Raw genomic sequence first — 44,054 nt, forward strand, 5'->3', positions numbered from 1 at the left:
GCAGCAGAAGCCATTGGGTGACCTTCGGCAGCGCCCGCACCCGGTCGGTGAACTCGCGGGGCACCCGCGCCCGGGGGTCGCCGAGCAGAAGCAGCGCCAACGGGTTGCCGGCGGCCCGCCGGAGGATCTCCCGCCGCTTGCCGGGCGGAGAGGGCACGGCCCGGGATTCGAGCAGGCGCGACGCGGCGTCCACGGCGAGCGGCCCGACGCCCAGCCGGGCGATGCCGGGCGCGAAGTCGCCGTCGTCGCGGGTGGCGAGCAGGAGCGCCACCCGTGCGGCCGCCGCCGCGCCCAGGGCGGCGGCGAGCAACCGGGCCGAGTCGCCGTCGGCGTCGTCGGCCACGATGAGGACGGGCCGATCCCGGCTCAGCCGGTCGAAGGTGACGGCCGCCGGATCGGTGCCGAGAACGTCGTGCACCACCAGATGGCCGCGGCGATGGGCGTGAGCGGCGGCGGCCCGCAGCAGGGCGGTCTTGCCGATGCCGGCCTCGCCCAGCAGGAGCAGCGCGGCCGGGCCGTGGGCGGCGGCGTCGACGACCGAGGTGACCGTGGCCAGTTCGCCGGCGCGGCCGATGAGGTTTGCAGTCGTCTCCACGCGAGCAGTGCAGCATTCCCAGGGCCGCGTGAACCAGGAAGGAAACAGGAAGAAAGCTCCGAGACCGCTGCGCAAATCCGGCTTCACCGGACAAAATCCGGCGGTGATGACGCTCCTCACGCACGAGCACGCCTCCGAAGATCCATTGACCGGCGGCACGACGCGATCTACAGTCCCGATCCATAATCGATAGACGATTGGATTCGTGATGCGCTACCGAGCAACGATCTTCGTCATTCCTCTCCTGATAGCGACGGCGACCGCCATCGCCGGCAGCGCCGCCCAGGCCACGCCGCGCACCACCACCCACCACGTGGCCACGACCGGCGACGACGGGGCGAAAGGCACCGCCGCCGCCCCGTTCCGCACCATCCAGAAGTGCGCCGGTGCCGCGAAACCGGGCGACACCTGTCTCATCGCCGCCGGCACGTACCGCGAGACGGTCACTCCCCCGCGGGACGGCGTCACGTTCGCCGCGGCCGCGAACGCGCAGGTCGTCGTCGACGGCTCCGACCCGGTCACCGGCTGGCAGCGGGTCGGCGCCGACGACCTCGAGGCCCTGGGGCGCGACGACCGGTTCCTGGCCGGCTCACCCTTCGCCCAGGGCGTGCGCGACGGTCGCGTCTACCGGGCCGACGTGCCGGCCGGCCCGGGCACCCAGGTCTTCGTCGACGGCGCCATGGCCCCGGCGGCGCAGTGGCCCTATCAGGGCGACAACCCCATGCGCCTGCTTATGGCGTCGGCGCGCTCGGGCACGTACACCAGCATCGACGACCCCGCCCTGGACCAGCCCGCCGGCTATTGGACCGGCGCCCGCCTGCTGGCCCGCAACTGGTTCGTCAGCGAGACCGGCACGGTCACCGCCTCGCAGCCGGGCCAGGTCACCGCGGCCGGCCTGCCCAGCTGCATCAGCCTCAACCCCAACCAGAAGACCAGCTACGCGCTCAGCGGCAAGCTGCGCCTGCTCGGGCACGCCGGTCAATGGTTCTACGACGAGGGCGCGCACCGGCTCTACCTGTGGACGCGCGACGGTGACGACCCGTCCGGGCACACCGTCGAGCTCAAGCGGCGGGAGCTGGGCCTCGACCTCGCCGGCCGGCAGAAGGTCACGGTCACCGGTGTCGGACTGCGCGCCTCCACCCTGCGTACCACCGCGGCCTCGAAAAACAACGTCATTGAGCGCATGACTGCTCGGTTCGTGTCCGCTTATGACGACTTGACGGTGGATCCGAACATGGTGCGCAACCCGGACGCGTGCGGTCTGCTCACGGCGGGCGAGACGACGTCGGGACTGCAGATCGGCGGCACGGGCAACGTGGTGCGCGACAGCGTCGTCGACTGGAGCGCCGGCAACGGTGTCGTGCTCACCGGCAGCGGCAACACGGTCGCCAACACCACGATCACGAACGCCGACTACATGGGCAGCTACGCGGCCGGCGTCAACGTCATCGGCGACCGCCACCGGGTCATCGGCAACACGGTGCGGACCAGCGGCCGCAGCGGCATCAACATCGACGACAAGGTCGCCGGCGCCTCGGCCCGCGACAACGAGATCGCGTACAACGACGTCAGTGGCTACAACAACCTGGTCAACGACGGCGGCGCCGTCTACGTCTGCTGCAACATCGATCTGGCGGGTACGGAGTTTCACCACAACCTGCTGCACGATCCGGCTCCCCTGGCCGCGCAGGCGCCGGCGCCCGGCATCTACCTGGACAACAACGCGTTCAACGCCACCGTCCACGACAACGTGGCCTGGAACGGCACGAGTTACGGCGTGGTGCTGCTCAACGGCGACAAGCCCGCGCCCGGCAACCGCATCTTCAACAACACGTCCGGCAGCGACCGCAAGGCGGTCAGCCTGAACGGGCCCGAGTATCCGGACACCGAGATCGCCGACAACATCGGCGACGTCGACGAGAAACCGGGCGTGGTCCTGCGCGGCAACATCCCGTACTCGGTCGATCCGCTGTTCACCGAGCCGCGCGTCCAGGACTACACGCTGCGGGCCGAGTCACCGGCCCGTGGCGCGGGGGCCTACCGGCCGGGTGCGGGCAGATGGCGCGGCGGCGCCGCTGTGAGCACGACGCTGGTGCAGGCCGAGCGGTACGCGGCCGACAGCGGGGTCGCGCGGCACGCCGCCGGTACCGGTCAGGTGATGGGCGGCTTCGACGGCGGCGACTGGGCCCGCTACGACCGCGTGGACTTCGGGACGGGACGCACGCTGTTCACCGGCAGCATCGGGGCCGACCGTCAGTACGCGGGGCGCGCCTTCGAGATCCGGCTGGACGCCCAGGACGGGCCGGCGATCGGGCGCGTGACCGTGCGGCCCAGTGACGGCTTCGACGACTACATCGACCAGTCCGTGCCCATCACGCCGACCTCGGGCGTGCACACTGTCTATCTGGTCGCGCTGGGAGGCTCGCCGGGCGTCGCGAACGTGGACTATTTCGCGTTCACCGATCCCGCTATCGTTAAGCGATAGTCAAAGGAGCGCCATGCCATCACCCTTCGAGAACACCAGCACCCTGTCCCGCACGCTGCTCTCCGACCAGGCGTACGACCTCGTGCGCAAGTCGATCCTGGAGGGCACGCTGCCGCCGGGGGCCCGCATCGTGGAGTCCGAGCTCGCCCGCCAGCTCGGCGTCAGTCAGGCGCCGGTGCGCGAGGCGGTCAAGCGGCTCGTGCACGAGGGCCTGGTGATCTCGCTGCCGCGCCGTGGCAGTTACGTGCGGGAGATCTCGGAGGGTGAGGCCGGCGAGGCCCGGGAGGTGCGCGGGCTGCTCGAGGAGGCGGCGGCCCGTCAGGCGGTGCTGAACTTCGACGCGGCCGCCCGGTCCCACCTCGAGGAACTGGTCGACGGCATGCGGGAGGCGGCCGTCAGCGGCGATCTGGCCGCCTTCCGCGGCTTCGACATGGGCTTTCACCGCTCGGTGGTCGAGCTCAGCGGCAACAGCTATCTCCCCCGGCTCTGGGCCGTGATGGAGCCGAGCCTGCTCGGCCTGCGCATAGTGGGCGACCCCGGCTTCCCCGGCGACTGGACCGAGATGGCCGAGTCCCACCAGCGCCTGGTCGAGGTGCTGGCCGACGGCAACCGCGCGCGAGCCGCCGCCGCCTTCCTCAACCACGCCACCGGCGTCGAGGCCTGAAAAACACCGCGGTCACTCGCTTGTAACAAGCTATTGACATGGTCACGCAGCCCCATCATGATCGCTTGCACCGCTAATCGATTAGCGATTAGAACCCCGGAGGGTTGCCATGAAGAAAGCAAAGGCGCTGGTGGTCACGGCCGCCGCGCTCCTCCTCACCGCCTGCTCATCGTCCGGAGGATTCCAGGACACCGGCGATGCCGGCTCCGCCTCCGACGCGAAACTTCGCCTGCTGGTCAACGTCACCCCCGTGCTGACCAAGCAGTTCTACGAGGACCTGGTCAAGCCCTACACCGACGCCCACCCCGGCGTCACGGTGTCGATCGAGGCGCCGACCGCGGCCGACGTCAGCGCCACCCTGCAGCAGCAGCTGGCCGCCGGCTCGCCGCCCGACCTGGTGTCGGGCAGCCTCGGCCGCGACACCGTCCCCCAGCTCACCGCCCTGCCTGAACAGCAGTGGGTCAAGGACGCGCCGTACGCCGAGCAGTCCCGGGTCGGCGGGGCCATGTGGCAGGCCGGCAGCGGCAACCAGGTGCAGTCGCTCGTCTTCTACAACAAGGCCGCCTTCGCCAAGGCCGGCATCACCACCGTCCCGAAGTCGCTCGCCGATCTCACCGCGGCGCTGGTCAAGCTCAAGGGCGCCGGGTACGTGCCCACGCAGACCTCCGGCGAATGGGTCACCGGCGCCCAGGTGCAGATGCTGGGCAACGTGAACGTGCTGAACACCGCGCCCGACTGGTTCGCTCAGCGCAACGAGAACAAGACGAGCTTCGCCGGCAGCCCGTGGCGGCAGGTGCTCGAGACCTACCAGGGCTGGGTCAAGCAGGGCCTCACCCCGAAGGACGCGATGGGGCTGAAGTACCAGGACGCCATCGACCAGTTCCTGGCCGGCAAGTCGGCCACCTTCGTGATGGGCGGCTGGTTCGTGCCGACCGCCGACGAGGCCAAGAAGTCGTTCGACGTCGGCGTCTTCGCGGTGCCCACGCTCGACGGCTCCCCGGCACCGGTCGCCGGCAACCCGTCGATCCCGTGGTCGGTCACCAAGTCGTCGAAGAACCAGGCCGCCGCGCTCGACCTGCTGAAGTTCCTCGTCACCGACAAGGACGCGGTCACCAAGGAGCTCAAGGCCGAGGGCAACTTCCGCAAGGGCTTCGACTACGAGGCGTCGGCGCTGAACAAAGAGGTGGCGGCCATCGTCTCCGGTGCGCCATCCACTGTGGTCGCCTCGAACGGCCAGGGCGACAACTCCGCGCCCACCGGATACAACGACGAGTTCAACAAGCTGGTGCAGGGCCTCTACCTCGACCAGAAGCCGGGCACCGTGCTGAAGTCCATCGACTCCTGGTACACCTCGAATGCCAAGTAACCACCGATCGCATGCGATCCTGCTGGCCCCGGCGACCGTGATGATCACGCTCTTCATGCTCGTGCCCATCGCGCTCGCCGGGTACCTCAGCTTCACCGACTGGGACGGGCTCACGCCGAACCCGCAGGGCGTCGGCTGGGCCAACTACAGCCGGCTGCTCCACGACGCCGACGTCGGGCACGCCGCGGTGGTCACGCTGATCGTCACCGTCGTCGGCACGATCGCCTGCAACGCGGCCGGGCTCGGCCTCGCGCTCCTGCTCAACCGGACCAGCCGCCTCACCGCGGTCCTGCGGGCGGTGGTCTTCTATCCGTACGTCATCGGGCCGATCATCATCGGATTCCTGTGGTCGGCGATCCTGGGCGCGAACGGGGCCATCGCCCACCTGCTGGGCAACGCGGGGCACAGCCCGCTGCCGTTCCTGTCCGACCCGGCGTGGGCCGTCGGCAGCATCGTCGCGGTCGTGGTGTGGTCGCAGTTCGGCGTGAACGTCGTGCTCTATCTGGCCGGCCTGCAGACCGTTCCGGCCAGCCTGCACGAGGCGGCCCACATCGACGGCGCCGGGCGGTGGCAGACCTTCAGATCGGTGACCTGGCCCCTGCTGGCGCCCTCGGTCACCGTCAACCTGGTGCTGGTGCTCGTCGGGCTGCTGCGCGTCTACGAGATCGTGCTCGCGCTGACCGGCGGCGGCCCGGCGGGCCGCACCAACACCTTCGCCTTTCTCATTCTCAGCGAGTCCTTCCGCTCCAACCATCTGGGGTACGGGGCGGCGCAGGCCATCACCCTGATGGTCGTCATCGCCGCGCTCGCGCTGGGACTGACCGCGCTGCGCAGGCGCGCCGAGGACGCGGTGAGCTCGTGAGACTCTTCAAGACCGTCCTGCTGACGCTGGCCGCGCTGGTCATGCTCATTCCGGGCTATCTGCTCGTGGTCAACGCGTTCAAGGGGCAGGACGACATCCTGCGCAGCCCGTTCGGGATCCCGTTCGGGCGGCTCACGCTCGAGCATCTGAACGCCGCACTGTCCAATCCCGACTTCTCTCTGGTCCGGGCGTACGTCGTGACCGCTCTGTTCGCGCTCGCCGTGAACGTGCTCTCGCTGGCCGTGAGCGCTCCGGCCGCGTACGTCATCGCCCGTGGAACCCGGCTGCGGCACCGCGCCCTGCTGGGGTTGTTCCTGCTCGGCCTGTTCATCCCGAGCCAGGTGCTGGTCATTCCGGTCATCTACGTGCTGAAGTACCTGGGGCTGATGGGCACCGTCGGCGGGTTCCTGCTGTACGAGACGACCCTGACGCTGCCGGTCTCGATGTTCCTCTACGTGGCGTACATCAAGACCCTGCCGCGCGAGCTCGACGAGGCCGCGCGGATGGACGGCGCCGGGCCGATCGTCACGTTCTGGCGGGTGATCCTGCCGCTGATGCGCCCGGCCGTCGCGACAGCGGTGGTGCTGCACACGATCGGCGTCTGGACCGACTTCGTGAACCCGCAGATCATCCTCGGGCCGGGCTCGTCGCTGTACACGGTGACGACGAGCGTGTACGCGGCGATCGGCCGTTACTCCACCGACTTCACCGTGGTCTACCCGAATCTGCTGATGGCGGTGGCGCCCGTGCTCGTCTTCTTCGTCTTCCTGCAACGCAACATCGTGTCCGGCCTGACCGCGGGAGCGACCAAAGGATGAGCGACTTCAATCCTCCACGGTGGGCGGCGCTCCAGCGCGAGCTGTTCGCGTTGCTGGACACCGCGTGGCGGCGATTCGAGGAGCTGTACTGCGCGGCCGACGGCTCGCTGCGGTACGACGGGCGGACCGTGGGCCGCGACGGCGTGGACGACTTCTACGAACCCTTCTTCAACTGGCCGGCCCTCTACACGCTCGGCGGCGGCGACGACCTGCTCGACGCCTGCGAACGGCACTGGGAAGGGGTCACCGCGCAGCTCGCCGCCCGCGGGATGGTCACTGACGAGTACGAGAACGGTTACGACTGGTTCCACCAGGGTGAGTCGCTGCTGTTCTTCTACAACCTTTGCGCGGCCGCACCGGACCGGTTCCGGGAGCGGGCGCTGCGCTTCGCCGGGCTGTTCCTGCCGGGCTCCGCCACCGGCAACTACGACGGCGACCGGCACATGATGCGGGCGCCGCACGTCGGCGCGCTCGGGCCGCGGCCCGGGCTCGGCGAGGACCGGCCGTACGCCGCCTCGAACGAGGGCATGCGGAAATACGGTCTGCCCGTACGGGATCTGCAGGGCATCCGGGCCTGGGAGGATCTCGCCGTCCCGGGCAACGCGCAGCGGATGGCCGACGCGATGAACCAGCGCCTCGGCGCCGGCGACGTACCGCTCAACCTGGCCGCGACGTCGCTCGCGGCCAACGCCTGGCTCTACGACCACGACGAGAAGTACGCGGACTTCATCGCCGATTACACCGGGGCGTGGGCGGCACGGGCCCGCGCCAACTTCGGCCTCATCCCCGACAACGTCGGGCCCTCCGGCTCCGTCGGGGAGCTGCACGGCGGCCGGTGGTACGGAGGGCATTACGGCTGGAGCTGGCCGCACGGGCTCTACAGCGTGGTCGCGCCGGCGCTGATCGCCGCGCTCAACCACACCCTGGTCACCGGGTCCACGGAGCGGCTGGCCCTGCCCCGCGACGCCCTGGCGATGGTGTCCCTCCAGGCCCGGCGCGGGCCGCTCGACCCGGGCGACTGCGCCTTCTACGACCATTGGCACGACCGGCTCGGCACCGACGTCGACCGGGATCTGCTGCTGATGCCGTACCGGCGCGACGACGGCGGCTGGTTCGACTTCCAGCCGCTGCCCCCGGCCTACCCCATGTGGCTGTGGTGGGCCGGGCGGAGCCCGGGCGACTGGGACCGGCTCGACGAGCTGTCCGCCGCGTCGGGTTACGACTGGCGGACCGTGCGCGGCTTCCGGGAGAAGGAGGAAGCCGGGCACGAGCCACCCTGGTACTGCTATCTGGCCGGCGACAACCCCGGCTATCCCGAACGGGCGCTGGCCATGGCGATCGAGCAGGTCCGGGAGCGGCTGGCCGCGATCCAGCGGCATCCCGGCCCGCCGGAGGACGACGACATCCACTGGTGGCAGAACCTCAACCCGGTGGTGACCGAGGTGCTCACCCAGCTGATCGCCGGGGCCCCGCAGCAGCTCTACAACGGCGGGCTGCCGCTCGCCCTGCTGCGCTGGTCGTCCGGCGGCCGGCCCGGCCTGCCGCCCGGCGTGGCCGCCCTCGTCTCCGCCATCACGGACGACGGGGTGAGCGTCGAGGTGGTCAACCTCGGCGACGTTCCCCGCACGCTGACCGTCTCCGGCGGCGGTTACGGCGAGCACCCCATCGTCGCGGTGTCCGGGCCGGCCGTCGTCCACGAGAACCAGGCCGTGCTTCACCTCGCCCCGCAGAGCGAGACGCGCCTGCGGCTCACCCTCGACCGCTTCGGCGCCCCCGCCCACCACGACAGGAGCACGACATGACGAACCCCGAGCTCAGCAGCGTGTGGCCGCTGCCCGTGCGCGGCCCCGCCTTCACGCGGGCCGGCCAGGACCTGGTCGAGGCGATGGCGCCGGTCAGCTCGGCGACCGCCTGCGCCCAGCTGCACCAGATGGGCATCAGCCGCAGCTTCGTGGAGGGCCCACAGCCGTTGCACGCCGGGCAGCGGGTAGTAGGGCCGGGCGTGACCCTGCAATTCATGCCGCAGCGCGAGGACGTCGCCAGCGGCGTCGACCAGGAGTACGTGGAGCGCACCACCGCGCTGTGGGCGGTGCTGGAGACCATCCAGCCCGGTGACGTGCTGGTCATCCAGGCCTACGGCAGCCAGTACACCGGCTGCTTGGGCGACATGCTGGTCCGCTACTTCAAGAAGCGCGGCGGCGCCGGCATCGTGGTGGACGGCCGCATCCGTGACGCGCCCCGGGTCCGTGCGCTCGGCGTGCCGATCTGGTGCACGGGAACGACACCGCACTACGCGTCGCAGTCGGAGCTGTTCCCCTGGGCGTACGACGTGCCGGTGGCCGTCGGCGGGGTGCTCTGCCTGCCCGGCGATCTGGTGGTGGCCGACGACGACGGCGCGGTGGTGGTGCCGCGGCGCCGCGCGCCCGAGGTGGTGAAGCGGGCCGCCGACCACGAGGACTGGGAGGTGTTCAGCCGCATGCGCATCGACGAGGGGGCGGTGCTGGCCGACTACTACCCGCTCACCTCGAACAGCCGGGCCGAGTACGAGGCATGGCTGGCCGCCGATGGGCGCTGAGCTCGCGCTCGGGGTGGCGGCGCTCGGTGACATCCCCGACGAGGACGAGGCGGTGGCGACGGTGCTCGCCGCCCACCGGGCCGGGATCACGAGGGTCGACACGTCGCCCTGGTACGGGCGGGGCGCGGCGGAACGGCGGCTCGGCCGGGCCGTGGCCGCGCTCCCGCCGGGATCGCTGACCATCTCGACCAAGGTGGGGTACGTGATCGAGCGGGCACGCCGGGAGCAGGACTTCAGCGCCGCCGCGGTCGAGCGGTCCCTCGCGGCGAGCATGGACCGGCTGGGGGTGGACTCGCTCGACACGGTGCTCATCCACGACCCGGAGGATCACATGGCCGCGGCGCTGGAGCAGGCCTATCCCCGGCTGCACCAGCTGCGGACGGCCGGGGTGGTGCGGGCCATCGGGGCCGGGATGAACCAGACGGCCGGGCTGATCCGGTTCGTCCGGGAGACCGACATCGACGTGGTGCTCGTCGCCGGGCGGTGGACGCTGCTCGACCGCGGTGCCGGGGAGGCGCTCCTGCCGGAGTGCCGCGCCCGGGGCGTGCGGGCGATGGCCGGCGGAGTGTTCAACACGGGTGTGCTGGTGTCGCCGGAGCCGGGCGCCCGCTACGACTATGCGCCGGCGGCACCGGCGGTGCTCGAACGAGCGCGATCGCTCAGGGAAACGTGCCGGGCGTACGGGGTGCCGCTCGCGGCCGCCGCGCTCCAGTTCCCGGCCCGGGACCCGGCGGTCGGTGCCGTGCTGCTCGGTCCCGCCGACCGGCAACAGCTCGCGCAGAACATCGAGTGGTGGCGCCACCCGGTGCCGGCCGCGCTCTGGAGCGAGCTGGAGGCCTAGCGGGCGCGGCCCGTGCGGAAGGCGTACGCCACCAGGGCGGCCCGGTCGCGGCAGGCCGTCTTGGCCAGCAGGTGGTTGACGTGGGTCTTCACGGTGGCGTCGGAGACGTGCAGGCGGGCCGCGATCTCGCTGTTGCTCCTACCCTGGGCGATCTCGCGCAGCACGTCCTCCTCGCGGGGCGTCAGGCCGCTGTCCTCGGGGGCGGGCGCCACCCCGTACGGCTGCCCGTCGGCCAGAGCCTCCAGCAATCGGCGCTGGACGCTGGGGTCGAGCTGGGCCTCGCCGGCGGCGACGGTCAGGATGGCCTGCTGGATCTCCTCGGCGCCGGCGTCCTTCGTCAGGTAGCCGCGCGCGCCGGCCTGCAGGGCGCGGAAGACGGTGGTGTCGTCGGCGTACGTCGTCAGGACGACCACCCGCGAGCGGGAGCCGGTCGCCGCCAGGCGGGTGGTGGCCTCGACACCGTCGACGCCCGGCATGTTGAGATCCATCAGCACCACGTCGGGGTCGAGCAGCCCGGCCTGGCGCAGCGCGTCGGCGCCGTCGAGGGCCGTGCCGACCACGGTAATGCCGTCGAGCAGGCCGAGCATCATGGCCAGACCGTCGCGCACGACCTTCTGGTCGTCGGCGATCAGTACGGTGACTGTCACTTCTCCCCCAGCGGCATCGTCAGGCTGACGCGCCATCCCGTGTCGGTCGGCCCGGCGGACAGGTGTCCCCCGGCCAGCGCGGCCCGCTCGGCCAGCCCGGTCAGGCCGAAGCCACCGCTGGGCAGGGCCGCGCCGGGACCGCCGTCGTCGGTCACGCCGACCTCGACGGCGTCCGGCCGCCAGTTCACGGCCACGGTGACGAGAGCGGACGGCCCGGCGTGCTTCGCCGCGTTGGTGAGCGCCTCCTGGACCGTACGGTAGAGCGCCAATCCGTCCTCGGGCGGGAGAGGCCGCGGCGTCCCGGTGACCGTCAGGGTGGCGCCGGGATGCTGGGCGACCAGGCCGGGGATGAGCGACGGGCCGGGCAGCCGGTCGCCGCGCAGCATCTCGACCACCTGGCGGGCCGAGCCGAGGCCGTCGCGGGCCATGCCGTGCGCGCCGGCGAGCTGGTCGACCAGGCGCGGATCCGCGTTCGTCTTCGTGGCCAGCAGCCGCGCGCCCTCCAACTGGACGGCCAGGCCGGCCAGCGTGTGGGCCAGCACGTCGTGCAGCTCCCGGGCGATGCGGCCGCGCTCGGCCAGGCGGGCCGCCTCCTCGCGGGCGGCGCGGGTCGCCGACTCCTGGGCCAGGCGCTCCTCGGCCTCCTCGCGGGCCATCCGGTTGGCCTGGGCGAAGGCCGACGCCAGGAACAGGAAAAAGCCGCCGATGGCCAAGTTGAGAAAGGCGCTGACGCCCTGCGACGAGTTGAACGCCTCGGCCAGCGCGGTGCCGACCACGACGAGGCCGCCGAAGACGAAGGCGGGCGTGCGCGAGAGCCGCAGGCCGATGCCGGCGACCGCCATGAAGCTGAGGATGTAGCCGGGCCCGGACGGGAGCAGAAGGTCCATCAGCGCGCCGCACAGCCCGGCCCCGGTGAAACAGAAGGCGAGGATCCAAGGATTTGTGAGCTTGGAGTACGTCCCGGCCAACCACAGTGCGATGCCGGCGGCGACCACGAAGGGGAACGCGGCCCGGGCCGCTCCCGATGCGGGGAGACCGGCCAGGACCGCGTTCACCGCGATCACCACCGCGCTGGCGTAGACCAGCACCCGGAAGGTGCGTCGTGCGTTCACCGCGCCATTGTCCCGGACAGCTCGGGCTGCCGGAGACGGGCGGCGGAGATCATCATGACGACCAGGCGGGAGAACACCATCGCCAGCGACAGGACGACGAAGGCGGCGGTCCAGGCGTCGGCGCCGGTGATGAGGTGAGTGCGGGAGAAGTCGACGAGGCCCTGCGTGAACCAGTGGTCGGCGCCGTAGATGAACAGCATCCGGCCGGCGGTCACCGCGATCCAGATCGCCGCGAAGCCGACACCGGCCGTGGTCAGGATCCGGCCGGTCGACGCCTCCCGGTGCACCCGCACGAACAGCCCCGACACGATGCCCAGCAGCACACCGGCGCCCAGGCCGGCCAGCACCAGCGGCACGTCGTTGCCCTCGGTCGGGAACGAGTGCAGGTAGAAGGCGGCGACGGCCAGGACGATGACGACCGGGCGGATGAGGCGCTTGCCGGTGAACTCGTGGGTGCCGAGCGCGGTGGTGAGCATGAGAGCGAGGATGCCGAGGCTGATCAGGTAGTTCGTCATGCCTTAGACGATCCCGGCTCCGGCGCGGCGGCGAATCGGCGTACGGATGGAACTCCGGTCTCCACCCGTGGGTGGAGAGTCAGTACTCGCCACCCATCGCCTCGGTGAGCCGGTCGGGGGTCAGGCCGAGCTCGAAGAGCAGCTTGGAGTCGGCCGGGTCGTCGAGGTCGAGCCGCTCCGGGATGCGGTCCACAAGGGACTGGGCGTGGTCGGGGCCGTAGACGCGGCGCAGGACGTTGACGGCGTGAGCCTTCGTGATGACAGCCATGACCCTACGACCGCGCGGCGGCCTCGTCCGTGACGGCCAGCCCGCCGATCCGGCCGGCCAGCTGGGCCCGGGAGGTCACCTCGAGCTTGGGGAAGATGCGGTAGAGGTGCGAGCCGACCGTACGCGGCGACAGGAACATCCGCTGACCGATCTCACGGTTGGACAGCCCGTCGGCCACGAACCGGGCGATCTCCAGCTCCTGCGGCGACAGGTTCCCGGCGCCGGGCCCGCCGCCCGACGCGCGCAGCTCCCGCCCGGCCCGCCGGGCCCAGGTCGTCGCGCCGAGAACTTCGAACGTGTGCCGCGCCCGCTCGATCGGCAGCCGCGACTCGTTCACCCGGCGCTGGCGGCGCAGCCACGACCCGTACTCGAGGTCGATCCGCGCCGCCAGCCACGGCGACGCCGCCGCTTGCCGGGCTTGCACAAACGAGCATTCATCGCCGTCCAGTAGCGCCCGAACGTACAGATCCCGGCATTGATGTGCCGCCTCCCGCTCGCCGCAGCGAAGGGCGGCCTCGGCGAGATGCCCGGCGGCGTCGGCCGGTCGCGGCCCGGTCATCAAGGGCGCCAACATGGTGTACGCCTCGGCGTAGCGCTCCGAGCTCAACAGCGCCACACCGCGCGCGAACCGCACGGCGGTCGCGGCCAGCGGCCCGCCCATGACCTCGGCCTCGGCGGCGTGCCGGCCCGAGCTTTCGCCGTCGCCACGCACCGCTTCGACCAGGGCGATCGTCGCGGTGGCGCAAACATGCCAGGCCGGCTGCCCGGTGCGCTCGGCCAGCACCCGGCACTCGGTGGCGGCGGCCGCCGCGGCCGCCCAGTCACCGCCCGCGACGGCCGCCTCGGCCCGCAGCCCCAGAACGTGCACGAGCAGCCCGAGCCGCCCGGCGCGCCGCAGGGTCGCGGCCTCCGCACTCAGCAGATCAGCGGCCCGCACCACATCCCCACAGCCCAGAGCCGCCAGCCCGAGAACCGGCCCCACCGCAGAGCCCGACGCCCTCACATTCCCGACCGCCACCCATGAGTCACCGCCCGATGCCGACCCACTGCCCGCAGCCCACGACTCACCGCCCGATACCCGCGCGCTGCCCCTAGCCCACGAGTTGCCACCCAACGCCTGCTCATCGCCGCTCGCCGCGCGCACAGCCATAGCCTCGCCGCTGTCGGCTGACAGCCGTCCGACGACTGATCGCACCGCGGCCGCGCGCGGATCGCCGTCCACCCCAGCGAGCGCCGCCAGCACGAACCGCAACGGCTCGGCGGCCGCGCCGTCCCACGTGATCAGGGACAGCCCGGCCGCCGTCACCAGCGTGTCGAGCGCCGCGTCCGCCTCGCCCTCGGCGGCCAGCCCGGCCGCCGCTCGCGTCAGCTCGGCGACCGCATCGTGCGGCCGCGCCGCGAAACGCGCACGAAGAGCCCGCACCCGTACCTCTTCCGAGGCCGCGCCCGAGCCCGAGGCCGCGCCCGAGCCCGAGGTGGCGCCCGAGCCCGAGGTGGCGCCCGAGCCCGAAGCCGACCTTTCGGTCGCACGATCGAGCAGCGACGCGGCCCTCTCCGTCCAACCGTGTTCGAATGCGCGCTCGATCTCGTCCATTCGTTCACCACCGGCCGGCGTCCGGCCCGCCCAGCGGAGCACCTTCCGCCGCCGCCGCCGCCGGCGCTCGCGCTCCCTCTCGATGATCGTGCTCATGGACCGAAGCTAGAACCGCCCAGTACCGGACGAGTGACCATCGAGTGACACCGCTCAGCCGCCCGTGATCGACCAGTGCCACGGCTCCGACGGCAGGTTCACGAAGCCGTATTCGTCCGCGTGCAGTTGCAGCCATTTGAACGCCGGGCTCTTCGAGGTGAGCGTCTTGCCGCCCGACGTGACGTCGATGGCCAGGCCGATCTCGTGCAGCGAGCGCCCCGGAACCGCCGTCGGCACGCGGCATGACGAGGACGGCGCCGTGTAGACGTCCGGGCAGCCGTTGATCTTCCGCAGCTCGATCTGGCGCTGCTTCGTGCGGAAACCACCACCCGAGATGCTGATGCCGGCCTTCTTCGCGTCGTCCACCATGCGCCGGTAGGCGTACGAGACGCTGTAATGAACTGTTGTTCCGTAGACGACGACCGTGTCGGCCGTGGTGAACGCGGGCCGGACCGCCGTCACCACGCTCTTGCTCACGGCCGCCGCCTGGGTCGCCAGCTCGGCCGGGGTCTTCAGCGCCGCGATCTTCTGCTGGGTGACCACGACCGCCGCCGAGGCCGACTTCACCGAGTTGTTCGCGCTGGTCAGGGCGGCCGTCGCCGCCGTCGCCGAAGACCGGGCGGTGGTCAGGGCCGTCGCCGCGTCACGCGCTTGGGTGGTACGCAGGGTGAGCGTCTTCTGAGCGGCCGTGACCCCGTTCTTCGCGCTGGTGACCGCGCTCTTGTTGCGTGGCTTCACCTTCGACAGCTTCTTCTTGGCCGCGGCCACCGCCGCCTTCGCCGCCGTGACGCGGTCCTTGGCCGCCTTGTCCGTGTTCGTCGCCGCGGTGACCTGCTTCTGGGCCACGGCCAGCGCGGCCGTCGCCTTCGTGACCTCCACCGTGCGGGTGGTCACGGTCGTGCGCTGGGCGGCCAGCGTCTGGCGCAGCTGCGCGCCGGTCGCGGTCACGGTCAGGCTCCGGTACATCAAACTGGTCCAGCTCTGCGCGGCCGCCGGGACGGCCGCCTCCGCTGGAGCCTGCGTTCCGGTGGTGGCGAGAGCGGCAGCGACGATCGCGGTGGTGACTGACCATCGGGCTCGGGAGCGGGTTTCCTGTCGTTTCGTCACCCGGCGAGGATGTTTTCGCTGAGGTGCAGCCCCTGGCCCGTCCCGGGTGCAAACAAGGTGTCAGGGCACGAGCACGACCACCTTGCCGCTCACCTTGTTGTCCTCGACGTCGCGGTGGACGTCGCGGATCCGCTCGAACGGATAGACCGTGACCGGGCCCAGATCGAGCGTGCCGGCCGCGATCCGGTCGAGGCTGTCCTGCAGCACGGCCGGCGGCAGCGAAGTCGCGTCGCCGCTGTATCCGGTGAGTCGCACGCCGCTCGGGATGTAGCCGGTCGGGTAGAAGTCCGGAACTGTCCATTGGTTCGACAACATGCCGGCGAAACACACAGTTCCGTGCACGCGGGTGGCCGCGAGCGTGTCCGGCAACGTCGGCGTTCCCACCAGCTCCAGCGCCGCGTCGACGCCTTCCGGGTAGAGGGCGCGGACCTGCGGCGCGATCCGCCCGTCGTCGAGCAGCGCGTGGTCGGCGGTCAGCTCGCCCAGACGGCCCGGCTGGCGCGTGGTGGCCAGGACGGTCGCACCCATGCTCCTGGCCAGCGCCGCCGTCGCGTACCCCAACGCCGATGTTCCGCCCCGGATGAGCAAGGTCTGACCAGGGCGAAGATCAAGACCGACAGTCAGTGAGCCGTACGCGGTCTGCAGCGTTTCCGGCACGGCGCCCACCGTCTCCCACGGTAGTGACGACTGGAACGGGATCACCTGCCGTCGCGGCACCACCGTGTACTCGGCGTAGCCGCCGTCGAAGCTGCGGCCCATCCCGCCCATCATCGCGACCACCTGCTGCCCCGGCGAGAGGTCGGTGCCCGGCGCCTCGTCGACCACGCCGACGGCCTCGATGCCGGGGACGATCGGGAAGCGCGCGTTCTCCGCGTACCCGAGGCGCAGGTGCAGCTCGGAGCGGTTGATGCCGAAGGCTTTCACCCGGATGCGCACCTCGCCCAGCTTCGGCGTGGGCATCGGCAGATCGCGGATCTCGAGGTGCTCGACGGGACCGGGCGAGGTCAGAACGATGGCTCTCATGGCTCATAGTTTCCACGGAATTAGATTCCACGGAATCTAATTTGCTAAGATGTGCGGCGTGACACAGAGAGTGCAGTGGGCCCATGACCTCGTACGCCTGGAGATCGTCCTCTGGGACCACGTGGACTCCCGCCTCAAGGAGGCGCACGGCCTGTCCCTGGCCAGCTTCGAGACCCTCTGGGTGCTGAAGGACCGCGAGATGGCCCGCGTCGGCGACCTCGCCCGCGAGCTGCGCATCACCATGGGCGGCGCCAGCAAGCTCGCCGACCGGGTCCGCGCCACCGGCCTCATCGAGCGCGCGGTCGACCCCGCGGACCGCCGTGCCACCCAGATCGCCCTCACCGCCGAGGGCCGCGCGATGCTGGCGGCGGCCACCGCCACCTACGACGCCGCCATGGCCGAGCTCCTCGACGGCGTAATCAGTGATGATGAGCTCAGCGTGACGCAGGACGTCATCACACGACTGCTGCGTGACCCCGCCCGTTAGCCTTTCCGCCGTGAACACGAACACCCCCGCCGACCGGGCCGCGCGGGCCTGGCTCGACGTGCACGGCGCCCTGGCCGCCACCCAGCCGAACGGCTACCTGCACCTCTCCCCCACCGGCACGGCCGAGCTGGTCACGGGCACGCAGATCCCGGTCCTCAACGGCGTCATCGCCGTCACCCGCGCCCCCGACGCCGGCGAGATCGCCGGCGCCGCGAATTCCTCCCGCTTCGAGGGTCTGCCCTGGTCTTTGCGCGTACGAGGTGAGGCCGTCGACAACCGCATCGCCGCCGTAGCCGCCGCCCACGGCCTGGAGCCGCGCCGCCCCCTGCCGTTCATGCTCCGCGAACTGACCGCCGCCGACGCCGCCCCGGTTCCCGGCGCCCGCCGCGTCACCGGCGCCGAGAGCGCTGCCTACCAGCGGGCGCTGGCCGCCGGTTTCGACGCCCCGCTGGACGGCATGGCCATCTTCGCCCACCCTCGCCTGCTCGATCACCCGTCGATGAGCGCCTACCTGATCGAGCGCGGCGGCGAGCCGGTGGCCACGGCCTTCGCCGCCCACTCAGGCGACCTGGTCGGCATCTTCAACATCGCGGTCCTCCCACCCTTCCGCCGCCAGGGCTTCGGCCGCGCCGCCACCGCTGCGGTCCTCAGCGATGCCTACGCCAAGGGCGCCCGCACCGCTTTCCTGCACTCGACAACCGACGGCCGCCCCCTCTACGACCACATGGGCTTCCACTTGGCCGAGAACTGGACCATCTTCACCTGACCATCTCTGCAACCCGAGCGGACGAATCGCGATCGTTCAGTCATCAACGCGCAGTTTCAGACGACGATGCGCCAGAACGGACGCGACGCTCCACGCCGAAGCGACCCGCACCAATGAGCCACGGCAACCAGGCTGACGGCGCGCCCGTCGACCCGCGTCCGCCACGCGGCAGATCGCGCGGGCAGCTGCGCCTCGTCACGTTCCGACGCCGACGCCGACGCCGACGTCGTCGTGGTCGTGCCGTGCGCCCGCGCCGCCGCCGGTCTCGACCGCGACCCGTAGCCCGCGATGTCTGCCATGCGGTTCCACGTCGGAGCCGGCGAGCCCCCGCCGCGATCCTTACCCGGAGCCGGCGAACCGCCGCCGCGATCCTCACTCGGAGCCGGCGAGCCGCCGCCGCGATTCTTACCCGGAGCCGGCGAACCGCCGCCGCGATCCTCACTCGGAGCCGGCGAACCGCCGCCGATTCTTACATTGCCCGAACATCGGCCGGCTGCCCGCACGGGCACAATGGGCCGGTGACGGAGAAGGGCTTGGTGCTGGTCGTCGAGGACGAACGGCCGATCGCCGACCTGGTGCGGCTCTACCTGGCCCGCGACGGCTTCGGTGTGCACGTCGCCCACGACGGAGAGACGGGGCTTCAAGCCGTACGCAGGTTGCGGCCGGTCGCCTGTGTTCTCGACATCGCCCTGCCCGGGTTGGAGGGCACCGAGATCTGCCGTCGCATGCGCGAGGACGGCGACTGGACGCCAGTGGTGTTCCTGACCGCCCGCGACGACGAGGTGGACCGCATCCTGGGCCTGGAACTGGGCGGCGACGACTACCTCACGAAGCCGTTCAGCCCACGCGAACTGGTGGCCCGCGTGCGTGCCCTGCTGCGCCGGGCGGCCGGCCCAGGCGACGGCGACCGTCTGCGAACCCTCGGCCCGATCTCCCTCGACCCCGCCCGCCGCCTGGCCTCGGTCGACGGCCGCCCCCTCACCCTGACCGCGACCGAGTTCGACCTGCTGGCCCACCTGCTGCGCCGTCCCGGCCGCGTGTTCACGCGCGAGGAGCTGCTCGCCGCCGTCTGGGGCTATGCCACTCATGCACAAACGCGCACCGTGGATGTTCACATCGCTCAACTACGAGCCAAGCTGACCGGCGCCGCCACCATGATCCGCACCATCCGAGGCGTCGGCTACACCGCCACCGACGCCGCCACCGCCACCGATCCCGCCATCGCCACCGACGCCGCTCCCGTCACCGCCACCGCCACCGCTCCCGCCACCGACGCCACGGGCGTGAGCATCAAGGCCGACCGCGCGGAGACCGACGCCGCCCCCGCCACCGACGCCACGGGCGTGAGCATCAAGGCCGACCGCGCGGAGACCAACGCCGCCCCCGCCACCGACGCCACGGGCGTGAGCATTGGGGCCGACCGCGCGGAGACCGACGCTCGCGGTGGCGGCGATGCTTAGGACCTTCGCCGGGCGGGCGGTTCTTGTCACCGCGGCCACGGCCGTCATCTCGGTCATCATCACGGCGTTAGTGGCACTACCGATTGCCGTTCGGTCCGCCAACAATGCGGCCCGCGCGGATCTGGCCGAGAAGGCGGCCCTGGCCGTCGAGCTGCTCGCCAGCGAGCGGGCCGCCGCGCGCACCAGGATCGTGAACCGGCTGCGCGACGACGGAATCGCCGTCTACCTGATCCGGCGGGGCGCCGCCGACCGGCCCGGACTGCCCGCGCGGGTGGTCCAGCGGATCGCGGCCGGCGAGGACGTCGACACCAGCGGCATCGTCGGCGACCAGGCGGTCCTGATCTCCGGCCGCCCGCTGACCGGCAACGACGCCGGTGTCGTGCTGACCCGCAAGGCCGGCTCCGGCACGGCGGCGCGGGTGCTCGGCGGGGTGTGGATCGCCCTGCTGGCCGGCTTGGCCGGCGGTGTGGTCGCGGGTGCTCTGCTGGCCCACTTCATCGCCCGTCCTCTGCGGCAGGCCGCGCTGGCCGCCAAGCAGTTGTCGGCCGGCGATCGTTCGGTGCGCTTGCCGGTCCGCCCACCCGCCGAGGCGGCCGAGCTCGCCACCGCCCTCAACCAGCTCGGCGCCGCCCTCCAGCGCAGCGAGGGCCGCGAACGCGAGTTCCTGCTCTCGGTCTCCCACGAGCTGCGAACCCCTTTGGCCACGATCCGCGGCTACGCCGAAGCCCTCGCCGACGGCGTAATAACCGGACAAAACGTCGCCCCCTCCTCAAGCAACCACGGAGCGACCACGGGCGAGCACGGAGCGACCACGGGCGAGCACGGAGCGACCGCAGGCGAGCACGGAGCACCGGGTGGCGCTGGGATGGTCACCGAGCAGGGTGCGGGGCCGGCTTCAAGCGGCGAGCCGGGTGGCGGCGGGGTGGTTACCGGGGAGAGTGCTGGGCGGATCATGCTGGCGGAGGCGGATCGGCTGGAGCGGCTCATCTCCGATCTTCTGGTGCTCTCTCGGCTGGAGGCGGCGGATCTGCCCGTACGGATGGTGGCCGTTGATCTGGCCGATCTGGTCGGCTCGGCGGCGGAAGCCTGGGCGCCCCGCTGTGCGGTGGACGGGCCGCGTCTCAGGGCCGAGATTCCGGAACGGCCCGTCATGGTCACCACCGATCCGGGGCGGCTTCGGCAGGTCATCGACGGGCTGGGCGAGAACGCGCTTCGCGTGCTCCCTCCCGGCGCTCCCCTCATTCTGGCCGTCCGGGCCGCTGAACACGGTGGCGTGGTGGAGGTCCGTGACGGTGGGCCCGGCTTCACCGACGACGATCTCTCGGTCGCCTTTCAGCGGGGCGCCCTCCAGCAGCGCTACAAGCACGAACGCAAGACCGGCAGCGGCCTCGGTCTCGCCCTGGCCGCCCGCCTCGTCGAGCGTCTCGGCGGCACGATCGAGGCCGCGCACGCCCCCGAGGGCGGGGCGATGTTCCGGATCACGCTCCCCCGGGCCGGCTGAGGGAGAATTCGCGTGAGCCGCCGCCGTCACGCATTCACGCATGCGGAACTTTCGATTTCCCGGCCTACTCTCCGGGCATGTCATCCGTCCTGTATCGCGCGCTTGCCGCCACCACCGTGGCCGTGCTCGTGACGGCCTCTCTTCCGGCACCCGGGCTGGCCGTTCCGCTCTCGCTGACGGTGGGAGCCACCACCTCCGCCGGTGATGTCGTCGGCAGCGGGAACACCTGTGCCGGTTTTCTCGATGAGCGGACCCACCTGGGCGATCTCGGAATCCGCCGGGTCTTCGCGTCGGCCGGGCAGCTGCCGCCTTCCGACGCGGTCAACTGCCACACCACGTACGGCGCAACGCTCTGGTTTTCCTTCAAGACGTCCTGTACGCCGGTTGCCGTGGCCGCCGGGGTCTGTGACACCGAGATTCAGAACATCGCGGCCGCCATGCCGGCCGACAGTTTTCTCACGTATTTCCACGAGCCCGAGGACGACATGACCGGCACGCAGTTCGTGGCCGCGTTCAGCCGGGTCTACGTGGTCGCCAAGGCGGTCAACGCCTCGATTTCCATCGTGCCGATCCACATGTCCTATCAATGGCGGCCCGGCTCGCCCGGCGTCACCAACAACGGGACCGGCGGGGACCGCGAGATTCAGGACTGGATCGTTCCACCGCTGTACGCCGACGCGTACGGATTCGACCTCTACTGGCAGGCCAGCACCCGTGGCAGCGAGCCCGACAACCCGGTCAGCGTCGGCAACGATCCGCGCATGCTGCGCTGGTACAACGCCTTCGCCGGGCTCGGCCGCCCGCTGACGCTTCCCGAGTGGGGCATTGACGACGACCAAGGTGTACGGGCTTCTCGCGGCCCCGCCATCCGCGCGTCCCGCGCCTGGCTGGCCGCCCGCGACTTCCGGGTCGTCGCCTATTGGCAGATGGACAACTGGTATCTCGGCGCCACCTCGGCCCCGGCCGGCGGCTATCTCGACCCGGACGGTGTCGCCGCCTATCAGGAGCTGGTGGCGTCCTGACGGAGAAGCGGAAAAACGAACGACGGCCCGCTGAAACCAGTCGGGCCGTCGTACGCGGAAATGTGGGTCAGAGCGGCCGGATGTTGGACGCCTGAAGGCCCTTCTGGCCCTGGGTGACCTCGAACTCGACTCGCTGGTTCTCGTCGAGGCTGCGGTAACCGCTGGTCGCGATCGCCGAGAAGTGGGCGAAGAGGTCGGCACCGCCGTCATCGGGGGTGATGAAGCCGAAACCCTTGTCGCCGTTGAACCACTTGACAGTACCGGTAGCCATGTCTGCTCCTTCGCAGGCTGTCAGGGTCCGCACTGTGCGGACCCCTTTCGCCGCCGCGTTGATCACCCGCGCCGAAACGACACGAAAAACGAAAAAGCGCCCGCGGGTCTCAGATAACCCCATCAGGCGCCGAAAACGTCTTGCGGAAATCAAAACTGCAACTCGGCAAAGATAGCACAGAATCCCCGGCCCGCCACACCGGCCACCCTGCCCCATCGGTCCACATTGTAAAGAAGGCCGGCCGCTGTTGGCTCCTCATCAGCAACGGCCGGGACGAGGGTCCGGCGGATGGCAGCGCCCGACAACGACAGCGAGGGTCTCGGCGCCGGCCTTCCCGCCGAGGGCACCCTCACCAAGCTGAACGTCACGTGGTCGGTGGTCAGCTCCGGGCCGGGTCCCCACCTTCTCTGCGCGCTGCGCCGACGGGCGGGCGGCGGCATCGATCTGCTGACGAAGGAGTGGTCCTTCTCGGGCATCGAGGTGCGTGAGGGCCGCGTCCCGGTGCGCGGCTATCCCGCGGAACCCTGATGGAAGCGGCAGCCCCGCGGAGTGGCTCATCTTCGCCACGCTGAACGGGCCCGAGGTGGGCGTCATCGCCTTCGACGGCCCGGAGTCCGCTTCCTCCCGCTCGGCGCGGGGCAGCTCATGGCCCGAACCCGACACGAGGAAGGCCGAGCGGCTGGCCCGCTCGCTGCGGTCGGCCGGCGCCCCGATGGACGAGCAGCTCACGCGATGCGGTTACAAACGCATCCGAGCCCCCATTTCCATCACGGCCCGTTCATGGTCGCCGCCGAGCGGGAGTGCACGGCGGTCGATCGGCGCAACCGTGACTGGCGGGGCAGCCTGGCCTGGCTGAAGTGGCGCAAGACCGGCGAATGGGGCGTCGAGCCGTAGGGCCTTACACAACCCGAACATCGCCCTGACGTGGGTCATGCGCACCGGCGGAAGAGTCGGCGCCATGAGACGCATGAAGATGACCGTGCTCGGGCTGGCCGGTCTGCTCGCCCTGGCCGGCTGCGCCGCTCCGGCCGCGGCCCCGGATCTGGCCGACGAGACGTACGCGCTGACGGCCGCCGGCTTGGAAGAGCCCCAGCCGGCCCCGACGGGGGAAGCCTCGAAGCACAAGCGGGCCTATCTGCGGAAGAACACGCTGCACGGGGAGATCGTCGTGCAGGGCAAGGACGGCCCTAAGACTCTCGTCGTCCAGCGCGGCACCGTCACCGCCACCGACGACGGCTCACTGAGCGTCAAGTCCACCGACGGCTTCACGCAGACCTGGACCAAGGCCGAGAAGTTCACCGTCCGCGGTGACCTGAAGACCGGCGTTGAGGTCGGTGTGGCCGGGCGCAAGGAGGGCGACAAGACCCTGGCCCGGCTCGTGGTGGTCAAGAAGAAGTAGCGACACCGAGCGTGCTCTCCCGCGCGATCAGCCGGTGCTCGGCCCGCAGCTCCACGCCGGGCACCGGTGACGGGCTGGCGATGCGCTTGACCAGCCGGTCGACGGCCATCTGGGCGATCGCCTTCTTGTCGGGCTGGATCGTGCTGATCGTGGGGCTGCTGTAGCGCCCGTCCTCGATGTCGTCGTAGCCGATGATGGCCACGTCCTCCGGCACCCGCAGTCCTCGCTGATGGATCGCGTGGATCGCCCCGGAGGCGACCAGATCGCTGTAGCAGAACACCGCGTCCGGCGGGTCCGCCCGGTCGAGCAGCGCCGCCATCGCCGTCGCCCCGTCGGCCCGGTTGAAGCGGGCCGTGCTGATGATCAGCGACTCGTCGACCGGGCGGCCGAACAGAGCGTGCGCCGCCCGGTATCCCTGCGTGCGCAGTTGCGCCGCCTCGCCCGTCGGGTACGGCTGATCGCCGATGGCCGCGATCCGCCGGCGGCCGATCGAGAACAGGTGGCTCACCGCGTCCGTCGAGGCGGCCACGTCGTCGATGCCCACGTGGTCGAACGTCCCGTCCGACGAGCGCTCACCCAGCACGACCAGGGGCAGATCGGGATCCCGTACGGACAAATCTTCTTGAGACAGGCCCAGCGGGCTGAAGATCATGCCGTCGAAGAGGAAGCGGCGCGAGCCCCGGCCGATCAGCTCACCCTCGTGGTCGCGGTCGCCGTCGGTCTGGTCGACCAGCACGTTGTAGCCGAGCTTGCGGGCGGCCGGGATGATCCCCTGGAGCAGCTCGGCGAAGTACGGGGTGTCCAGATAGGGCACGACCACGACGATCTGCCCGGAGCGGCCGGTGGCCAGGTTGCGCGCGAGCACGTTGGGCCGGTAGCCGAGCTGGGCGATGGCCCGCTCCACTTTTTCGCGCGTCGCGTCGGTCACCCGCGCATAGCCGTTGACCACGTTCGAGACCGTGCGCGGCGAGACGCCGGCCAGCTCGGCGACATCACGGAGCGTAGTTTGCCGCATGGTCCCCCCTGGAATTCTCACAAGAATATTTCCGGCAGGTTGCCTCTTGCCAGAGCCGAATGGCCGGGGCATAGTCCTTTGCAGCGCTGCAAAGCGCAATCTACATCACACCTACCCCACGAGTGGTGTACTCCCCCGCCATTCGGCTCCAGATCCATAGATCGCGCCGACGTGACAGTCGGTGATGTCGGCGCGCCCATGTACAGGAGGCCGGACCATGCGATTCATAACAAAAGCCGCGATGAGCCTCGCGCTGATCCCCGCGCTGGCCGCGTGTGGCGGCGGCGATGACCAAGAAGCAACGGCCGCGAAGCCGACCAACTGCACCAACAAGATCGTCAACGAGGCGGCGCCCCGCGTCCTCGTCTGGGCCTGGTACCCGAACATGGCCAAGGTCGTCGACAACTTCAACAACCAGCACACCGACGTCCAGGTCTGCTGGACCAACGCCGGGCAGGGCCAGCCCGAGTACGAGAAGTTCCAGACCGCCATCTCGGCCAAGAAGGGCGCGCCCGACGTCATCATGCTCGAGGCCGACCAACTCGTCGGCTTCGAGATCCAGGACGCGCTGGTCGACCTCGTCCCGTACGGCGCGAACGACGTCAAGAAGAACTTCAGCGAGGGCGCCTGGAAGGACGTCTCGCAGGGCGACAAGGTGTTCGCGGCGCCGGTCGACGGCGGCCCGATGGCGCTGATCTACCGCACCGACATCTTCGACAAATACAAGATCAAACCGCCGAAGACCTGGGCCGAGTACGCCGAGGCGGCGGCCAAGGTCAAAGCCGCGGGCGGGCCGGTGTTCGGCGACTTCGGCAGCAACGTGCCCGCCGTGACCACCGCCCTGATGATCCAGAAGGGCGCGCAGCCGTTCGTCTACGACCTGTCGGACAAGCAGAACATCACCGTCAAGCTCGACGACCAGGCGACCAAGGACGTGCTGAACTTCTGGGGCGAGATGTCCAAGAAGGGCCTGGTCGGCAAGGAGGACCAGTTCACCACCGACTACATCGCCGGCATGGTCGGCGGTAAGTACGCCACCTACGTCTCGGCCGCCTGGGCCCCGGGCTATCTGACCGGCGCCGGCGTCGGCAACGGCAAGGAGAAGGGCAAGTTCGCGGTCGCCCCGCTGCCGCAGTGGGACACGGCGAGCCCGGTGAGCGTCAACTGGGGCGGTTCGGCCTTCGCGGTCACCAGCCAGGCCGCCGACAAGGCGAACGCGGCCAAGGTCGCCCTCGGCCTCTACGCCGACGAGGCGTCACTGACCGACGGCTGGAAGACCCAGACGATCTTCCCGCTCAACCAGAGCGTGCTCACCTCGGACGAGTTCGTGAACGCGAAGGTCGAGTTCTTCAACGGGCAGACCGCGAACAAGGACATCTACATCCCGGCCGAGAACGCGTACAAGGGCGCCACCTACAGCCCCTTCACCGTCTACTACTACGCGCAGCTCCAGGCCCAGATCGTAAAGATCAACGAGGGCAAGACGACCGGCGACCAGGCGGCCACCGACCTGCACAACCAGATCGTCCAGTACGCGAAGACCCAGGGGTTCACGGTCAAATGAACAGGAAATGGATAGCGGGGTGGCTCTTCATCCTGCCCTTCCTGGTGGTGTTCCTGGCTTTCCTGGTGGCGCCGCTGTTCTACGCGGGTTATCTGAGCCTCTGGACAAAGGGGCTGGCCACCGGAACGACCTTCGCCGGCTTCGACAACTACACGAGAGCCTTCGAGGATCCGTCGTTCCGCAAGGGGCTCTGGTTCGTCCTGCGGTTCAGCGCCGTCGTCATTCCGCTGCAGATCATCGTCGCCCTGGTCGCGGCGCTCGTGCTCGACGAGGTGACCGGCCGCCTGGCCCGCTTCTCGCGGCTGGTCATCTTCCTCCCGTACGCCATTCCGGCCGTTCTCGGCGCCCTCATGTGGGGCTTTCTCTACAGCCCGAGCTTCGGCCCGATCGAGCAGATCGCCACCGCGTTCGACGTGCGGGCGCCGTTCCTGCTGAGCCAGGGGAACATCTTCTACGGCCTGCTCAACGTGGTGACCTGGCAGTGGTCCGGCTATTACATGATCATCATCTACGCGGCGCTGCGCAGCATCGACACGTCCATCTACGAGGCGGCGCGCATCGACGGCGCGAACGCCCGGCAGATCGCCCTGCGCATCAAAGTGCCGATGGTCTCGTCGGCGCTGGTCCTGATCCTGGTCTTCTCGCTCATCGGCACCCTGCAGTTCTTCACCGAGCCGCAGATCCTGGCGCCGATCGCGAACGGCTCGGTGACGCCCGACTTCACGCCGAACATCTACGCGTACAACATCGCCTTCCGCTACGCGCAGTTCAACTACGCCTCGGCCATTTCGTTCTCGCTCGGCTTCGTGGTCTTCCTGGCGGTCGGCATCTTCATGTTCGTCACCCGCAAGAAAGGCAGCATCTTCACGTGACCAGGCCCCGCCACATCTGGGCCAAGCTCCTGCTGCTGGCCATGGTGTGCTACTTCCTCATCCCGGTCTGGTGGCTCCTGGTCGCCAGCACCAAGAACGCCGAAGGGCTGTTCTCCGGCAACGGGGCGCTCTGGTTCTCGCACGGCTTCCACTTCTTCGAGAACCTCGGTGACCTGTTCACCTACAACAACGGCGAATATCTGCGCTGGCTGGGCAATTCCGCGCTGTACGCCTTCGCCGGCGGCATCGGGTGCACGGTCGTCTCCGTTCTGGCCGGGTACGGTTTCGCGAAATTCAGCTTCCGGGGCCGCAACCTGGTCTTCGCGGCCGTGCTCGGCTCGGTGATGGTGCCGCTGACCGCGCTGGTGATCCCCACCTTCGTGCTCATGTCGAACGCCGGGCTCACCGACACCGTCTGGGCGGTCATCCTGCCCTCGCTGCTGAGCCCGTTCGCCGTCTACCTGATGCGGGTGTACGCGTCCGCGTCCGTGCCCGACGAGCTGCTCGACGCGGCCCGCATCGACGGGGCCGGCGAGCTGCGGACCTTCGTACGGGTGGCTCTGCCCCTCATGCGCCCCGGCGTGATCACCGTACTGCTGCTGTCGATCGTCTCCACCTGGAACAATTTCTTCCTGCCGCTGACCATGCTGTCCACCTCGAAGCTCTACCCCCTCACGGTCGGCATCGGCCTGTGGGAGCAGCTGGCGAGCTCCAACAACGGCGGCGGTCAGTCCCTCTGGAACCTGATCATCACCGGCTCTCTGGTGTCGATCGTCCCGCTCGTCGTCGCCTTCCTCACCCTGCAGAAGTACTGGCAAGGTGGACTGGCCGTAGGAAGCCTCAAGTAAGGGAACCACGTGCTCAACGCCAAACTGCACCTCGAACCCACCCGCGTCGTCGCCCCCGTCTCCCGCCGCACGTTCGGCTCGTTCGTCGAGCACATGGGCCGCTGCGTCTACGGCGGAATCTACGAGCAAGCGCACCCCCGCGCCGACGCCGACGGCTTCCGGTCCGACGTGCTCGCCCTCGTCCGGGAACTGGGGGTCTCGCTCGTCCGCTACCCCGGCGGCAACTTCGTCTCCGGATACAAGTGGGAGGACGGCGTCGGCCCGGTCGCCGACCGGCCCGTGCGGCGCGACCTCGCCTGGCACAGCCTGGAGACCAACGAGGTCGGCGTGGACGAGTTCATGCGCTGGGCGAACAAGGCCGGGGTCGAGGTCATGTACGCCCTGAACCTCGGCACCCGCGGCGTTCAGGAGGCGCTCGACGTCCACGAGTACCTCAACCAGCCCGACCGGACGCATCTCGCCGAGTTGCGCCGCGGGAACGGGTCGGAGAAGCCGTACGGCATAAGCATGTTCTGTCTCGGCAATGAGATGGACGGGCCTTGGCAGACGGGGCACAAGACCGCTTATGAGTACGGGCGTCTGGCCGCCGAGACGGCGCGGGCGCTGCGGTCGGCCCAGCCCGGGGTCGAGCTGATCGCCTGCGGCAGTTCGAGCTCGTCCATGCCGACGTTCGGCGCCTGGGAGGCCGAGGTGCTCGAGCTGGCGTACGACCAGGTCGACTACATCTCGGCCCACGCCTACTACGAGCCGCTGGACGGCGACGTCGGCTCGTTCCTGGCCTCGGCGGTCGACATGGACCACTTCATCGACAGCGTGGTGGCGACCGCGGACAGCGTCGGCGCCCGCCTGAAATCGAAGAAGCGCATCAACATCTCGTTCGACGAGTGGAACGTCTGGTACCTGAGCCGCCACCAGGCGTCGCAGGCATCGGTCACCGAGTGGGAGGTGGCGCCGCGCGTCATCGAGGACAGCTACGACGTGACCGACGCCGTGGTGGTCGGCAGCCTGCTCATCTCGCTGCTGCGCCACAGCGACCGGGTCACCGCGGCGTGCCTGGCCCAGTTGGTCAACGTGATCGCCCCGATCCGCAGCGAACCGGACGGCGAGGCCTGGCGGCAGACCACCTTCCACCCGTTCGCCCTGACGTCCCGCCTCTCCCGGGGTGAGGTGCTCGACGTCAAAATCGATTCCCCGGTGTACGAGACCTCGCGCTTCGGTGCGGTGCCGATCGTCGACGCCGTGGCGACCCACGACGACGGCGCCCTGTCGGTCTTCGCGGTCAACCGCCACCAGAGCGAGAGCGTCTCGTTCTCCTTCCCGGCCACGGGCACGGTGGCCGAGGCGTGGGTGCTCAGCGACGACGATCCGGCCGCCACCAACACTCAAGCCGACCCCGACCGGGTCACGCCGCGCGAACTGGCCACGTCGGTCTCCGAGGGGATCGTCACGGTGACGTTGCCGCCGGTGTCGTGGAGCGCGATCCGCCTCGGCTAACGGGTCAGGCGCGCCTCGCTGAGCACGACGGTGCCGTCGGGCTCGGAACACTCGACCCGCACCGTCAGTTTCTCGGCCCCCTCGACGCCGGCCGTCAGCGGCTCCGCCCCACCCGGGCGGGCGCCTTTCTGCCGGCCGGCCTCGGAGGTGGCGATGGTGCCGTCCTTCAGCAGCACGCCGGCGAGGACGGTGACGTGGGTGACCGCTTCCTGATCCACACCTGGCGGGTAATACGGCCGGACCGTCGCGTCGAGACGCGCGTACCGGCCGCGCAGCGGATAGGTCACCTCGGCGCTCTGGTCGCCGGTCTGGTTCGACGGACAGCCGATGACGATCGGATGAGTGGCGTAGGCGGCATCCGACCGTACGGCCCGGGGAATCTGGCTGAGCCGATCGGCGCCCGCCTCCGGTGTGAAGCGGTCGTCATCGAGGAACACCGCTGCCTCGACGGCCGGCGGTGCCTTCGTCGCGGCAGTCGTCGCCGTTGTCGCCGGGGCGGTGGCCGGCGCCGGCTTTTCCTGCTGCTGCTTCGGTAAAAGCCAGGCCAGAAGGGCCACGACGAGCCCGAGCACCGTGGCGATGCCCGTCCACCGGTGCAGCGGGACGGATTCGGCCGGCTTCTGCTGCTGTTGCTGAGTACTGGGGGTCACATTCTCACCTGTGAGTGATCGTCGCCGCGGGGACAGCGTCACAGTGTGGCCTCTCGACGGAAGATCATGCGCCCAGCTCAGGTGACACTTTCCCGACAGACCACCGAGCCTCGGGGAGCGATAGGTTCCGCAATGTTGTCACTCAAAGTGATCATCTTTCGGAGCCATTACCGCCATGACTGCACAGCACCCCTACGGACAGACCACCGTCCCACCGGCCACTCCCCCGCGCCGGCCCCGCTCGACCGGGCGCTTCCTCGCGATCGGGCTCGCCTCGATCGCCGTCGTGCTCGCGCTCGTGGCCGTCGGCCTCTCGTGGGTGGCGGCCGGCCGGGCCGGCGACGCGCTCGACCAGGTCGCGGCCCTGCCCACCGGCCCGGCGCCCGCGCCCGCCACCACCGAGCCGGCCGCCGACCCCACCACCGAGACGCCGGTGGCGACCGAGCCGGCCGAGGACCCGGCGACCGGATCCACCGAGGAGCCGACCCTCAATCCGAACACCGAGTTCACGTCGAACTACACCTCGCAGACCCTGCGCATGCCGTCGAAGTGCAACGACGACGTCTACATCGACCTGGACGAGCCGCGCGTCGGATCCGACTACCAGCGGGCCGAGCTCACGTACTCACGGTCGTGCAGCGCGAGCCAGGGCCCGCAGTTCACCCTGTCCCAGGGGTCGCGCGGCAGCGAAGTCGAGTCGACCACGGTCACGCCCGCCGAGTGCGTCGACCGGATCCGCACCAGCCCGCTGCTCTCCGGCACCAACCAGCCGCTCAAACGCGGGCAGGTCTTCTGCGTGAACACGTCGCTCAGCGAGGCGACGAGTACGGCTCAGACCTGGAAGATGGCGCTGCTGTCGGTGAGCGCGGTCGGCCAGGACGGTGCGGTCACGTTCAAGGTGTCGGCCTGGGACATCCCGCGCTAGCCGGCGGCCGGCGCCAGGTCGCGGTGGTGGCGGGTCCACGTGCCCTTGCCCTGGCGCTTGGCCGCGTACATGGCCAGGTCGGCGTCGCGCACCAGCGAGTCGACGTCGTCGTCGCGGGTGGCGCAGGCGATGCCGATGCTGGCGTTGGCGCGCACGGCCGTCTCCTCGAACGGGATCGGGTCGGCCAGCTCGCGCAGGATCCGCTCCGACGTGTGCTCGGCGCCCTCGGCGTCGCAGTCGCGCAGCAGGACGGCGAACTCGTCGCCGCCGAGGCGGGCCACCACGTCGCCCGGGCGCACGCAGGCGGTCAGCTTGCCGCCGACGCCGGCCAGCAGCACGTCGCCGGCCGCGTGGCCCAGGGTGTCGTTGACGGCCTTGAAGCCGTCCAGGTCGATCAGCAGCAGCGAGGTGCTGCGGGCCTCGCCGTCGCGCAGCGCGAGGGTGACCTCCTCGTGGAAGTGGGTGCGGTTGGCCAGGCCGGTCAGCCCGTCGTAGAGGGCCTGGTGCCGCAGCCGGGCCTCGTGCTCGCGCAGCTGGTCGATGAGGCGGTTGTTCTCATGGAACGCGGCCAGCTGCCGGCAGACGACCAGCACCACGATGACGCCCAGGCCGGCCATGGCGCCCCACAGGCGCGGCTGCGGGCCGGCCGGCGTCTCGAGGACGACCGTGGTGAAGGCCACGGCGATCGAGCCGTACGGCAGAAGGCTGTAGGGACGGCGCCGCCGTGACCCGAACGCCGAGCCCTGGTCGAACCGGGCCACGTCCTCCTGGATCCGCGCGCCCAGCCCGATCAGCAGCGACGGCAGCAGGCGCACGACGAAGATGTACGGCTCGAGCGTGCCGTCGGGGTTCGGCTCCAGGAAGAAGCCGATGCTGTTGATACCAGCCGAGACGATCATCGGGATGGCCGCGGCCCTGTGCATGGGCGCGTTGCCGCTGAGCACCAGCTTCACCGCGGCGAAGCACGAGGTGAGGATGACGCAGCCGGCGGCCAGCGTCCCGGCGATGTTGCCGCCGTCCTGCTGCGACGGCTCGATGGCGAAGCAGTACGCCACGACGGCCCCGCCGACCAGCACGGTCGACGAGTCGAGCCAGAACGCCACCTTCTCCCGGCGCGAGCTGCCCGGAATCGGGTGCAGCAGCATCGCCACGATGATGGCGCCCAGCCCCACCGCGAACAGCAGCCCCTGCACCGGCCCACCGGCCGTGTCCTTCTGGCCGTGCCCGGCGAGCGCGGTGAGCGCCTGCACGGTGTCGCCGACGGTGAACAGCACCCCGGCCACCGTCATGACCAGCCAGAACCGCCGGATCGCCCCGGTCGCCATCCGGTGCACGCGCCAGGCCGACCAGGCCAGCAGCGCGTCGAGCGGCGGCTGGAACGCCCAGAAGGCCCGCACCTGGTCGTTGGCGGCGTCGAGGGCGTAGAGCACCCCGGCGCCGGCCAGCGTCCACAGCACGGCCGCCAGCACGAGCGGATCGCGGAGAAGACGGTTCACCTCTGCGGTATCGGTCGTTCCCGCGACAGACTGAGGATTCGACGTTCCCCTTTACCGGCTTGACGGTGGTGCCGCCCGGTCCGGGCACAGGTCCAGGGCCAGGCGGCCGAACGCGTCGGCAACCACGTCGCCCCGGCAGGGCACGCCGCCGGCCAGCGTTCTGGACCAGGCGTGGAAGTCGCCGCGCACCGTCTGCCCGCAGCGCACCTCGAAGCCGATCGTGGTCACCGCGGGAGCATAGGGCCGTGCCGGATCGGGCAGGATGGGCGGCCGTGGAACCTACGGTGATCGCCGCGGCGCGCGACGGGGACCTGGCTGCGCTGCGGCGGCTGCTCGGCGCGGATCCGGCGGCGGTGGGCGCGCGCGGCTGGATGGGCGAGACGGCGTTGCACGCGGCGGCCGCCTCCGGGGCGGTCGAGGCGGTTCGGATGCTGATCGGGGCCGGGGCTCCGGCGCGGGCCCGGCGCGACAACGGGGACACGGCGCTGCACCGGGCGGCGACCGGCGAGATCGCCGCGTTGCTGGTCCGGGCCCTCCGCGACGTCACGCCCGATCAGCACAACGAGTTCGGGCAGACGCCGCTGCACTGCGCCCGGGACCGCGAGGTCACCGAGGTGTTGCTGCGCTGCCGCGCCGCACTCTCGGAGCGAGATCGATTCGGCCGCACGGCGTTGCACGGCGCCCCCGAAAGCAAAGCCCGGGTCCTCCTGGAAGCCGGGGCCGAGATCGACCCCCGGGACAACCACGGTCAGACGCCGCTGCACCGGGCCGTGCACGCCGCCGACGCCGAGGCGGTGGCCCTGCTTCTGGCGAAAGGCGCCGATCCGGCCGTACGGGATGACAACGGCCGAACCCCGATCCACCTCGCCCGCGAGCGCGGGTCGACGACACTGGCCGCGTCGACCGTGTCGCTGGCCGAGCCGGACACCGTCGTCGATGGCCGGCAGAGTGCCCTGCGCCTGGGCCGGGACGACGGCGTGGCGTTCAGTGTCGCCGGGCACGCCACCCTGGTCCGCTGGCGGATCGGCCCGGTGCCGCGGCCCGAGGTGATCGTCCCGACCGAGCACATCGCCTTCCGTGACCTGGCCGTCCACCCGCACCGGCCGCTCATCGTGGTCGCACCCGTCGGCGCGCCGGCCGAGCTTCGCGGCGACGACCTCGCGACGCCCGGCCCGCTCCCCGGCCTCGGCGATGTCACCGCCCTGTCCTTCTCCCCGGACGGCCGCCGGCTCGCCGCGGCCACGGATGACGAGCGCGTGGTGCTGTACGACCTCGCCACCCGCCGGATCACCGCCGGCGCCGAGGCCGGCGAGCGCAACGACTGCGTGGCCTTCTCCCCCGACGGCTCGATGCTGGCCACGACGTGCGCTTTCCAGGCCGGCGCTCATGTCCGCCTCGACCGGGTCACGCCCGAAGGCGGCCTGGAACCCGTCGCCGTGATCGAGCCGATCGCCGGCGACGAGATGCCGGCCGCCGTGTTCACCCCCGACGGTCACCGCCTGGTGCTCTGGACCGGCCGCGACCTGCTCCTGACCGACACCGCCGGCACCGTGATCTGGCGGCGCTCCTTCGACGGCCCGCGGGTCGCTTCCTCACGCCCCGGCCTCTCGGCGGACGGCGGGACGATCGTGCTGGGACTCGGCGGTGTGGTCCTGGCGCTGGCGGTCAAGGATGGCCGTCATCTCTCCGTACGGCCGATCGACGGCCTCACCACCACGACGGCCGTAACCAGATCCGGGACCGTCGTCGTCGCCACCGGCCAAGGCTTGCGGGTCGTCGAGAGCTGACCGGCGCTATCGGCTTGCGGGGAAGGGCTCGGTGCCGAGCACGCTGAGCAGGGCCAGGGCCTCGGCGTCCGGGGAGCCGACCGGGGCGCTGTAGAGGACCAGGTGCTGGTCGCTGTCGTTCAGGGTCATCGAGTCGCAGTCGACGGTGACCCGGCCGACGACCGGGTGGTGGAAGGTCTTCCTGATGGCGGGGGCGGGCTGGACGTCGTGGCGGTCCCAGAGGCGGGCGAAGTCGGTGCTGCCGTCGCGCAGATCCTGGACGAGGGTGGTCACGGCGGGATCGGACGGGTATTTGGCCAGGGTGGCGCGCAACTCCATGACGACGTGGTGGCGGAACTCGGAGACGTCGGAGACGCCGTAGAGACGGCGCTCGGGGCTGAGGAACGCCTTCCGGGCCAGGTTGCGGTCGGCCGGCTCCAGGGCGCCGAAGTCCTCCATCAGGGCGGCGGCCAGGTCGTTCCAGGCGAGCACGTCGAAGGTCGCCGAGGTCACGAAGGCCGCGGTCTGCGGGAGGCGCTCGATCAGGGCCAGGATGCTCGGGCGTACGTCGCGGCGGTGCAGGCCGGTGCGGGCGGGTGCGGTGCCGGCCAGGACGTGCAGGTGCTCGGACTCGGCGCCGGTCAGGCGCAGGGCGGCCGCGATGCCGGCCAGGACCTCGGCCGACGGGCGGGGCGCGCGGCCCTGCTCGAGGCGCACGTAGTACTCGGTGGAGATGTGGGCGAGCACGGCCACCTCCTCGCGGCGGAGGCCGGGCGTACGGCGGCGGGGGCCGGACGGGAGGTTCACGTCCTCGGGGCGGAGCCGCTCACGACGCGTACGAAGGAAAGCTCCTAGTTCCTGCTTGTCCATGAGGTCCAGTCTGCGCGCTGCGTCGCGGCGGAGCCTGGTACCACCTGTGCCTGTTTGCGGGGCGCGGGCGCGGCGAGGCTTTCCGGCATGACAGACATGCTGACCGGCAAGGTCATTTTCATCACCGGGGCCAGCCGAGGCATCGGCGCCGCCGCGGCCCGTCTCTTCGCCCAGGAGGGCGCGGCCGTCGTGCTCGCCTCCCGGGGCACCGAAGCCCTCGAGCGGATCGTCAAAGAGATCCGGGCCGAGGGTGGTGTCGCCGACGCCGTGGCCCTGGACCTTTCCTCCACCGAGAGCATCCGCGCCGCGATCAGCCGCGTCGAGGAGCTGCACGGGCGGCTCGACGGTGCCTTCAACAACGGCGCGGTCATCCAGCAGCCCGGCCCGCTCGACACCACCGGCGACGAGGACATCCAGCAGCAGTTCGAGGTGAACTTCCGCGCGCACTGGACGGCCATGAACGCGGAGGCGGCCCTCATGCGGGCGGGCGGTGGCGGGGCGATCGTCAACACGTCGAGCATCGGCAGCCGAAGGGCGAATCCGGCGCTTCCCGCGTACGGGGCGATGAAGCGCGCCCTGAACAGCATCACCGAGACGGCGGCGGTGACGTGGGCACCCCAGCACATCCGGGTCAACGGCATCACCCCCGGCGGCACGGCCACCGAGATGATCGACGCGTGGGAGGCGGCGACCCCGGGCGTCGTGGACCGCATCACGGCGTCGACCCCGATGGGCCGGATGGCCGAACCCCGCGAGATCGCCGAGGTGGCCGCCTGGCTGCTCAGCGACCGCGCTTCCTGGGTCAGCGGCGCCATCATCCCGGTCGACGGCGGCGCCGGCGCCTGACCCTGGCCCGCCCCGGCCAGTGCCCGGCCCTGGGGCGCACGGCGGAAAACCGCGCCAGGGTCGGGGCATGTGGTCATCCGAAGAAGTAGAGCTCCTCGCCGCAAGCCCGTCGCTGGTGCTGAGCGTGGGCCGGGAAAGGCACGAAGGCGTCGAGCTGGGCATGGTGGTGGTCGACGGAGGCTTGTACGTACGGGCGTTCCGCGGCCGCCGCTCGGCCTGGTTCCAAGCCGCCCTGACCGACCCACACGGTCACATCTCCACCACCGGCTTGGAACGCGACGTCCTTCTGTCAGCCGACCCCGGCCCGGCCGAGACGCTGGACGCCGCGTACCGAGCCAAATACGGCGCCAACGCGGGCCTGGTCGCAGGCCCGCAGGCCCACGAGGCGACTTTGCGCATCGCCCCGAGCCGCTAGGCTCGCCGTCGTGGTCGCACCGGAGAGCCAGTCGCCATTGCCGCAGTTCATCATTCTCGTGTACGAGCGGGAGGTGCCGGACAGCGCGGCGGCGGCCTCCCCCACGGTGCTCGAAGCCCACATGTGGCTCCCTCACAAGATCGCCGAGACGGGCGGCCGGATCATCGCGGGGCACGCCGCGCGCAACGCCTCGGCCGGTGTGTCGATCCGCGACAACGTGGTGAGCAGCGGGACGCTCCTGGAAGGCGAGCAGACGTTCGCCGGCTACTTCATCGTGGAAGCCTCCGACCTCGACCACGCCGTCTGGATCGGCCGCATGATCCCGACCAGCGACGGGTGGGTCGAGGTCCGCCCGCTCGTCACCGCGTAGTGGACGTCGCCTGGAGCGATCCCGCCGGAACGTTCAAGTACCGATCGGCGGGGTCATCCACCAGGAGGTCTGCTTCTTCTACGCGATCTCCTGGCCGGACGGAGTCCCGTCCGGCTCGGTGCATGACCGGGACGGCCACCGTTTCCGCTGGGTCCGCCTCGCCGACCTGGCCGGTCTGCGCTTCCTGCCGCCCGAGATCACCGGCTTGCTGACGGACCAGAGCTCCGAGCTCCGGCATCTCGCCTTCGACCGCCGCCCGCCGGCGGCCCCGTGATGCGGTAAACACGTCGCATGACGACATCGGAGCCGCCGCCGACCGTGGTGCCGCCGGGCGGCGGGCGTGTGGGGCGCAGTTGGGAAGAGACGATGGCGGCTCGTGCGGCCGCGCGTGCCGCCCAGCGCATCGAGCGCCGACGTCGCCCGCTGGTGCCGGATCGCCCTGGCCATGAGGGCCACCACCTGCATCGGATGCCGGACGGCACCGCGTGTTTCTGCGGTGACGGCTTTCCGGACGTCTGCCTCGTGAACGCTGGAGAAGACGCTGATTGGTGGGCTTCGCAACGATGCCCGGTTTGTGATCGACAGGGTGCGGTGCTGGAAGGCGGCCCGGCGGACTCGGCATGACTGCTGTGACACGTTGGGAAAGGCCGGTTTGGGGGCGCGTGCGCTCGCGCGAGAGGATCGGGGTGTGGATCTGCGCGTGACGCTGCTCGGCGACTTTCAGGTGGCCGTCGGTGGCGCCGCTGTGCCCGTGCCCGGGGCGCGCCTTCGAGGGCTGCTCGTGCGGCTGGCGCTGGCCGGTGGGCGGGCGGTGCCGCCGGACGTGCTGGTCGAGGCGCTCTGGGCCGAGGAGCCGCCCGGTGACCCGGTCAATGCCCTGCAATCGCTGGTGTCGCGGCTGCGGCGGCTTCTCGGTGGCGCTGACTTCGTGGCGCAGGCGCAGGGTGGCTACCGGCTCGCGGTGACCGATGATGACGTCGACGCGCTGCGCTTCGAGCGGCTGGCCGCCGAGGGGCGCACCGAGACCGCCAAGCTGAGCGCGGCCGTCGAGCTCTGGGGCGACCCGGCCGCGATCGCCTCGGTGGCGCCGGCCACGGCGCACCGGCTGACGCAGGTGGCGCGGGAGGCGATCGCCGGGCTGGCCGAGGCCGAGCTGCGAGCGGGACAACCGGAGGCGGCGGCCGCCCGGCTGACCGCGCTGCTGGCCGAGGACCCGGTGCACGAGCGGGCCGCCGTGCTGCTCATGGAGGCGCTCGCGGCGCAGGGGCGGCCGGCCGAAGGGCTCGCCGTCTACGAGCGGATCCGGGAAGCGCTGGCCGAGCGGCTCGGCGTCGATCCCGGCGCCTCCCTGCGGGAGGAGCATCTGCGGCTGCTGCGCTACCGACCCGAGGCGCGGGCCGAGGCCAAAGGCAACCTGCCGGCCCCGCTGACCAGCTTCGTCGGGCGGGACGACGATCTCGCCCGGATCGACACGCTGCTCACCACCGGGCGGCTCGTCACCGTCGTCGGGCCCGGTGGGGCCGGCAAGACGCGGCTGGCGATCGAGGCGGCCCGGCGGCGACGGCACGAATATCGGGACGGGGCCTGGCTGGTCGACCTGTCGTCCGTCACCGAGCCGTCGAAGGTGGGCGCGGCCCTGCTCGCGTCGATCGGGCTGCGCGGGTCGGCCATGTTCGACGCCCGGCTGCGGGCCGACGGCGACGAGCTCGACGTGCTGGCCGATCAGCTCAACGGGCGGGAGAGCCTGCTCGTCGTCGACAACTGCGAGCACCTGATCGACGCGATCGCGCATCTGATGGCGGCGCTGCTGCCGCGGGCGGCCGGGCTGCGCGTGCTGGCCACCAGCCGCGAGGCCCTGGCCATCGACGGCGAGGCGCTGGCGCCGCTCGGGCCGCTGGCGCTTCCGGAGCCGGGCGCGGGGGTCGGGGAGGCGCGCCGGTCGGCGTCGGTCCGGCTGTTCACGGAGCGGGCGGCCGCCGTACGACCGGGATTCGACGTCGATGAGGAGACGCTGGGCGGGATTCTGGAGGTGGTGCGCCGGCTCGACGGCATGCCGCTGGCGCTGGAGCTGGCGGCGGCGCGGCTGCGCACGATGTCGCTGGCCGAGCTGGCGGCCGGGCTGACCGACCGGTTCCGGCTGCTGACCACCGGGAGCCGCACGGCGATGCCGCGGCATCGCACGCTCCGGGCGGTCATCGCGTGGAGCTGGGACCTTTTGAGCGAGTACGAGCGTACGGTCGCCGAACGCGTCTCGATCCTGCCCGGCGGCGTCACGCCCGCCTCGGCCACCGCGGTCTGCGCCGGCACGGCGGTGCCGGCGGCCGAGATTCCCGACCTGCTCGCGGCCCTCGTCGACAAGTCGATGCTGCAACTGGCGCCGGAGGCCGGCCGCTACCGCATGCTGGAAACGCTGCGTGAGTACGGGATCGAGCAAGGCACCCTAGGTGACGCCCGCGACCTCGCGGCCCGTTACCTGGCCACGCTCGTCGCCCGCAACGATCCGCGGCTGCGCGGCCCGGACCAGCTCGACGCGATGCGGGAGATCCGCGCCGAGTACGACAACGCCCTGGCCGCCCTGCGCCACCTCTGCGACATCGGCGACGCCGGCGGGGCGGTCGCCCTCGCGCTCGACCTGACCTGGTACTGGCAGATGTTCGGCCGGCACACCGACGCCGTCTACTGGCTGGGCGAGGCGCTGGCCTTGCCCGCGGCCGGGCCCACCCTGGAGCGGGACACGGCCGAGGCGATCCTGCTGCTCAACCGGGCCAGCGCGCAGAACGAGATCTTCGGCGACATCCTGGAGCACCGCCGCGAGGAGCTGCGGCAGCTGACCGATCGCCTCCTGGCCTATCCGGAGCTGCCGGGGATGGCCGGTCCGCTGACCGCGCTGGCGCTGGCCTGGCTGCGGGAGAACGAGGCCTCGCTGACGATGCTCCGGCGGCTCATCGACGGGCCCGACGAGTGGCTGGCCGCCCTGGCCCGGGTGTTCCGGGCCCAGCTGGCCGAGAACGAGGGCGGCCTCCTTCAGGTGCGCGAGGACGTGACGGCGGCCCTGGAGGCGTTCGGCCGGATCGGCGACCGCTGGGGGCTGGCCACCGTGCTGCCGACCCGGGCCATGGTGCGGCAGTACGACGGCGACCTGGAGGGGGCGCTGGCCGACCTGCGCCAGGCCCGGGCGGTGGCCCGCGAGTTCGGTTCGCTCAGCCTCACCGACGAGATCTTCATCGACCTGCGCTGGATCGACCTCAACCTGCGGCTCGGCGAGAACGACCTGGCCATCGCGATGGCCGAGGAGGTTCGGGAGCGGGCCCGGCGCGCGATCTCGCCCGAGTTCCTCATCCTGATCAACGCGCTCGAGGCGGGCATGTGGGTGCGGCTGGGCGACCTCGACCGGGCCGCGGCGCTGCTCGAGCAGGCCGAGACCGGCATGGACGAGCGGTACACGTACGGCGGGGACCACGGCCGGGCCATCGTCGGGTCCGTGCGGGCGTGGCTCTGCCTCGAGCTCGGCGACCTGGCCGGCGCCGAGCAGGCCCTGGCCCGGGCGTACGAGGCGGGGCTGGAGTCGCACGACCTGCCGCTGATGTCGCTGGTCGCCGTCGGGGCGGCGGCGCTGGCCGGCGCGCACGGGCGGGCCGGCGACATGGCCGTGATGCTGGGTGCGGCGGCGCGGCTGCGGGGCGCCCACGACCGCACCGATCCGCAGGTGCACGAGCTCAGCCGCCGGGCCCGCAAGGCGCTCGGCGAGGACGCCTTCGACGAGGCGTACGGCAAAGGGTGGAACCTGGACGGAAAGACGGCCTTGACCCAGGTCGACCCCGCCCGGCTCAGCCGGGCGGGGCTCCCACGTGTGCCATCAGATTTGGCTTAGGCGCGGCGCGAGTAGGCGCGCAGGGCGAGCGGGACGAAGATCGCGAGCAGGGCGGCCATCCAGGCCAGCGTCCCCCACAGGTGCGAGGCGACCGGGCCGCCGATCAGCAGCCCGCGGATCGTCGAGACGAGCGGCGTGATCGGGTTGACCTGCACGAACCCCTGGAGCCAGCCGGGCAGGGTGTCCGTGCCGACGAAGACGTTGCTGCCGAACGACAACGGGAAGACGATCAGGAACATCAGTCCCTGTACGGCGCCGGGCGTGCGCACGAGCATGCCGACCCAGACCGAGATCCAGCAGAAGCACAGCCCGAAGGCGATGGAGAGCCCCACCGCGGCGACGGCCGGGACGAAGCCGGTCTCCACCCGGAAGCCGATGAGCATGCCGAAGCCCAGCATGACCACGCAGACGGTCAGGTAGCGGATGACGTCGGCCGCGACCGCGCCGACCAGCGGCGCCGATCGGGCCACGGGCAGCGACCGGAACCGGTCGAAGACGCCCTTCTCGATGTCGGCGTTGAGGTTCTGGCCGAGGGCGATGCCGCCCATGGCCAGCGACTGCGCGAGCATGCCGGGCAGCAGGAGCTGGAGGTAGTCGTCCCGGTGGCCCCCGGAGATGGCCCCGCCGAACAGGTACGTGAACAGCAGCAGGAAGATCACCGGCTGGAGCGTCACGTCGATCAGCGCTTCGGGCGTCCGCATGGTTTTGATCAAACTTCGGCGCGCAAGCGCGACGCTGTGCCGGGCCAGCGCGGCCAGCGAGCCCCCGCGCGGCGAGTCGCTGACGGTGCCCAGAGTCAAGGTGGTCATACCAGTTCTTCTTTCTTGGTGGTCAGGGTGTGGAACACCTCGTCGAGGCTGGGCAGGTGCAGACCGAAGTCGTTGAGCTCGATGCCGGCCTCGCGCAACGCGGGCACGACGTCGAGGAGCGCGGAGTCGTCGGTGACCGGCACGCTGGCCGCGCCCGGCCGTGCGCCCGCGGACCCGTCGGCGCTCGCCGTCGAGCCCGGCGCCGCGACCTTGTCGAGCACGCGCAGCACGTCCGGCACCCGCGACGGGTCGGCCGGGCGGACGCGCAGGGTCAGGCCGCCGACGAGCCGCTTGAGCCCGTCCGGGGTGTCGTGCGCGATCACGTGCCCCTTGTTGATCACCACGATCTCGTCCGCCAGGGCGTCCGCCTCCTCCAGGTACTGGGTGGTCAGCAGCACGCTGGCCCCCTCGGTGACCTGGTTGCGGACGACGCCCCACATGTCCTCGCGCTTGGCCGGGTCGAGGCCGGTGGTCGGCTCGTCCAGGAAGATCACCTCGGGGTGGCCGACGAGGCTGGCCGCGAGGTCGAGCCGGCGCCGCATGCCGCCCGAATAGGTCTTGGCCATCCGGCCCGCGGCCTCGGCCAGGTCGAACCACTCGAGCAGCTCGGCCGCCCGCCGCTTCGCCTGGCTGGTCGGCAGGTCGAGCAGCTGGCCGATCAGCACCAGGTTCTGGGTGCCGGTCAGGTCCTCGTCGACGCTGGCGTACTGGCCGGTCAGGCCGATGCGCCGGCGGACCCGCTGCGGCTCGCGCAGCACGTCGATGCCGGCCACCTCCGCATGGCCGGAATCCGGGCGCAACAGGGTGGCCAGGACCCGTACGGCCGTGGTCTTGCCCGCGCCGTTGGGTCCGAGGACGCCGAGCACGGTGCCGCGGCGCATCGCCAGGTCCACCCCGTCGAGCGCCTGTGTCTTACCGAATCGCTTGCGGAGGCCTTCCGCACGCACCACGAAATCGCTCATGCCGTTCAGAGTTGCGCGCGGCGCTGACACCGCGCGCACACGGCGCTGACACGGTTACTTCCACACCTCGTCAGCCGTCTCAGCGATCAGCCTGAGCTTGGCGACTTCTTCCTCGTACGTCAGGACGTTGCCCTCGACCGTCGACGAGAACCCGCACTGCGGCGACAGACACAGCTGGTCGAGGGGGACATAGCGGGCGGCCTCGTCGATGCGGCGCTTCAGCGTGTCCTTCGACTCCAGCTCGCCGCGCTTGGTGGTGACCAGCCCGAGCACCACCATCTTGCCCGGCGGCACGAACCGCAGCGGGGCGAATGTGCCGGAGCGCTCGTCGTCGTACTCCAGGAAGAAACCGTCGACCGCGAGCTCACTGAAAAGAGCCTCGGCGACGAAGTCGTAGCCGCCCTCGGCCGCCCACGAGGAACGGAAGTTGCCCCGGCACATGTGGGTGGTGACGGCCAGCCCGTCCGGCCGTCCCTCGAGCGCGGCGTTGATCTGCCGGATGTACCGAAGGTGCTGATGCTCGGCGTCGTCGCCACGCTGGGTGAGCAGCTTGCGCTGCTCAGGGTCATTGAGGTACGCGAAGCTGGTGTCGTCCAGTTGCAGATAACGGCATCCCAGCTCGGCGACGCGTTTGACCTCTTCCTTGTACGCGGCGGAGAGATCAGCCCAGAAGACCTCCTCATCCGGATAGACGGCCGGATCGATGGCGGCCCGGCCACCGCGGTAGTGCACCATGCTGGGCGAGGGAATGGTCAGCTTGGCGGTCTGCCCTTCCTCGACGGTGTCTCTGAGGAACGCGAAGTCGTCCCCGAAGATCGTGTCGTTGAGCCGCACCGGAGCGTCGATCGCCAGGGCGGCCGACTCGAAGTCGAGCTCCCCCTCGGCGTTCCGGAAATGCACCTGGATCTTCTCGTCGGTCGGCCGCACCCCGCCGAGCCGGTAGATGAAGTCCATGTGCCAGGAGACCCGCCGGAACTCGCCGTCGGTGGCGGTGCGCAGACCGACATCGCGCTGCATGCGCACGACATCGCGGATCGCCTCGTCCTCGACGGCCTTCAGAGCGTCGGCGTCGATGTCACCGACCGCGCGCCGCTCCCGGGCCTCGAGCAGCCGCCGCGGCCGCAGCAGACTGCCGACGTGATCCGCCCGAAACGGCGGCGTCTCCCGAAGTGTCATCGTCAGGTCCCCTCTCGGCGCGGCGTCCTCACCGCCAACCTAGCCCCTCGATCGATCCCTGGCGATGCTTCACCGCCCGCGCGGCGGCCGGCGCCGGAGGACCAGCAGGACCACCGCCGTAGCGAGAAGGGCGCCGGAGCCGCCGAGCACCAGGAAATGGAGCCACGAGCCGCCGAAGTTGTCGGAGGGATCGTCGAGCAGACGCGAGACGAGAAGGCACATCGAGGACAGGGCCACCGACCACAGCACCGTTCCGTCGCGCCACCAGGGACGCTTTCCGGCCACCTGTCCGTCCCGCTAGTGTCGCGTGTCTGAGTTCTTTTGACGGTTGGCTTTGGTGAGGATTTGGTCGGCGGTTTTGGTCCAGCGGAAGGGTTCGCAGCGCTGGTTGTAGGCGTCGATGAAGGTGCGGATCGCGCCGATCAGGTCGGTGACGCTGGTGAAGGTGCCGCGGCGGATGGCTTGGCGGGTGATGATGCCGAAGAAGATCTCGACCATGTTCATCCAGGACGCGCTGGTCGCGGTGTTGTGCATGGTGATGCGGGGGTTCTTGGCCAGCCAGGCGCGGACGTTCGGATGGTTGTGGGTGGCGTAGTTGTCGGCCACCACGTGCAGTTTCACCCGGGGGTGG

Annotated in this window: 45 protein-coding genes and 1 pseudogene (1 of these 46 running past the window's edge); 27 read left to right on the forward strand and 19 right to left on the reverse strand. The window is 70.8% G+C overall.

Translation table 11 applies throughout. The features are described 5' to 3' along the window. On the reverse strand, nt 1-595 hold the beginning of the coding sequence (locus tag CRP55_RS37840; protein WP_097326805.1) for a helix-turn-helix transcriptional regulator. 1,988 nt of this gene lie to the left of the window's left edge; the window shows 595 of its 2,583 coding nt (coding positions 1-595); the start codon lies at nt 593-595; its stop codon lies off the left edge, out of view. Nucleotides 596-803: 208 nt separating this feature from the next. Between CRP55_RS37840 and CRP55_RS37845 the strand changes: the two genes are divergently transcribed. From CRP55_RS37845 to CRP55_RS37880, 8 genes are all read left to right on the forward strand, one after another. After that, nucleotides 804-3,080, forward strand: coding sequence for a carbohydrate-binding protein (locus CRP55_RS37845; protein ID WP_097326806.1), 2,277 nt, complete (start codon nt 804-806; stop codon nt 3,078-3,080). A 13-nt stretch (nt 3,081-3,093) separates the two neighbouring features. Then, a complete protein-coding gene (locus tag CRP55_RS37850; RefSeq protein WP_097326807.1) occupies nt 3,094-3,744 on the forward strand; it encodes a GntR family transcriptional regulator in 651 nt (216 codons plus the stop codon). 109 nt (nt 3,745-3,853) lie between these two features. Continuing rightward, nucleotides 3,854-5,110, forward strand: coding sequence for an ABC transporter substrate-binding protein (locus CRP55_RS37855; RefSeq protein ID WP_097326808.1), 1,257 nt, complete (start codon nt 3,854-3,856; stop codon nt 5,108-5,110). Beyond that, nucleotides 5,100-5,972, forward strand: a complete 873-nt coding sequence (locus tag CRP55_RS37860; protein WP_097326809.1) for a carbohydrate ABC transporter permease — start codon at nt 5,100-5,102, stop codon at nt 5,970-5,972. Before CRP55_RS37855 ends, CRP55_RS37860 begins: the two co-directional genes overlap by 11 nt. Further along, nucleotides 5,969-6,790 (forward strand): carbohydrate ABC transporter permease, encoded by an 822-nt coding sequence (locus CRP55_RS37865; protein ID WP_218854807.1) that lies wholly within the window; start codon nt 5,969-5,971, stop codon nt 6,788-6,790. Before CRP55_RS37860 ends, CRP55_RS37865 begins: the two co-directional genes overlap by 4 nt. Continuing rightward, nucleotides 6,787-8,592: a DUF8034 domain-containing protein gene (locus tag CRP55_RS37870; protein WP_097326810.1), complete on the forward strand. Its 1,806-nt coding sequence runs from the start codon at nt 6,787-6,789 to the stop codon at nt 8,590-8,592. The genes CRP55_RS37865 and CRP55_RS37870 overlap by 4 nt, the downstream gene beginning before the upstream one ends. Next, nucleotides 8,589-9,365 carry an RraA family protein gene (locus CRP55_RS37875; protein ID WP_097326811.1) on the forward strand — a complete coding sequence of 259 codons (777 nt, stop codon included), beginning with the start codon at nt 8,589-8,591 and terminating at the stop codon, nt 9,363-9,365. The genes CRP55_RS37870 and CRP55_RS37875 overlap by 4 nt, the downstream gene beginning before the upstream one ends. Further along, on the forward strand, nt 9,355-10,206 hold the full coding sequence (locus tag CRP55_RS37880) for an aldo/keto reductase (RefSeq protein WP_097326812.1): 852 nt from the start codon (nt 9,355-9,357) through the stop codon (nt 10,204-10,206). Before CRP55_RS37875 ends, CRP55_RS37880 begins: the two co-directional genes overlap by 11 nt. Here the strand turns inward: CRP55_RS37880 and CRP55_RS37885 are convergent. The 7 genes from CRP55_RS37885 to CRP55_RS37915 all read right to left on the reverse strand — a co-directional run bounded on the left by CRP55_RS37885 (nt 10,203) and on the right by CRP55_RS37915 (nt 16,568). Then, entirely contained in the window at nt 10,203-10,853 is a 651-nt protein-coding gene (locus CRP55_RS37885) for a response regulator (protein ID WP_218854808.1), read from the reverse strand. The two genes, CRP55_RS37880 and CRP55_RS37885, sit on opposite strands and share 4 nt — an antisense overlap. After that, the gene (locus CRP55_RS37890; protein WP_097326814.1) at nt 10,850-11,965 is read right to left on the reverse strand and encodes a sensor histidine kinase; all 1,116 of its coding nucleotides are present in this window, start codon (nt 11,963-11,965) and stop codon (nt 10,850-10,852) included. The genes CRP55_RS37885 and CRP55_RS37890 overlap by 4 nt, the downstream gene beginning before the upstream one ends. Next, entirely contained in the window at nt 11,962-12,480 is a 519-nt protein-coding gene (locus CRP55_RS37895; RefSeq protein ID WP_097326815.1) for a hypothetical protein, read from the reverse strand. The genes CRP55_RS37890 and CRP55_RS37895 overlap by 4 nt, the downstream gene beginning before the upstream one ends. A 79-nt stretch (nt 12,481-12,559) precedes the next feature. Beyond that, complete coding sequence (locus CRP55_RS37900; protein WP_097326816.1) at nt 12,560-12,748, reverse strand: hypothetical protein; 189 nt, start codon at nt 12,746-12,748, stop codon at nt 12,560-12,562. A gap of 4 nt (nt 12,749-12,752) precedes the next feature. Beyond that, nucleotides 12,753-14,438 carry a helix-turn-helix domain-containing protein gene (locus CRP55_RS37905; RefSeq protein ID WP_097326817.1) on the reverse strand — a complete coding sequence of 562 codons (1,686 nt, stop codon included), beginning with the start codon at nt 14,436-14,438 and terminating at the stop codon, nt 12,753-12,755. A 54-nt stretch (nt 14,439-14,492) separates the two neighbouring features. Next, nucleotides 14,493-15,545 carry a M15 family metallopeptidase gene (locus CRP55_RS37910; RefSeq protein WP_097326818.1) on the reverse strand — a complete coding sequence of 351 codons (1,053 nt, stop codon included), beginning with the start codon at nt 15,543-15,545 and terminating at the stop codon, nt 14,493-14,495. A gap of 60 nt (nt 15,546-15,605) precedes the next feature. Continuing rightward, complete coding sequence (locus CRP55_RS37915; protein WP_097326819.1) at nt 15,606-16,568, reverse strand: alcohol dehydrogenase catalytic domain-containing protein; 963 nt, start codon at nt 16,566-16,568, stop codon at nt 15,606-15,608. Nucleotides 16,569-16,626: 58 nt separating this feature from the next. On the opposite strand from CRP55_RS37915, the gene CRP55_RS37920 reads away from it, so the two are divergent. The 5 genes and pseudogenes from CRP55_RS37920 (at nt 16,627) to CRP55_RS37950 (ending at nt 21,804) form a co-directional block, all read left to right on the forward strand. Then, entirely contained in the window at nt 16,627-17,055 is a 429-nt protein-coding gene (locus CRP55_RS37920) for a MarR family winged helix-turn-helix transcriptional regulator (protein WP_179855501.1), read from the forward strand. Nucleotides 17,056-17,065: 10 nt separating this feature from the next. Beyond that, nucleotides 17,066-17,821 (forward strand): GNAT family N-acetyltransferase, encoded by a 756-nt coding sequence (locus CRP55_RS37925; RefSeq protein WP_097326821.1) that lies wholly within the window; start codon nt 17,066-17,068, stop codon nt 17,819-17,821. Between the two features lie 518 nt (nt 17,822-18,339). Beyond that, a pseudogene (locus tag CRP55_RS37930) lies at nt 18,340-19,011 on the forward strand (response regulator transcription factor); the annotation flags it as partial. A 262-nt stretch (nt 19,012-19,273) separates the two neighbouring features. Further along, nucleotides 19,274-20,782, forward strand: coding sequence for a sensor histidine kinase (locus CRP55_RS55220; RefSeq protein ID WP_245923634.1), 1,509 nt, complete (start codon nt 19,274-19,276; stop codon nt 20,780-20,782). Between the two features lie 77 nt (nt 20,783-20,859). Next, entirely contained in the window at nt 20,860-21,804 is a 945-nt protein-coding gene (locus tag CRP55_RS37950; RefSeq protein WP_097326822.1) for a hypothetical protein, read from the forward strand. Nucleotides 21,805-21,871: 67 nt separating this feature from the next. Here CRP55_RS37950 and CRP55_RS37955 read toward each other — a convergent pair whose 3' ends face one another. After that, complete coding sequence (locus CRP55_RS37955) at nt 21,872-22,075, reverse strand: cold-shock protein (RefSeq protein WP_097326823.1); 204 nt, start codon at nt 22,073-22,075, stop codon at nt 21,872-21,874. Nucleotides 22,076-22,363: 288 nt separating this feature from the next. Here CRP55_RS37955 and CRP55_RS37960 point away from each other — a divergent pair, with 288 nt between their 5' ends. The 3 genes from CRP55_RS37960 (at nt 22,364) to CRP55_RS37965 (ending at nt 23,474) form a co-directional block, all read left to right on the forward strand. Further along, on the forward strand, nt 22,364-22,603 hold the full coding sequence (locus CRP55_RS37960; protein WP_097326824.1) for a hypothetical protein: 240 nt from the start codon (nt 22,364-22,366) through the stop codon (nt 22,601-22,603). 204 nt (nt 22,604-22,807) lie between these two features. Beyond that, nucleotides 22,808-22,969, forward strand: coding sequence for a hypothetical protein (locus CRP55_RS53510; RefSeq protein WP_179855502.1), 162 nt, complete (start codon nt 22,808-22,810; stop codon nt 22,967-22,969). 64 nt (nt 22,970-23,033) lie between these two features. Next, entirely contained in the window at nt 23,034-23,474 is a 441-nt protein-coding gene (locus CRP55_RS37965; protein ID WP_097326859.1) for a hypothetical protein, read from the forward strand. On the opposite strand, the gene CRP55_RS37970 is transcribed toward CRP55_RS37965, so the two are convergent. Then, entirely contained in the window at nt 23,461-24,489 is a 1,029-nt protein-coding gene (locus CRP55_RS37970; RefSeq protein WP_097326825.1) for a LacI family DNA-binding transcriptional regulator, read from the reverse strand. The genes CRP55_RS37965 and CRP55_RS37970 overlap by 14 nt on opposite strands. Before the next feature lie 217 nt (nt 24,490-24,706). Between CRP55_RS37970 and CRP55_RS37975 the strand changes: the two genes are divergently transcribed. The 4 genes from CRP55_RS37975 to arfA are packed head-to-tail and all read left to right on the forward strand — an operon-like array spanning nt 24,707 to nt 29,267. Then, nucleotides 24,707-26,053 (forward strand): ABC transporter substrate-binding protein, encoded by a 1,347-nt coding sequence (locus tag CRP55_RS37975; protein ID WP_097326826.1) that lies wholly within the window; start codon nt 24,707-24,709, stop codon nt 26,051-26,053. Beyond that, nucleotides 26,050-26,925, forward strand: a complete 876-nt coding sequence (locus CRP55_RS37980; RefSeq protein ID WP_097326827.1) for a carbohydrate ABC transporter permease — start codon at nt 26,050-26,052, stop codon at nt 26,923-26,925. Before CRP55_RS37975 ends, CRP55_RS37980 begins: the two co-directional genes overlap by 4 nt. Beyond that, complete coding sequence (locus tag CRP55_RS37985) at nt 26,922-27,773, forward strand: carbohydrate ABC transporter permease (RefSeq protein WP_342751607.1); 852 nt, start codon at nt 26,922-26,924, stop codon at nt 27,771-27,773. The genes CRP55_RS37980 and CRP55_RS37985 overlap by 4 nt, the downstream gene beginning before the upstream one ends. 9 nt (nt 27,774-27,782) lie before the next feature. Beyond that, nucleotides 27,783-29,267: an arabinosylfuranosidase ArfA gene (gene arfA, locus CRP55_RS37990; RefSeq protein WP_097326828.1), complete on the forward strand. Its 1,485-nt coding sequence runs from the start codon at nt 27,783-27,785 to the stop codon at nt 29,265-29,267. On the opposite strand, the gene CRP55_RS37995 is transcribed toward arfA, so the two are convergent. Beyond that, nucleotides 29,264-29,917: a hypothetical protein gene (locus tag CRP55_RS37995; protein ID WP_097326829.1), complete on the reverse strand. Its 654-nt coding sequence runs from the start codon at nt 29,915-29,917 to the stop codon at nt 29,264-29,266. The genes arfA and CRP55_RS37995 overlap by 4 nt on opposite strands. A gap of 175 nt (nt 29,918-30,092) precedes the next feature. Here CRP55_RS37995 and CRP55_RS38000 point away from each other — a divergent pair, with 175 nt between their 5' ends. Further along, the gene (locus CRP55_RS38000; protein ID WP_097326830.1) at nt 30,093-30,842 is read left to right on the forward strand and encodes a hypothetical protein; all 750 of its coding nucleotides are present in this window, start codon (nt 30,093-30,095) and stop codon (nt 30,840-30,842) included. On the opposite strand, the gene CRP55_RS38005 is transcribed toward CRP55_RS38000, so the two are convergent. Both CRP55_RS38005 and CRP55_RS53515 read right to left on the reverse strand, forming a co-directional pair. Continuing rightward, nucleotides 30,839-32,338, reverse strand: a complete 1,500-nt coding sequence (locus CRP55_RS38005; RefSeq protein WP_097326831.1) for a GGDEF domain-containing protein — start codon at nt 32,336-32,338, stop codon at nt 30,839-30,841. The two genes, CRP55_RS38000 and CRP55_RS38005, sit on opposite strands and share 4 nt — an antisense overlap. Nucleotides 32,339-32,389: 51 nt before the next feature. Further along, nucleotides 32,390-32,566 (reverse strand): hypothetical protein, encoded by a 177-nt coding sequence (locus tag CRP55_RS53515; protein WP_179855503.1) that lies wholly within the window; start codon nt 32,564-32,566, stop codon nt 32,390-32,392. Between the two features lie 44 nt (nt 32,567-32,610). Here CRP55_RS53515 and CRP55_RS38010 point away from each other — a divergent pair, with 44 nt between their 5' ends. After that, nucleotides 32,611-34,125: an ankyrin repeat domain-containing protein gene (locus CRP55_RS38010; protein WP_143235209.1), complete on the forward strand. Its 1,515-nt coding sequence runs from the start codon at nt 32,611-32,613 to the stop codon at nt 34,123-34,125. Nucleotides 34,126-34,131: 6 nt separating this feature from the next. Here CRP55_RS38010 and CRP55_RS38015 read toward each other — a convergent pair whose 3' ends face one another. Continuing rightward, nucleotides 34,132-34,974 (reverse strand): helix-turn-helix transcriptional regulator, encoded by an 843-nt coding sequence (locus tag CRP55_RS38015; RefSeq protein WP_097326833.1) that lies wholly within the window; start codon nt 34,972-34,974, stop codon nt 34,132-34,134. An 87-nt stretch (nt 34,975-35,061) separates the two neighbouring features. Between CRP55_RS38015 and CRP55_RS38020 the strand changes: the two genes are divergently transcribed. The 5 genes from CRP55_RS38020 to CRP55_RS38035 all read left to right on the forward strand — a co-directional run bounded on the left by CRP55_RS38020 (nt 35,062) and on the right by CRP55_RS38035 (nt 40,476). Then, a complete protein-coding gene (locus CRP55_RS38020; protein WP_097326834.1) occupies nt 35,062-35,820 on the forward strand; it encodes an SDR family NAD(P)-dependent oxidoreductase in 759 nt (252 codons plus the stop codon). A gap of 67 nt (nt 35,821-35,887) precedes the next feature. Further along, the gene (locus tag CRP55_RS38025) at nt 35,888-36,235 is read left to right on the forward strand and encodes a DUF2255 family protein (RefSeq protein WP_097326835.1); all 348 of its coding nucleotides are present in this window, start codon (nt 35,888-35,890) and stop codon (nt 36,233-36,235) included. A gap of 10 nt (nt 36,236-36,245) precedes the next feature. Next, a complete protein-coding gene (locus CRP55_RS38030) occupies nt 36,246-36,605 on the forward strand; it encodes a YciI family protein (RefSeq protein WP_143235211.1) in 360 nt (119 codons plus the stop codon). 118 nt (nt 36,606-36,723) lie between these two features. Further along, nucleotides 36,724-36,879 (forward strand): hypothetical protein, encoded by a 156-nt coding sequence (locus tag CRP55_RS53520; protein WP_179855504.1) that lies wholly within the window; start codon nt 36,724-36,726, stop codon nt 36,877-36,879. A 414-nt stretch (nt 36,880-37,293) separates the two neighbouring features. Beyond that, entirely contained in the window at nt 37,294-40,476 is a 3,183-nt protein-coding gene (locus CRP55_RS38035; protein WP_097326837.1) for an AfsR/SARP family transcriptional regulator, read from the forward strand. On the opposite strand, the gene CRP55_RS38040 is transcribed toward CRP55_RS38035, so the two are convergent. From CRP55_RS38040 to CRP55_RS38060, 5 genes are all read right to left on the reverse strand, one after another. Further along, on the reverse strand, nt 40,473-41,285 hold the full coding sequence (locus CRP55_RS38040; RefSeq protein ID WP_097326838.1) for an ABC transporter permease: 813 nt from the start codon (nt 41,283-41,285) through the stop codon (nt 40,473-40,475). The two genes, CRP55_RS38035 and CRP55_RS38040, sit on opposite strands and share 4 nt — an antisense overlap. Continuing rightward, nucleotides 41,282-42,247 (reverse strand): ATP-binding cassette domain-containing protein, encoded by a 966-nt coding sequence (locus tag CRP55_RS38045; protein ID WP_097326839.1) that lies wholly within the window; start codon nt 42,245-42,247, stop codon nt 41,282-41,284. Before CRP55_RS38045 ends, CRP55_RS38040 begins: the two co-directional genes overlap by 4 nt. Before the next feature lie 54 nt (nt 42,248-42,301). Next, nucleotides 42,302-43,423, reverse strand: a complete 1,122-nt coding sequence (locus CRP55_RS38050) for a 5-methyltetrahydropteroyltriglutamate--homocysteine S-methyltransferase (protein WP_097326840.1) — start codon at nt 43,421-43,423, stop codon at nt 42,302-42,304. Between the two features lie 69 nt (nt 43,424-43,492). After that, nucleotides 43,493-43,708: a hypothetical protein gene (locus CRP55_RS38055; RefSeq protein WP_097326841.1), complete on the reverse strand. Its 216-nt coding sequence runs from the start codon at nt 43,706-43,708 to the stop codon at nt 43,493-43,495. A gap of 12 nt (nt 43,709-43,720) precedes the next feature. Further along, on the reverse strand, nt 43,721-44,054 hold a 334-nt coding region (locus tag CRP55_RS38060), incomplete at its 5' end, for a transposase (RefSeq protein ID WP_179855505.1).

This window comes from Paractinoplanes atraurantiacus (assembly GCF_900215205.1).
Lineage (GTDB): Bacteria > Actinomycetota > Actinomycetes > Mycobacteriales > Micromonosporaceae > Actinoplanes > Actinoplanes atraurantiacus.

Excerpts from the sequence above, each read along its gene's own strand:
- CRP55_RS37965 (WP_097326859.1), top strand. The coding sequence starts at position 23,034 with ATGAGACGCATGAAGATGACCGTGCTCGGGCTGGCCGGTCTGCTCGCC.
- CRP55_RS38025 (WP_097326835.1), top strand. The coding sequence starts at position 35,888 with ATGTGGTCATCCGAAGAAGTAGAGCTCCTCGCCGCAAGCCCGTCGCTG.
- CRP55_RS37905 (WP_097326817.1), bottom strand. The coding sequence starts at position 14,438 with ATGAGCACGATCATCGAGAGGGAGCGCGAGCGCCGGCGGCGGCGGCGG.
- CRP55_RS37855 (WP_097326808.1), top strand. The coding sequence starts at position 3,854 with ATGAAGAAAGCAAAGGCGCTGGTGGTCACGGCCGCCGCGCTCCTCCTC.
- CRP55_RS37960 (WP_097326824.1), top strand. The coding sequence starts at position 22,364 with ATGGCAGCGCCCGACAACGACAGCGAGGGTCTCGGCGCCGGCCTTCCC.
- CRP55_RS37870 (WP_097326810.1), top strand. The coding sequence starts at position 6,787 with ATGAGCGACTTCAATCCTCCACGGTGGGCGGCGCTCCAGCGCGAGCTG.
- CRP55_RS38040 (WP_097326838.1), bottom strand. The coding sequence starts at position 41,285 with ATGACCACCTTGACTCTGGGCACCGTCAGCGACTCGCCGCGCGGGGGC.
- CRP55_RS37845 (WP_097326806.1), top strand. The coding sequence starts at position 804 with ATGCGCTACCGAGCAACGATCTTCGTCATTCCTCTCCTGATAGCGACG.
- CRP55_RS37975 (WP_097326826.1), top strand. The coding sequence starts at position 24,707 with ATGCGATTCATAACAAAAGCCGCGATGAGCCTCGCGCTGATCCCCGCG.
- CRP55_RS37950 (WP_097326822.1), top strand. The coding sequence starts at position 20,860 with ATGTCATCCGTCCTGTATCGCGCGCTTGCCGCCACCACCGTGGCCGTG.
- CRP55_RS37860 (WP_097326809.1), top strand. The coding sequence starts at position 5,100 with ATGCCAAGTAACCACCGATCGCATGCGATCCTGCTGGCCCCGGCGACC.
- CRP55_RS37850 (WP_097326807.1), top strand. The coding sequence starts at position 3,094 with ATGCCATCACCCTTCGAGAACACCAGCACCCTGTCCCGCACGCTGCTC.
- CRP55_RS37970 (WP_097326825.1), bottom strand. The coding sequence starts at position 24,489 with ATGCGGCAAACTACGCTCCGTGATGTCGCCGAGCTGGCCGGCGTCTCG.
- CRP55_RS37955 (WP_097326823.1), bottom strand. The coding sequence starts at position 22,075 with ATGGCTACCGGTACTGTCAAGTGGTTCAACGGCGACAAGGGTTTCGGC.
- CRP55_RS37980 (WP_097326827.1), top strand. The coding sequence starts at position 26,050 with ATGAACAGGAAATGGATAGCGGGGTGGCTCTTCATCCTGCCCTTCCTG.
- CRP55_RS38015 (WP_097326833.1), bottom strand. The coding sequence starts at position 34,974 with ATGGACAAGCAGGAACTAGGAGCTTTCCTTCGTACGCGTCGTGAGCGG.
- CRP55_RS37895 (WP_097326815.1), bottom strand. The coding sequence starts at position 12,480 with ATGACGAACTACCTGATCAGCCTCGGCATCCTCGCTCTCATGCTCACC.
- CRP55_RS37915 (WP_097326819.1), bottom strand. The coding sequence starts at position 16,568 with ATGAGAGCCATCGTTCTGACCTCGCCCGGTCCCGTCGAGCACCTCGAG.
- CRP55_RS55220 (WP_245923634.1), top strand. The coding sequence starts at position 19,274 with ATGCTTAGGACCTTCGCCGGGCGGGCGGTTCTTGTCACCGCGGCCACG.
- CRP55_RS38020 (WP_097326834.1), top strand. The coding sequence starts at position 35,062 with ATGACAGACATGCTGACCGGCAAGGTCATTTTCATCACCGGGGCCAGC.
- CRP55_RS38050 (WP_097326840.1), bottom strand. The coding sequence starts at position 43,423 with ATGACACTTCGGGAGACGCCGCCGTTTCGGGCGGATCACGTCGGCAGT.
- CRP55_RS38000 (WP_097326830.1), top strand. The coding sequence starts at position 30,093 with ATGACTGCACAGCACCCCTACGGACAGACCACCGTCCCACCGGCCACT.
- CRP55_RS53510 (WP_179855502.1), top strand. The coding sequence starts at position 22,808 with ATGCGGTTACAAACGCATCCGAGCCCCCATTTCCATCACGGCCCGTTC.
- CRP55_RS37880 (WP_097326812.1), top strand. The coding sequence starts at position 9,355 with ATGGGCGCTGAGCTCGCGCTCGGGGTGGCGGCGCTCGGTGACATCCCC.
- CRP55_RS37875 (WP_097326811.1), top strand. The coding sequence starts at position 8,589 with ATGACGAACCCCGAGCTCAGCAGCGTGTGGCCGCTGCCCGTGCGCGGC.
- CRP55_RS37900 (WP_097326816.1), bottom strand. The coding sequence starts at position 12,748 with ATGGCTGTCATCACGAAGGCTCACGCCGTCAACGTCCTGCGCCGCGTC.
- CRP55_RS38045 (WP_097326839.1), bottom strand. The coding sequence starts at position 42,247 with ATGAGCGATTTCGTGGTGCGTGCGGAAGGCCTCCGCAAGCGATTCGGT.